47 protein-coding genes and 1 pseudogene (1 of these 48 running past the window's edge) are annotated in these 56,396 nt (G+C 66.7%); 21 read left to right on the top strand and 27 right to left on the bottom strand.

Annotated elements, in window-relative coordinates:
* Positions 1-16, bottom strand: the beginning of a protein-coding gene (locus ACFQNJ_RS15820; RefSeq protein ID WP_382259305.1) for a serine/threonine protein kinase. The gene continues 1,007 nt to the left of window position 1, outside the view; 16 of the gene's 1,023 nt are visible here — the first part of the coding sequence; the start codon lies at positions 14-16; the stop codon falls past the left edge of the window.
* Between the two features lie 47 nt (positions 17-63).
* On the opposite strand from ACFQNJ_RS15820, the gene ACFQNJ_RS15815 reads away from it, so the two are divergent.
* From ACFQNJ_RS15815 to ACFQNJ_RS15800, 4 genes are all read left to right on the top strand, one after another.
* Positions 64-939, top strand: coding sequence for a class I SAM-dependent methyltransferase (locus ACFQNJ_RS15815; protein WP_382259303.1), 876 nt, complete (start codon positions 64-66; stop codon positions 937-939).
* 191 nt (positions 940-1,130) lie between these two features.
* Positions 1,131-2,318, top strand: a complete 1,188-nt coding sequence (locus ACFQNJ_RS15810; RefSeq protein WP_382259301.1) for a cation:proton antiporter — start codon at positions 1,131-1,133, stop codon at positions 2,316-2,318.
* A 4-nt stretch (positions 2,319-2,322) separates the two neighbouring features.
* Positions 2,323-3,453, top strand: coding sequence for a YbdK family carboxylate-amine ligase (locus ACFQNJ_RS15805; RefSeq protein ID WP_374639546.1), 1,131 nt, complete (start codon positions 2,323-2,325; stop codon positions 3,451-3,453).
* 179 nt (positions 3,454-3,632) lie between these two features.
* A complete protein-coding gene (locus ACFQNJ_RS15800) occupies positions 3,633-3,890 on the top strand; it encodes a hypothetical protein (protein ID WP_382259299.1) in 258 nt (85 codons plus the stop codon).
* Between the two features lie 12 nt (positions 3,891-3,902).
* On the opposite strand, the gene ACFQNJ_RS15795 is transcribed toward ACFQNJ_RS15800, so the two are convergent.
* Positions 3,903-4,718: an ABC transporter permease gene (locus ACFQNJ_RS15795; RefSeq protein ID WP_382259297.1), complete on the bottom strand. Its 816-nt coding sequence runs from the start codon at positions 4,716-4,718 to the stop codon at positions 3,903-3,905.
* 2 nt (positions 4,719-4,720) lie between these two features.
* On the bottom strand, positions 4,721-5,656 hold the full coding sequence (locus tag ACFQNJ_RS15790) for an ATP-binding cassette domain-containing protein (protein WP_382259295.1): 936 nt from the start codon (positions 5,654-5,656) through the stop codon (positions 4,721-4,723).
* Positions 5,657-5,757: 101 nt separating this feature from the next.
* Here ACFQNJ_RS15790 and asd point away from each other — a divergent pair, with 101 nt between their 5' ends.
* Positions 5,758-6,624 carry an archaetidylserine decarboxylase gene (asd, locus tag ACFQNJ_RS15785; protein WP_382259293.1) on the top strand — a complete coding sequence of 289 codons (867 nt, stop codon included), beginning with the start codon at positions 5,758-5,760 and terminating at the stop codon, positions 6,622-6,624.
* A gap of 25 nt (positions 6,625-6,649) precedes the next feature.
* On the top strand, positions 6,650-7,852 hold the full coding sequence (purT, locus tag ACFQNJ_RS15780; protein WP_382259291.1) for a formate-dependent phosphoribosylglycinamide formyltransferase: 1,203 nt from the start codon (positions 6,650-6,652) through the stop codon (positions 7,850-7,852).
* Between the two features lie 3 nt (positions 7,853-7,855).
* On the opposite strand, the gene ACFQNJ_RS15775 is transcribed toward purT, so the two are convergent.
* The 5 genes from ACFQNJ_RS15775 to ACFQNJ_RS15755 all read right to left on the bottom strand — a co-directional run bounded on the left by ACFQNJ_RS15775 (position 7,856) and on the right by ACFQNJ_RS15755 (position 14,173).
* Entirely contained in the window at positions 7,856-9,064 is a 1,209-nt protein-coding gene (locus ACFQNJ_RS15775) for an ABC transporter permease (RefSeq protein WP_374639552.1), read from the bottom strand.
* Positions 9,054-9,815, bottom strand: a complete 762-nt coding sequence (locus tag ACFQNJ_RS15770) for an ABC transporter ATP-binding protein (RefSeq protein WP_382259289.1) — start codon at positions 9,813-9,815, stop codon at positions 9,054-9,056. Before ACFQNJ_RS15770 ends, ACFQNJ_RS15775 begins: the two co-directional genes overlap by 11 nt.
* Positions 9,812-11,119: an efflux RND transporter periplasmic adaptor subunit gene (locus ACFQNJ_RS15765; protein ID WP_382259287.1), complete on the bottom strand. Its 1,308-nt coding sequence runs from the start codon at positions 11,117-11,119 to the stop codon at positions 9,812-9,814. Before ACFQNJ_RS15765 ends, ACFQNJ_RS15770 begins: the two co-directional genes overlap by 4 nt.
* Positions 11,120-11,136: 17 nt before the next feature.
* Positions 11,137-12,582 carry an efflux transporter outer membrane subunit gene (locus ACFQNJ_RS15760; protein WP_382259285.1) on the bottom strand — a complete coding sequence of 482 codons (1,446 nt, stop codon included), beginning with the start codon at positions 12,580-12,582 and terminating at the stop codon, positions 11,137-11,139.
* A gap of 85 nt (positions 12,583-12,667) precedes the next feature.
* Positions 12,668-14,173 (bottom strand): AMP nucleosidase, encoded by a 1,506-nt coding sequence (locus ACFQNJ_RS15755; protein WP_382259283.1) that lies wholly within the window; start codon positions 14,171-14,173, stop codon positions 12,668-12,670.
* A 12-nt stretch (positions 14,174-14,185) separates the two neighbouring features.
* Between ACFQNJ_RS15755 and ACFQNJ_RS15750 the strand changes: the two genes are divergently transcribed.
* Positions 14,186-15,520, top strand: coding sequence for an MgtC/SapB family protein (locus ACFQNJ_RS15750; protein ID WP_382259281.1), 1,335 nt, complete (start codon positions 14,186-14,188; stop codon positions 15,518-15,520).
* 10 nt (positions 15,521-15,530) lie between these two features.
* Here the strand turns inward: ACFQNJ_RS15750 and gorA are convergent, their stop codons facing one another.
* The 3 genes from gorA to ACFQNJ_RS15735 all read right to left on the bottom strand — a co-directional run bounded on the left by gorA (position 15,531) and on the right by ACFQNJ_RS15735 (position 18,536).
* Positions 15,531-16,934 (bottom strand): glutathione-disulfide reductase, encoded by a 1,404-nt coding sequence (gene gorA / locus ACFQNJ_RS15745; protein ID WP_382259279.1) that lies wholly within the window; start codon positions 16,932-16,934, stop codon positions 15,531-15,533.
* A gap of 93 nt (positions 16,935-17,027) precedes the next feature.
* Positions 17,028-17,570 carry a hemerythrin domain-containing protein gene (locus tag ACFQNJ_RS15740; RefSeq protein ID WP_382259277.1) on the bottom strand — a complete coding sequence of 181 codons (543 nt, stop codon included), beginning with the start codon at positions 17,568-17,570 and terminating at the stop codon, positions 17,028-17,030.
* A gap of 114 nt (positions 17,571-17,684) precedes the next feature.
* Positions 17,685-18,536: a 3-hydroxybutyryl-CoA dehydrogenase gene (locus ACFQNJ_RS15735; protein ID WP_382259275.1), complete on the bottom strand. Its 852-nt coding sequence runs from the start codon at positions 18,534-18,536 to the stop codon at positions 17,685-17,687.
* Positions 18,537-18,752: 216 nt separating this feature from the next.
* On the opposite strand from ACFQNJ_RS15735, the gene ACFQNJ_RS15730 reads away from it, so the two are divergent.
* Positions 18,753-20,378 carry a GMC family oxidoreductase gene (locus ACFQNJ_RS15730; protein WP_382259273.1) on the top strand — a complete coding sequence of 542 codons (1,626 nt, stop codon included), beginning with the start codon at positions 18,753-18,755 and terminating at the stop codon, positions 20,376-20,378.
* Between the two features lie 8 nt (positions 20,379-20,386).
* Positions 20,387-20,686, top strand: a complete 300-nt coding sequence (locus tag ACFQNJ_RS15725; RefSeq protein WP_382259271.1) for an antibiotic biosynthesis monooxygenase family protein — start codon at positions 20,387-20,389, stop codon at positions 20,684-20,686.
* Positions 20,687-20,692: 6 nt separating this feature from the next.
* On the opposite strand, the gene rocF is transcribed toward ACFQNJ_RS15725, so the two are convergent.
* Positions 20,693-21,616 (bottom strand): arginase, encoded by a 924-nt coding sequence (gene rocF / locus ACFQNJ_RS15720; protein ID WP_382259269.1) that lies wholly within the window; start codon positions 21,614-21,616, stop codon positions 20,693-20,695.
* Positions 21,617-21,742: 126 nt separating this feature from the next.
* On the opposite strand from rocF, the gene ACFQNJ_RS15715 reads away from it, so the two are divergent.
* Entirely contained in the window at positions 21,743-22,843 is a 1,101-nt protein-coding gene (locus ACFQNJ_RS15715) for a DUF6352 family protein (RefSeq protein WP_382259267.1), read from the top strand.
* On the opposite strand, the gene ACFQNJ_RS15710 is transcribed toward ACFQNJ_RS15715, so the two are convergent.
* From ACFQNJ_RS15710 to ACFQNJ_RS15680, 7 genes are all read right to left on the bottom strand, one after another.
* Positions 22,794-25,892: an ATP-binding protein gene (locus ACFQNJ_RS15710; protein ID WP_382259265.1), complete on the bottom strand. Its 3,099-nt coding sequence runs from the start codon at positions 25,890-25,892 to the stop codon at positions 22,794-22,796. The genes ACFQNJ_RS15715 and ACFQNJ_RS15710 overlap by 50 nt on opposite strands.
* Positions 25,889-28,882: a PAS domain S-box protein gene (locus tag ACFQNJ_RS15705; protein WP_382259263.1), complete on the bottom strand. Its 2,994-nt coding sequence runs from the start codon at positions 28,880-28,882 to the stop codon at positions 25,889-25,891. The genes ACFQNJ_RS15710 and ACFQNJ_RS15705 overlap by 4 nt, the downstream gene beginning before the upstream one ends.
* A 130-nt stretch (positions 28,883-29,012) precedes the next feature.
* Positions 29,013-32,306 carry a fused isobutyryl-CoA mutase/GTPase IcmF gene (gene icmF, locus ACFQNJ_RS15700; protein WP_382259261.1) on the bottom strand — a complete coding sequence of 1,098 codons (3,294 nt, stop codon included), beginning with the start codon at positions 32,304-32,306 and terminating at the stop codon, positions 29,013-29,015.
* A 25-nt stretch (positions 32,307-32,331) separates the two neighbouring features.
* A complete protein-coding gene (locus tag ACFQNJ_RS15695; protein ID WP_382259259.1) occupies positions 32,332-33,228 on the bottom strand; it encodes a PPK2 family polyphosphate kinase in 897 nt (298 codons plus the stop codon).
* A 137-nt stretch (positions 33,229-33,365) separates the two neighbouring features.
* Entirely contained in the window at positions 33,366-35,357 is a 1,992-nt protein-coding gene (locus ACFQNJ_RS15690) for a TRAP transporter large permease (protein ID WP_382259257.1), read from the bottom strand.
* On the bottom strand, positions 35,354-35,986 hold the full coding sequence (locus ACFQNJ_RS15685; RefSeq protein WP_382259255.1) for a TRAP transporter small permease subunit: 633 nt from the start codon (positions 35,984-35,986) through the stop codon (positions 35,354-35,356). Before ACFQNJ_RS15685 ends, ACFQNJ_RS15690 begins: the two co-directional genes overlap by 4 nt.
* A gap of 59 nt (positions 35,987-36,045) precedes the next feature.
* Positions 36,046-37,164, bottom strand: a complete 1,119-nt coding sequence (locus ACFQNJ_RS15680; RefSeq protein WP_382259253.1) for a TRAP transporter substrate-binding protein — start codon at positions 37,162-37,164, stop codon at positions 36,046-36,048.
* A gap of 261 nt (positions 37,165-37,425) precedes the next feature.
* Between ACFQNJ_RS15680 and ACFQNJ_RS15675 the strand changes: the two genes are divergently transcribed.
* The 4 genes and pseudogenes from ACFQNJ_RS15675 (at position 37,426) to cqsA (ending at position 40,227) form a co-directional block, all read left to right on the top strand.
* Positions 37,426-37,671 (top strand): metal-sensitive transcriptional regulator, encoded by a 246-nt coding sequence (locus tag ACFQNJ_RS15675; protein WP_374639572.1) that lies wholly within the window; start codon positions 37,426-37,428, stop codon positions 37,669-37,671.
* Between the two features lie 12 nt (positions 37,672-37,683).
* A pseudogene (locus ACFQNJ_RS15670) lies at positions 37,684-38,184 on the top strand (MBL fold metallo-hydrolase); the annotation flags it as partial.
* A gap of 204 nt (positions 38,185-38,388) precedes the next feature.
* A complete protein-coding gene (locus tag ACFQNJ_RS15665) occupies positions 38,389-38,799 on the top strand; it encodes a rhodanese-like domain-containing protein (RefSeq protein WP_382259375.1) in 411 nt (136 codons plus the stop codon).
* Between the two features lie 174 nt (positions 38,800-38,973).
* Positions 38,974-40,227 (top strand): alpha-hydroxyketone-type quorum-sensing autoinducer synthase, encoded by a 1,254-nt coding sequence (gene cqsA / locus ACFQNJ_RS15660; protein ID WP_382259251.1) that lies wholly within the window; start codon positions 38,974-38,976, stop codon positions 40,225-40,227.
* On the opposite strand, the gene ACFQNJ_RS15655 is transcribed toward cqsA, so the two are convergent.
* Positions 40,215-41,201 (bottom strand): response regulator, encoded by a 987-nt coding sequence (locus ACFQNJ_RS15655; RefSeq protein ID WP_382259249.1) that lies wholly within the window; start codon positions 41,199-41,201, stop codon positions 40,215-40,217. The genes cqsA and ACFQNJ_RS15655 overlap by 13 nt on opposite strands.
* An 8-nt stretch (positions 41,202-41,209) precedes the next feature.
* The gene (locus tag ACFQNJ_RS15650; RefSeq protein WP_382259247.1) at positions 41,210-42,520 is read right to left on the bottom strand and encodes a sensor histidine kinase; all 1,311 of its coding nucleotides are present in this window, start codon (positions 42,518-42,520) and stop codon (positions 41,210-41,212) included.
* A 92-nt stretch (positions 42,521-42,612) separates the two neighbouring features.
* Between ACFQNJ_RS15650 and ACFQNJ_RS15645 the strand changes: the two genes are divergently transcribed.
* Positions 42,613-43,284 carry a helix-turn-helix transcriptional regulator gene (locus tag ACFQNJ_RS15645; protein ID WP_374639577.1) on the top strand — a complete coding sequence of 224 codons (672 nt, stop codon included), beginning with the start codon at positions 42,613-42,615 and terminating at the stop codon, positions 43,282-43,284.
* Between the two features lie 64 nt (positions 43,285-43,348).
* Positions 43,349-44,119 carry a type III pantothenate kinase gene (locus ACFQNJ_RS15640; RefSeq protein WP_374639578.1) on the top strand — a complete coding sequence of 257 codons (771 nt, stop codon included), beginning with the start codon at positions 43,349-43,351 and terminating at the stop codon, positions 44,117-44,119.
* A gap of 15 nt (positions 44,120-44,134) precedes the next feature.
* Here the strand turns inward: ACFQNJ_RS15640 and ACFQNJ_RS15635 are convergent, their stop codons facing one another.
* On the bottom strand, positions 44,135-45,679 hold the full coding sequence (locus ACFQNJ_RS15635; protein ID WP_382259244.1) for a wax ester/triacylglycerol synthase family O-acyltransferase: 1,545 nt from the start codon (positions 45,677-45,679) through the stop codon (positions 44,135-44,137).
* 136 nt (positions 45,680-45,815) lie between these two features.
* On the opposite strand from ACFQNJ_RS15635, the gene ACFQNJ_RS15630 reads away from it, so the two are divergent.
* Entirely contained in the window at positions 45,816-46,070 is a 255-nt protein-coding gene (locus tag ACFQNJ_RS15630) for an acyl-CoA-binding protein (RefSeq protein WP_374639580.1), read from the top strand.
* A gap of 21 nt (positions 46,071-46,091) precedes the next feature.
* On the opposite strand, the gene ACFQNJ_RS15625 is transcribed toward ACFQNJ_RS15630, so the two are convergent.
* The 3 genes from ACFQNJ_RS15625 to ACFQNJ_RS15615 are packed head-to-tail and all read right to left on the bottom strand — an operon-like array spanning position 46,092 to position 49,593.
* On the bottom strand, positions 46,092-46,415 hold the full coding sequence (locus ACFQNJ_RS15625) for a polyhydroxyalkanoic acid system family protein (RefSeq protein WP_374639581.1): 324 nt from the start codon (positions 46,413-46,415) through the stop codon (positions 46,092-46,094).
* A gap of 17 nt (positions 46,416-46,432) precedes the next feature.
* Positions 46,433-47,533 (bottom strand): aminopeptidase, encoded by a 1,101-nt coding sequence (locus tag ACFQNJ_RS15620; RefSeq protein WP_382259373.1) that lies wholly within the window; start codon positions 47,531-47,533, stop codon positions 46,433-46,435.
* Positions 47,533-49,593 (bottom strand): molybdopterin-containing oxidoreductase family protein, encoded by a 2,061-nt coding sequence (locus tag ACFQNJ_RS15615; protein WP_382259242.1) that lies wholly within the window; start codon positions 49,591-49,593, stop codon positions 47,533-47,535. Before ACFQNJ_RS15615 ends, ACFQNJ_RS15620 begins: the two co-directional genes overlap by 1 nt.
* A 78-nt stretch (positions 49,594-49,671) precedes the next feature.
* Here ACFQNJ_RS15615 and ACFQNJ_RS15610 point away from each other — a divergent pair, with 78 nt between their 5' ends.
* The 3 genes from ACFQNJ_RS15610 to ACFQNJ_RS15600 all read left to right on the top strand — a co-directional run bounded on the left by ACFQNJ_RS15610 (position 49,672) and on the right by ACFQNJ_RS15600 (position 53,290).
* Positions 49,672-50,823: an ABC transporter substrate-binding protein gene (locus ACFQNJ_RS15610; RefSeq protein WP_382259240.1), complete on the top strand. Its 1,152-nt coding sequence runs from the start codon at positions 49,672-49,674 to the stop codon at positions 50,821-50,823.
* A gap of 134 nt (positions 50,824-50,957) precedes the next feature.
* The gene (locus tag ACFQNJ_RS15605) at positions 50,958-52,187 is read left to right on the top strand and encodes a M20 aminoacylase family protein (protein ID WP_382259238.1); all 1,230 of its coding nucleotides are present in this window, start codon (positions 50,958-50,960) and stop codon (positions 52,185-52,187) included.
* Positions 52,184-53,290, top strand: coding sequence for a M14 family metallopeptidase (locus ACFQNJ_RS15600; RefSeq protein ID WP_382259236.1), 1,107 nt, complete (start codon positions 52,184-52,186; stop codon positions 53,288-53,290). Before ACFQNJ_RS15605 ends, ACFQNJ_RS15600 begins: the two co-directional genes overlap by 4 nt.
* 6 nt (positions 53,291-53,296) lie before the next feature.
* Here ACFQNJ_RS15600 and ACFQNJ_RS15595 read toward each other — a convergent pair whose 3' ends face one another.
* On the bottom strand, positions 53,297-55,168 hold the full coding sequence (locus ACFQNJ_RS15595) for an ABCB family ABC transporter ATP-binding protein/permease (RefSeq protein WP_382259234.1): 1,872 nt from the start codon (positions 55,166-55,168) through the stop codon (positions 53,297-53,299).
* A gap of 88 nt (positions 55,169-55,256) precedes the next feature.
* Here ACFQNJ_RS15595 and ACFQNJ_RS15590 point away from each other — a divergent pair, with 88 nt between their 5' ends.
* Complete coding sequence (locus ACFQNJ_RS15590) at positions 55,257-55,700, top strand: acyl-CoA thioesterase (protein WP_374639587.1); 444 nt, start codon at positions 55,257-55,259, stop codon at positions 55,698-55,700.
* On the opposite strand, the gene ACFQNJ_RS15585 is transcribed toward ACFQNJ_RS15590, so the two are convergent.
* Positions 55,619-56,260: an integron integrase gene (locus ACFQNJ_RS15585; protein WP_465262231.1), complete on the bottom strand. Its 642-nt coding sequence runs from the start codon at positions 56,258-56,260 to the stop codon at positions 55,619-55,621. The genes ACFQNJ_RS15590 and ACFQNJ_RS15585 overlap by 82 nt on opposite strands.
* Positions 56,261-56,396: the final 136 nt, after the last annotated feature.

Genomic DNA, 56,396 nt, shown 5'->3' with positions numbered 1-56,396 from the left:
TGTCGGAACTGTGCATGCACCGATTGTCGCTGCCAGGGGCCGCCGCTTCCGTATCATCGGCGGATGCCAAAGACCGCTGCCCGACCGAAAACACCACCGACGCTGCAGGAGCAGCTGCCCGAACTGCGTCCGGGGCAGTCGGTGGAACTGCTCAAGGAGCTGCACATCCTCACCCGGGACGGCAAGCTCAACCAGGACACACGGCGCAAGCTCAAGCAGGTCTATCACCTGGTGCAGTTCATCGAGCCGCTGCTGCAGGAGGTGCTCGATGCCCGGGGCGATGTGAGTCTGGCCGATCATGGCGCCGGCAAGTCCTACCTGGGCTTCATCCTGTACGACCTGTTCTTCAAGTCGATGTCGGTGGGCACGGTGATTGGCGTCGAGGCCCGTGCAGAGCTGGTGGAGCGTTCGCGTGCGCTGGCGCAGCGCCTGGGCTTCGAGCGCATGCGATTTCTGGCGACCACGGTGCAACAGGCCCTCAACCACGCCGAGCTGCCGCCGACCATCGACGTGGTCACGGCGCTGCATGCCTGCGACACCGCCACCGATGACGCCATCGCCTTCGGTCTGGCCAAGCAGGCCCGCTTCATGGTGCTGGTCCCCTGCTGTCAGGCCGAGGTGGCCTCGGTGATGCGCCGGCACAAGGCCATCAACCTCTCGCGCAACCCCCTGGCCGAACTCTGGCGCCACCCCTTGCACACCCGGGAATTCGGCAGTCAGATCACCAACGTGCTGCGCTGCCTGCAGCTCGAAGCCCATGGCTACGAGGTGACGGTGACCGAGCTGGTGGGCTGGGAGCATTCGATGAAGAACGAACTGATCCTGGCGCGCCGCCACGAGCCACCCCGCCCGGGCACCACCGCGCGGGCCCGGGAGCGTCTGGCGCAGATCCTGGACGAACTGGGTCTGCAGGAACTTACCAGCCGTTTCACGGTCTGAGGAATCATCGCCTATAGTCGGGTCCCCGATCCGATTGATCGCCGTGGCAGCGCCAGCCGGTGCTGCTGTCCTGTCCACGCCGCACCGCGCCTGAAGGCGTGGGTGGCCGGCCCGTGACCGCCCATCGGGCGGCGTGTGGCGTCCCGCTTCGCGGGCGCCGTCACCCGGGCCATCCTGGAGGAGAACACCTGATGGTCACGGACCTTCCGTTTCTGCTGCAATCCATGGCCTGGCCGCTGGTGCTGCTGCTGGCCTGGTTTCTGGGCGAGCGCCTGCACGAGGCCTGGCAGATTCCCCGCGTCACCAGCTATGTGGCCGTGGGCCTGCTGGCCAGCCTGATCAACCTGCCTGGACTGACCAATGCGGTGCCAGGGCTGCCATTTCTGGCCAACGTGGCGCTGTCGCTGGTGCTGTTCGAGCTGGGCTACCGCATCAACCTGCGCTGGTTCCGGCACAACCCGTGGGTGCTGGCCCTGGGCCTGGTCGAATCGGTGGTCACCTTTGCGGCGGTCTACCTGGCCAGCGGTCTCTTCGACCTGCCCACCGACACGCGGCTGATCATCGCGGCACTGTCCGTATCCGCATCGCCGGCCGGCATCGTCCGCGTGGCCAACGAGCTGCGCAGCGCAGGGCAGGTGACCGAGCGCGTGCTGCACCTTTGCGCCATCAACTGCCTGGTTTCGGTGCTGGCGCTCAAGCTGGTGATCGGTTACTGGTACCTCAGCACCTCGGGTGACCTGCTGCAGGCGGCTTTTGGCAGCATCCATGTACTGGCGACGTCAGTGGCCGTGGGTGCCCTGCTGGGCGTGGCCATGCCGGCCCTGCTGCGCTCGCAGCGCATCCAGGAGCGCGACGTCACCCTGGTGTTCGCGCTGGCCGTGGTGCTGCTGACCACCATGTCTTACGGCCTGAAGCTCTCGCCGCTGCTGGCTGCGCTGAGCTTTGGCATCGTGGCGCGCGAGCGCCGGGTGCACCTGACCAACGCGCAGCGCGGATTCGGCACGGCCGGCGATCTGCTGACCATTTTCCTGTTCGTCTACATCGCCGCCCTGCTGGACTGGAGCGAGGCCGGCACCGGCCTGGTGCTGGGGCTGGTGCTGATCGTCGTGCGCACGGCGGCCAAGGTGGTTTGCAACGTGGGCGCGGCGCGCCTGTCGGGCAGCACCGAACGCAAGGGTCTGCTGACCGGCCTGGCCCTGACCCCGATGTCGGCCTTTGCCATCCTGCTGCTGGAGCAGAGCCGCCTCTACGGCTTCGGACCAGCCGGTCAGGTGCTGACCGTGATGGCCGCCATGATGCTGGTGCAGGAGCTGCTGGGGCCGCTGGTGACCCAGCGCAGCCTGATGGCCGCGGCCGAAACCCACGTGACCAAGGAGTAAGCCCATGCCATTGGAAACCTTCAAGGCCTCCGAGTCCCTGACCCTGGGGGTCGAGCTGGAACTTCAGCTGGTCAACAGCTACGACTATGACCTGTCCAGCTCGGCCAACGATCTGCTGGAGCTGCTGGGGCGCAAGCCCTTTCCGGGCGTGGTGACGCCCGAGATGACCCAGAGCATGATCGAGATCGCCACCAGCGTGCAGCATGAGCACGGGCCTTTGCTGGCGCAGCTGCGCGAGATCCGGGACACCCTGGTGACGGCCTGCGATCGCCTGAACATCGAGCTGGCCGGGGGCGGCACCCATCCCTTCCAGCGCTGGTTCGAGCAGCGCATCTTCTCCAAGCCGCGCTTCGAGCAGCTCTCGGGGCTGTACGGCTACCTGGCCAAGCAGTTCACGGTCTTTGGTCAGCACGTTCATGTGGGCTGCAGTTCCCCGGACGAGGCGCTGTTCCTGCTGCATTCGCTCAACCGCTATGTGCCGCACTTCATTGCGCTGTCGGCGTCCTCGCCCTTCTTCCAGGGGGTGGACACCCTGTTCGATTCGGCGCGCCTGAACTCGGTCTTTGCCTTTCCGCTCAGCGGCCGGGCACCCTTCGTGCTGAGCTGGGACGAGTTTTCCAACGGCTACTTCACCAAGATGGAAAGCACCGGGGTGGTCAAATCCATGAAGGACTTCTACTGGGACATCCGGCCCAAGCCCGAGTACGGCACCATCGAGTTGCGCGTGTGCGATACCCCGCTGACGGTGGAGCGTGCGGCGGCGCTGGCCTGCTACCTGCAGGCCCTGTGCCGCCACCTGCTGGAGCGCAGCGAGCCGCCACCGGAGGAGGACGACTATCTGGTCTACACCTACAACCGCTTCCAGGCCTGCCGCTTCGGACTGGACGGGATGATGGTCAATCCCAAGACGCGCGAGCAGATCAGCATCCGCGAGGACATCCTGGCCACGCTGCGCAAGCTGGGTGGCCATGCCGATGCTTTGAAGTCCACCGCGGCCCTTGACGAGATCGAGCGCACGGCGGCACGGGACGGCAATCACGCCAGCTATCTGCGCCGCTGCTACGCGGACAGTGGCAGTGTGCAGGGTGTGGTGCGCTCGGCGGTTGAGGCCTTGCGCCAGGGGCCCGCAGCATGAGTGCCACGAAGACAGGGGTGGAATAAAGCGGGTGTTTTCCGGTCAGTTCCGGGTTTGTCGGGCAATTTCCTACAACGCGAATGGCAAGTTGCCGACTAAAGATCCTGATACGAGCAAATACAGTTTGAAACATCGACAAACGATCTGTATCTGCCCCGCACACAGGAAGGAACGACACCATGAACGCCTCGCAAACCCGCCTCAACCCCTTCGTCCTGATGCTCGATCCGGAAGCCGTGATCAGCGCCATGGAAAGCAGCCGCGACCTGCGTGGCCTGCGTCAGCGCGTGTGCCGCCCGCTGGACAAGCCGCTGATCCCCAAGACCCATGCGGTCGCCCGCGACTACGACGCCCTGATCGACGCCGAGACCTTCATGGATGCGGGCAGCGAGGGTTACAGGGCTGCACAGCCTGCCCTGCAACTGGCGGTGCATTGATCGAGCGAAGCTCTAGCGGGCAAAGCGCCGGCGCGTGAGGGCCAGCGCGAGCCAGAAGGCTGCGACGGCATAGGCCAGCAGGACACCGATGTGCAGCAGTGCGTGGCTGGGCCACTGGTCCATGAACAGCGGACGCACCAGCTCCACCGCGTTGGTCAGCGGCAGCCAGTCGGAGACCACACGCACCACCCCCGGCAGCTGCTCGCGCGGGAAGAAGACCCCGGAGAGGAACATCATCGGGGTCAGGAACAGCGTGAAGTAGTAGGTGAAGAAGTCATAGCCCTTGGCCAGCGCGTTGAAGATCAGCGCGATGCACGAGAACGTGATGCCCGCCAGCAGCAGCGCGGGCCAGGCCAGCAGCAGTTTGGGTGAGTGGCTGATGCCCAGAGCGAGCATCACGCCCAGGATGGCGGTCACGGTGAACAGCGCCTTGAAGGCCGCCCACAGCATTTCCGCCAGCACCACATCGTCCAGCCGAACCGGCGCGTTCATGATGCCGTCCCAGGTCTTCTGCACGTGCATGCGCGAGAAGGCCGAATACAGGGCCTCGAAGCTGGCCGCATTCATCGCACTCATGCAGATGCTGCCGCTGGCCAGGAACAGGATGTAGGGCACGGCCACGCTGCCTTGCGGGGTGCTCATGTTCACCTGGCCCACCAGGGCGCCCATGCCGTAGCCAAAAGCGACCAGCCACATCAGGGGCTCGGCGATGTTGCCGACCAGGCTGGGGATGGCCAGCTTCTTCCAGACCAGCAGGTTGCGGCGGAACACCGGCCACCAGCGCAGGGACAGTTGCGGTGCGGTCCAGGGGGATGTCGGGGTGCTCATGATCAGCCTTCCTCGCGGATCTGTCGTCCGGTCAGTTTCAGGAACAGGTCTTCCAGGTTCGCGGGGCGGTGCAGGGTGCGCAGCTGGTGCAGGGGGGCCAGGGCCTGCAGCAGGGGCTGGGCGTCGGGTGTGTAGAAGAACACCGTCTCGCCGCTGACCTCCACCCGCGCCGCCAGCGCGCGCAGGCTTTCATGTTCTGCGGCCTCAGCCAGCGCCAGCGCACCGGTACCGTACACCTCGACCACCTCGGCCTCCAGATGCTGCGCAATCAGTTCGCGGGGCCGGCCCTCGGCGATCTTGCGGCCATGGTCGATGACGAGCAGCCGCGAGCACAGGCGCTCGGCCTCGTCCATGAAGTGGGTGGTCAGCAGAATGCTCTTGCCTTGCTGCAGCAGCATCTGCAGGCGCTCCCACATCAGGTGGCGGGCCTGCGGGTCCAGCCCGGTGGTCGGTTCATCCAGCAGCAGCAGGTCCGGGTCGTTGACCAGCGCACGGGCCAGCGACAGGCGACGCTTCATGCCGCCCGACAGTTCGCCGGGCTTGGCTTGCGCCTTGTGCGACAGCGCGGCAAATTCCAGCAGGCGCGGGATGCGATCCCGGATGTCCCTGTCCTTCAGGCCGAAATACCGGCCGTAGACCAGCAGGTTCTCGGCGCAGTCGAAATCCGGGTCCAGCGTGTCCATCTGGCTGACCACACCCAGGCGCGCCTTGATGGCCAGCGCGTCGCGCGGCATCTCATGGCCGAAGGCCAGCACCTGGCCCTCGTCGGGCACGGTCAGGCCCAGGCACATGCGGATGGTGGTGGTCTTGCCGGCACCGTTGGGGCCGATCACGCCCAGGCATTCGCCCGGGGCAATGTCGAAGGACAGGTCGCGGACCACCGTCTGGTCGCCGTAGCGCTTGACCAGGTGCCGGACCGAGAAGAGCGGGGAAGTCATCGGGTGATTGTGCCTGCCGCGGCGCCAGCCTGCATGGCGGCTGGCGCCTACAATCCCGGCATCCCTGTTCAAGCCCGGCCCCACGGGGTCGCCCGCCCGCCGTGTCTCTCACCCCTGCCGTCGCCCTGCAATATCTTCTGCCCAAGCGCGCCCTCACCGAGTTGGCCGGGTGGTTTGCCCGTGCCGAGGCAGGCTCGATCACGCAGGCCGCCATCCGGCGCTTCGTCAAGCGCTACCAGGTGAACATGGACGAGGCCGCGGTGTCCGACCTGACCCACTACCGCAGCTTCAACGAGTTTTTCACCCGACCGCTCAAGGCGGGTGCGCGTCCGCTGGCCGACGCCGATTTCATCTGTCCGGTCGATGGCGCCATCAGCCAGTTCGGACCCATCGCTCGGGACCAGATCTTCCAGGCCAAGGGGCACCACTACAGCACACGGGCGCTGGTGGGCGGTGATGCGGAACTGGCGCAACAGTTCGACGATGGGGCCTTTGCCACCATCTACCTCAGCCCGCGCGACTACCACCGCATCCACATGCCCAGCCAGGGCCGGTTGCGCCGCATGATCCACGTCCCCGGCGACCTGTTCTCGGTCAACCCGGCCACGGCGCTGGGGGTGCCAGGCCTGTTTGCCCGCAACGAACGCGTGGTCTGCGTGTTTGACGTGCCGCATGGCGATCAGGGCGAGACCCGGCCCTTCGTGCTGGTGCTGGTCGGCGCCACCATCGTCGGCAGCATGGCCACCACCTGGCACGGCGTGGTCAATCCGCCCCGTCCGGGCGAGATCCGCAGCTGGACCTACGACGAGCCCGCGAAGGTGCTGGGCAAGGGCGACGAAATGGGGCGCTTCCTGCTGGGCTCCACCGTGGTCATGCTGTGGCCGCGCGAGACCATCCGCTTCAACGACGGCTGGGCGCCGGCACGCCCGGTGCGACTGGGTGAAGCCATGGGCTGGCAGGTGCGCTGAACCAATCACTGAACCGGAGACTTTCATGACCACCCTGGGTACCCCGCTGTCTGCTTCCGCCACCCGTGTCATGCTGCTGGGCAGCGGCGAACTTGGCAAGGAGGTCCTGATCGCCCTGCAGCGCCTGGGCGTGGAGACCATCGCGGTCGACCGCTATGAGAACGCACCGGGTCAGCAGGTGGCGCACCATGCGCGCACGATCACCATGAGCGATCCCGACCAGCTCAAGGCCCTGATCGAAGCCGAACGTCCGCACCTGGTGGTGCCCGAGATCGAGGCGATCGCCACGCCCATGCTGGAGCAGCTTGAAGCCGCCGGCGTGGTCACGGTCATCCCGACCGCCCGTGCCGCCCGCCTGACCATGGACCGGGAAGGCATCCGGCGCCTGGCGGCCGAGACGCTGGGCCTGCCGACCAGCCCGTACCAATTCTGCGACTCTTTGCAGGAGCTGCAGGCCGCCATCGACGCCGGCATCGGCTATCCCTGCATCGTCAAGCCGGTGATGAGTTCGTCGGGCAAGGGCCAGAGCAAGATCGACGGTCCGGCCGATGTGGCCAAGGCCTGGGACTACGCCATGGCCGGTGGCCGTGTCAGCCATGGTCGCGTGATCGTCGAGGGCTTCATCGACTTCGACTACGAGATCACGCAGTTGACCGTGCGCGCCAAGGGCGCGAGTGGAGAGACGGAGACCCACTTCTGCGAACCCATCGGCCACGTGCAGGTCAGCGGCGACTATGTGGAGAGTTGGCAACCCATGGCCATGAAGCCGGCGGCCATCGAGAAGTCGCGCCAGATCGCCAAGGCCGTGACCGACAACCTGGGCGGTTTGGGCCTGTTCGGCGTGGAACTGTTTGTCAAGGGCGAACAGGTCTGGTTCAGCGAGGTCAGCCCGCGCCCGCACGACACCGGCCTGGTGACCCTGTGCACCCAGCACCAGAGCGAATTCGAGTTGCACGCCCGCGCCATCCTGGGGCTGCCGGTGGACACCAGCCTGCGCAACCCCGGCGCCAGCGCCGTGATCTACGGCGGCGTCGAGGCCCAGGGCATCGTGTTCGACGGCGTGGACGAAGCGCTGCGCGTCCCCGGTACCGACCTGCGCCTGTTTGGCAAGCCCGAGAGCTTCACCAAGCGCCGCATGGGCGTGGCGCTGGCACGGGCGCAGGACACCGATACCGCGCGCAGCAACGCCAAGCTGGCTGCCAGCAAGGTCAAACCCCGCAGGGCTTGACCTTCACTCATGCCGCAAGGCGTCGATCGGGTTGAGCTGGGCGGCGCGGCGCGCGGGAAAGTAGCCGAACACCACACCGATGCCGGCGGAGAACACGAAGCTCAGCAGGTTGATGCCCGCGTTGAAGCTGTAGGGAATGTCCATCACGGCCGACAGCCCGATGGACGCGGCGGTGGCCAGCACGATGCCGATCAGGCCGCCCAGGGCCGCCAGAACGACCGCCTCGATCAGGAACTGCAGCAGCACTTCGCGCTCCAGGGCGCCGATGGCCAGGCGCAGGCCGATCTCGCGGGTGCGCTCGGTCACGCTCACCAGCATGATGTTCATGATGCCGATGCCGCCCACCAGCAGGCTGACCGCCGCCACGGCACCCAGCAGCATGGTCATGACCCGCGTCGTGCCCGACAGGGTTTCGGCCAGTTGCTTGGTGTCCAGGATGTTGAAGTTGTTCTCCTCGCCCTCGGCCAGCTTGCGCAGCTCGCGCATCAGCTGGGTCAGCCCGGCCTTGACCCGCTCGGGGTCGCTGCCATCGGTCATGGACACCAGCAGGGTGTGGACCCGGGTGTGACCGACGATGCGCCGCTGCTGGGTGTGCAGCGGCACCACCACCACATCGTCCTGATCGTTGCCGAAGGCGCCCTGGCCCTTGGAGGCCAGCACGCCCACCACCTCGCAGGACATCTGGCGCACGCGCAGCTGGTTGCCCACGGCTGGCAGGTCGCCCCAGAGCTCGCGCCGCACCGTCTCGCCGATCAGGCAGACCGCGGCGCCAGCGCGCAATTCGTCGGGCGAGAACTCGCGGCCCTGGCGCAGCGTCCAGTTGCCGGTGACCAGCCACTCGTTGGTGGTGCCGATCACGCTGCTGGTCCAGTTGCGGCCGTTGGCCACGATGGTGGCGCTCGTGCGCGTCTCGGGTGCCACGGCCAGGATGCCGCCGATCTGCGAGGCGATCGCCTGCGCATCGCTTTCCTTGAACGAGGGCGCGCCGCCCCCCCAGCCGCCCGGGCCCATGCGCTGGCCGGGGCGGATCTGCAGCAGGTTGGTGCCCAGCCCCGAGATCTGGCTCTGCACGGCCTGGGTGGCGCCATTGCCCACCGTGACCATGGTGATGACCGCGCTGACCCCGATCACGATGCCCAGGATGGTGAGGAAGGAGCGCAGCAGGTTGCGCCGGATCGAGCGCAACGCCAGGATCAGCGTGTTAAGCCACATGACCGGCTCCCTCGGACGCGCCCTCTGGCATCAGGTGGGGGTGGGGATTGCGCTCGTCGCTGGCCACCTGCCCGTCGACGAAGCGGACCATGCGCCGGGCGTAGGCCGCCATGTCGGGTTCGTGCGTCACCATCAGCACGGTGATGCCACGCTCGACATTGAGGCGCCAGAGCAGCTCCATGATTTCATGGCTGCGCTGGGTGTCCAGGTTGCCGGTGGGTTCGTCAGCCAGCAGCACCTGCGGTTCGGTGACGATGGCCCGGGCGATGGCCACGCGTTGCTGCTGGCCGCCGGAGAGTTCGCCTGGGGTGTGGTGCTCCCAGCCCTTGAGACCAACCTGCTCCAGGGCGGCGCGGGCCGCGGCGTGGCGTTGCGTGGCGGGTTCGCCCCGGTAGATCAGCGGCAGCTCCACGTTCTCCAGAGCGGACGTCCTGGCCAGCAGGTGAAAGCCCTGGAACACGAAACCGAAGTAGCGCCGGCGCAGGCGGGCACGTTCATCCCGCGAGAGGGATTCGACGTGCACGCCGCGGAACAGGTACTCGCCGCCGCTGGGCACATCCAGGCAGCCCAGCATGTTCATCGCGGTGGATTTGCCCGAACCGCTGGGGCCCATGATGGCCACGAAGTCGCCCTGCTCGATGTCCAGATCCACGCCCTTGAGCGCCTGGAAGGCGGTGTTGCCCGCGCCGTAGACCTTGGTGATGCCGCGCAGGCGGATCAGCGGGGTGGCGCTAGCGCCGGGGCTCGTCATCGGCCCCCTCCAGCGTTCTTCTGGTCGATGATGACTTCCATGCCTTCGGCCAGACCCTCGCCGCTGACCTCGGTGTTGCGGCCGTCGGTGATGCCGGTCTTGACCGCCATCTGCACCGGCTGCCCGTTCTGCAGCACCCAGATCTGGCGTTGCCCCGGCACGCGGTTGTTCGCGGTGGCCCGCTTGGGGGCGCCCGCAGTGGGCGGGCGGGGCATGAGTTTGGAGAGCACGCTGCCTTGAGCTTGTGCGCCGTTGCCGTTGGCGGCCGGGGTGAAGCGCAGTGCCGTGTTGGGCACCAGCAGCACGTCCTTGCGTTCGGTGGCCACGATCGTGGCCGACGCGGTCATGCCCGGTCGCAGGCTCATGTCGCTGTTGTCCACCGACAGGGTGGTGGTGTAGGTGACGACGTTCTCGGTCTTGGTGGAGCCGAAGGCCACCCGCTCGATGGTCGCGGGGTAGCGCCGGGTCGGGAAGGCACTGACGGTGAAACTGGCCTTCTGGCCCACGCCCACCGCGCCCACGTCGGCTTCGTCCACCGCCACGTCCAGCTTGAGCTGGGTCAGGTCCTCGGCCACCGAGAACAGCGTGACCGCCTGCAGCGACGCGGCCACCGCGTTGCCCGGGTCGACCGAGCGGGTCAGGACCACACCGTTGATGGGCGAGCGAATTGAGGCCTTGGCCAGGTTGGTCTCGGCCGTGGACAGGGCGGCACGGGCCTGGGTCACGGCCGCCTCGCTGGCACGCTCGTTGGCCACAGCCTTGTCAGCCGAGGCGCGGGCACTGTCCAGCTCGGTGGCGGAGGGAACCTTGCCGCCCGACAGGCGCGCCACCTCTTCGTAGCGGGCCAGGGTGGCTTCGGCTTCCTTGCGGGCGGCAATCGCCTGCGACACCGCCGCCTGCGCCGATGCCAGCGCCGCACGGGACTGGGTCACCTGGTCGGTCAGTTTGGCGCTGTCGAGTTCGACCAGCACCTGCCCGGCCTTGACCCGGTCGTTGACATCGACGAACACCTTGCGCACGGTGCCGGACAGCTCGCTGCCGATATTGACCGAGCGGGTCGGCTGCAGAGTGCCGTTGGCCGAGACCGTCAGGGTGACGTCGCCGCGCCTGAGCGGCTCGGTGACGAACACGGGCGTGGCCTTCTGCGCCTGGCTACCCGACCACAGCCACCATCCGCCACCGGCTGCCAGCAGGACGGCGGCGCCCACCCAGACGGTGCTGCGCCGCCACCAGCGGGGAGGGCGGTCGGCGCCGAGCAGATCGTCGACGCGGGCATTGACAGGAGAAGAGGTGGAGTCACTCATGGCGGCATCTTTTCGGTTCATCGGTCATCCACCGGGGGCTCGGGCTGCCAGCCGCCACCCAGGGCCTTGTAGAGGCGGACGTGGTCGGCGCTCAGGCTGGCCTGCACGCTGGCGACGCTGTCCTGCGCCGACAGCAGCGTGCGCTGCGTGTCGAGCACGGAGCGGAAATCGATCAGGCCGCTGCCGTAGCGCTGGCGGGCCAGCAGCTCGGCATTCGCGGCCGCCTCGGCCGCGGCCCGCAGACGGGCCAGGCGCTCGCGGTTGCCGCGCAGGGACACCAGGGCGTCCTCCACGTCGCGCAGCGCCCCAAGCACCGCGGCCTGGTAGGCGATGCGGGCCTGTTCCAGGGTGGCATCCTGGGCCTCGACCCGGGCGCGCGCCGCACCTCCATCGAAGAGCGGGGCCGACAGGCTGCCCAGCAAGGCATTGGCCACCGTGGCCCCGCTGCCCAGGCCGCTGAGCGTCAGGGCCGACAGGCCGATCGATCCGCTCAGCCGCAAGCTGGGGTAGCGGGCCGCCTCGGCCTGGTCTCGGCGTGCCAGGGCGGCTTCAACCCGCAGGGCGGCGGTGCGCACGTCCGGGCGCTGGCGCAGGGTGTCGGCCGGCAGGGCCAGCGCCAGCGCATCGGGTGCCTGCGGGATGGCGGCGGTGGTGTCCAGCCGGGTGTGCAGCTGGGCCGGCGGCTGGCCGGTCAGCACCGACAGGGCGTGGATGGATTGCGCCACGCTGGCCTGCAGCGCCGGGATCTGGGCCTGCGTCTGCTCGTTGGCCGCCACCGACTGTTCCAGATCAAGAGACGATGCCAGACCCGCCTGAACGCGCCAGCGCGTGATCTGCAGCGTCTCCTGCTGCAGGGCCAGGTTGCGGCGGGCGATGGCCAGACGCTGCTGAAGGCCCCGAAGCTCGATGTAGGTCACGGCCACCTCGGCCGCCAGCGACACCCGGGCATCGGCCAGGGTGGTCTCGGCCGCCCGGGCGTCCGCCAGGCTGGCATCCACGCCCCGTGCGTTGCCGCCAAAAAGGTCCGGTTCCCAGCTGGCGTCGAAGGCGGCCTGGAAGCGGTTGCCCGCCGGGTTGTCGCCGGACTTGCTGCGCTGTGCCGATCCGCTGGCGCCCAGGCTCGGCCCGGCGCTTGCGCGGGTCACATCCAGAGTGGCACGGGCCTGACGCACCGCCGCCTGGGCCGAGCGCACCGTGGTGTTGCCGGTCAGCGCCTCGGACACCAGCTGAGTCAGGGTCTGGTCGCCCAGTCGCGTCCACCAGCCGGCCAGGGAGTCGGCATCGGTCCCTACGGGCGCCGCCGACCAGCCGGGGGGGATCTGGACGGCTGTGTCTGCCGGCTGGTGACCCGGGTTCGTCGCGCAGGCTGTCAGCAGCACGGCCGCCGACAGCGTCGACGCCCGCAGGAGGGTTTTTGACAGGGAACGGACACCCGGTGGGTGGTGCAATCTGGCCTGATCCATGCATGAATTGTCCCGCCGGAGCGCGGCGAAACGGTGTCGGTGATGTGAACGCCCTGTAAAGCCTTCGGGTAATGCGGGCCGGGTGCTACTGGAAAGCGACTTCGGCAAAGCTGCGCAGCTTGCGGCTGTGCAACTGGTCCACGCCGCCTTCGCGCAGGCGGTCGATGGCGCAGATGCCGATGCGCAGGTGCTGATCGACACGTTCGCGGTAGAAATGGTTCGCCATGCCGGGCAGCTTGATTTCGCCATGCAGCGGCTTGTCGCTCACGCACAGCAGGGTGCCGTAGGGCACACGGAACCGGAATCCGTTGGCGGCAATCGTGGCGCTTTCCATGTCCAGAGCCACGGCACGGCTCTGGCTGAAGCGGCGCTGCGGTGTGCTGGGCACGTTGCGGGTGGGCAGCAGTTCCCAGTTGCGGTTGTCCGTGCTGGCCACGGTGCCGGTGCGCATGATGCGCTTGAGTTCATGCGGGGGAACCCCGGTGACGTCGGCCACCGCCGATTCCAGCGCCAGCTGGATTTCAGCCAGTGCCGGGATCGGCACCCACAGCGGCAGTTCCTCGTCCAGCACATGGTCTTCCCGGACGTAGGCATGCGCCAGCACATAGTCGCCCAGTTGCTGGCTGGTGCGAAGGCCGGCGCAGTGACCCAGCATCAGCCAGGCGTGTGGACGCAGCACGGCGATGTGGTCGGTGATGGTCTTGGCGTTGGCCGGCCCCACGCCGATGTTGACCATGGTGATGCCGCTGCGGTCCTCGCGCAGCAGGTGGTAGGCCGGCATCTGGGGCAGCCGGGGCAGGGCCTTGCCCAGGGCGTCGGCGGCCTGCGCGCTCAGGCCGGCGCGGCGGGTGACGATGTTGCCTGGCTCGACAAAGGCGATGTAGTCGCTGTGGGCATCGGCCATCTCGGCATGCCCGAGCTTGATGAACTCGTCGATGTAGAACTGGTAGTTGGTGAACAGCACGAAGTTCTGGAACCACTCTGGCGCGGTGCCGGTGTAGTGGCGCAGGCGCTGCAGCGAGTAGTCCACCCGAGGTGCGGTGAACAGCGACAGCGGCTGTGCCTCGCCGGGCGCCGGCTCGTGGGTGCCGTTGGCGATGCCGTCGTCCATCACCGCCAGGTCCGGCAGGTCGAACACGTCGCGCATCAGGGCGCGGCGCGCAGCGTCCATGTCGCCTTCGACGTGATCGTGTTCGGCAAACGAGAAGTGGATCGGGATCGGCTGGGTGCTGGTGCCGACCTCCAGTTCGCCACCGTGGTTGGCCAGCAGCAGGCGGAACTGTTCGCGGTAATAGTCGGCGTACAGGTCGGGGCGCGTGAGCGTGGTCTCGTAGCGGCCCGGCCCGGCGACGAAACCGTAGCTCAGGCGCCGGTGGTGCCCTCCCTGCTGCACCACGCTGTGCGTGTGCAGCCGCACGAACGGATAGCAGGCCCGCACACGGGCACCGCCCATGTCGCGGCCGCCCACGAAGTCGCGCAGGGACTGTCGCAGAAAGCCGATGCTGTGCTCGTAGATCGCCTGCACCTGGGCCAGGGCGGCGTCGGGGTCGCGAAATCGTACCGGGGCAGTAAAGTCGGGGGTATGGAGCATGGTGGGTCTATTGTGGACCGACCGGCTGAACCCGATGTGACAGAGGCGCAGGAGACCGTGCTGGATCTGATGACGACCGAGGCAGGACGGGCCGCCGCCGTGCTGGCGGCCGCGCTGGGCTGTGGCCTGCTGATCGGTATCGAGCGTGAACGCCGCAAGGGCAGTGGCCCTGGCCGTGCGTTCGCCGGTGTGCGCACGTTTTCCCTCACCAGCGTGCTGGGGGCGGCGGGGGCGCTCAGCGGCCAGGTGGCCCTGCTGGCCATTGGCGCGGCCTTTGTTGCCGGCCTGGGTCTGATGGCGTACTGGCGTGACCGGTCCGACGATCCGGGGGTGACGACCGAGATTGCGCTGCTCCTGACGTATGTGATCGGTGCGCTCGCGGCCTGGCACATGCCGATCGCCGCCGGCTTGGCCGTGGGCATGACCGGTCTGCTGGCGGCCAGGGCCCGGCTGCACCAGCTGGCCCGTCAGTGGCTCAGCCCGGGTGAGGTGCGCGATGGCATCGTGCTGGCGGCGCTGGTGCTGATGGCCTTGCCGCTGGTGCCTGACCGGCCCCTCTGGGGCAATGTGCTCAACCCGCACGTGATCCTCCAACTGCTGGCACTGCTGCTGGCGGTGCAGTCCCTGGCGCATTTCTGTCGCCGCCTGCTGGAGGCTCGTCAGGCGGTGGCCTTCTCGGCACTGGCCTCCGGCTTTGTGTCCAGCACGGCCACCATCGCCACGCTGGGGTTGGCCGTGCGTGAACAGCGGGCCGATGCGCGCCTGATGGCGGCGGGGGGACTGTTTTCCTGCGTGTCCACCCAGCTGCAACTGCTGCTGGTGGCCTCGGCTGTGCGGCCCGAATGGCTGCGCGTGCTCTGGCTGCCGGCCTTGGGCGCCGCCGTGCTGGCGGCGGCCTGGGGCTGGTGGCTGCTGCGCACCGACGGTGAGGCCCCTGCCGATGGCGTGGTGTCCTCGCCCCGCATTGAAGGCTTCCCGTCATCCGGCACCGACCGCATGTTCAGCCTTCAGGGCGCCGCCGCGGTGGCCGCGTTGCTGGCGGGCATCCAGGCGCTGGTGCATGGCATGGAGCTGTGGCTGGGTCGGGGCGGCCTGATTGCCGGTACCCTGCTGGCGGCGCTCGCCGACCTGCACTCGGCGTTGGCCGCGGCCTTCCTGTCGGCTGGACCGCAAGCCGGGGGCACCGCCGTGCTGGCCGTGGTGCTGGCCTTGCTGGTGCATGCCGGCAGCAAGAGCCTGACCGCTGGTCTCGTGGGGGGCTGGCGCTACCTGGCCTGGCTGGCGCCGGGCCTGTGGGTGCACTCTCTGCTGGCGGCTGCCGGCATCTGGTGGCTGGCCGGACGCTGAGGCGGAGGGTTCAGGATCGCGCCGGCTCCCGCATGGTCACGAACTCCTCGGCCGCGGTGGGATGGATACCGATCGTGCTGTCGAACACCGCCTTGGTGGCGCCGGCTTTCATGGCTACGGCAAAACCCTGGACGATCTCGCCCGCCTCGGCGCCGACCATGTGCAGGCCCACCACGCGGTCGGTGGCGGTATCCACCACCAGCTTCATCAGTGTGCGCTCACTGCTGCCCGAGAGTGTGTGCCGCAGCGCCCTGAACTCGCTGCGGAAGATGGTGATGGCGCCAAAGCGTTCGCGCGCCTGTGCCTCGGTCAGACCCACGGTACCGATGTTGGGATGGGTGAAGACGGCGGTGGGGATGAACTCGTAGCTCATGCTGCGCGGCACCTTGCCCGGCGCAGGGCCGAACAGCTGGTCGACCACCACCATGGCCTCGCCCAGTGCCACCGGGGTCAGCTGGACCCGGTTGGTCACGTCGCCCACCGCCCAGATGCTGGGCACGTTGGTGCGGTAGTGCTCGTCGACGATCACCTCACCCTGGCCGCCCTGGGCCACGCCCACGGCTTCCAGACCCAGACCCTGCACATTGGGTTGGCGGCCGGTGGCGTACAGCACCGCATCGGCCATGACCACGTTGCCGTCTTCCAGTTCGGCGCGCAGACCGTCGTCGGTCTTGCGAATATCGACCACGCCGGCGTTCAGGCGCAGGTCCACACCGGCCTTGAGCATCTCGCCCGCGACGAAGTGGCGGATCTCGTCATCGAAGCCGCGCAGCACCTGTTCGCCCCGGTACAGCTGCGTGACTTTCGCGCCCATGCCATTGAAGATGGAGGCGAACTCGCAGGCGATGTAGCCACCACCGACCACCAGCAGGCGCTGCGGGAAGGGTTCCAGATCGAACACCTCGTTGGAGGTGATCACATGCTCGCGGCCCACGAAGTGCGGCACGAAGGGCGTGCCGCCGGTGGCGATCAGGATGTTGGCCGCCGTGAAGGACTGGTGGCCAGGGGAGCCATCGGCATTGAGTGTGGCCACTGTCACCGCGTGCGGGCCGTCGATTCGGGCAAAGCCGTTGATGACGGTGACGCCCGAGCCGCGCAGCAGGTTGGCGTAGACGCCGTTGAGGCGACTGATTTCCTTGGCGCGGTTGGCCTTGAGGGTGGACCAGTTCAGCGAAGGCCTCTCGCCCTCCCAGCCATAGCCGTGGGACTCTTCAAACGACTCGGCGTAGTGCGCGGCGTAGCTGTAGAGCTTCTTGGGGATGCAGCCGACGTTGACGCAGGTGCCGCCCAGGCCATCGGTGCCCAGGGTTTCGGCCATGGCCACTCGGCCACCACGCCCGGCGGCCATTCGGGCGGCGCGCACGCCACCGCTGCCGCCACCAATGACGAACAGGTCAAAATCGAAATTGCTCATGATGTCCTCAGCGCCGGCACAGAGGTCCGCCGGCATGGTCGGTCATCTTAAGCCTTGGTCAACGACCTTGCAGGCCAGTTGGACAGGGGCCGATCAGTCGGCCCGGGCCAGAGCCTCCGCTTGCCTGAGCACGCGCCGACGCGCCATCTCGCGGCCCATGCCGACGGTGTCCAGTCCTGCCAGGCGTTGGCGTGCCTGGGGATAGGCGATCGATTCCTCCAGCAGGATGTGGTCCAGGTACAGCGCCTCGAACACATCGAGTGCGTGGCGCAACTCCACCGGGTCGAACCACAGGTTGCCGTTGGCGGCGGCTTCCAGAGAAGGGGCGATCTGCAGCCAGTTCTCTTCCAGCCAGCCGTGGTCCTGCACCAGATGCTCGGTCGCCTGGACCACCGCGGGGTCCTGGCTGGCCAGCAGCGTGGGGAAGATGTGCTTTTCCTCGTCCAGATGGTGCTGCCGGGCTTCGCCACTGAAGTAGTTCAGCACGCGCCGGGCCTTTTCCCGGTTGGCCTGATTCAATCCATCGGATTCGATGGCATCGACCAGTTCGTGCAGCTGGCGAATGTGCTGCTGGATGTCCCGGTGGGTCTGGTCCAGGAACTCGAAGACGGCGATGGCAACGGGTGCGGCAGCCATGGTGGACTCCTTCAAGGTGATGGGCCCATTCTGGAGGTGCTGCGCCGCCGCAATTTGATCTGCCTCAACAAAAAAGCCCGCCGAAGCGGGCTCCCGACGGAATGCAGGCCGTGATCAGTAGGTGTACACGCCGCGGCCGGTCTTGCGGCCGAGCCAGCCCGCGGCCACCATTTCCTTGAGCAAGGGGGCGGGACGGTACTTGCTGTCGTTGAACTCGGCCATGTAGACGTTCATCACGGCCAGGCAGACGTCCAGGCCGATCATGTCGGCCAGGGCCAGTGGGCCGATGGGCTGGTTGGTGCCCAGCTTCATGCCGGCGTCGATGTCTTCCGGCGTGGCCAGACCCTCGGCCAGCACGAAGAAGGCCTCGTTGATCATGGGCACCAGGATGCGGTTGACCACGAAGCCGGGTGCGTTCTTCACGGTGATCGGGGTCTTGCCCAGGGCCTCGGCCAGCGCCTTGACGGCGTCGTGCGTGGCGTCGCTGGTTTGCAGGCCGCGGATGATCTCCACCAGCGCCATCATGGGCACCGGGTTGAAGAAGTGCATGCCGATGAAGCGGTCGGCCCGCTGGGTGGCCGCCGCCAGCTTGGTGATGCTGATCGAGCTGGTGTTGGTGGCCACGATCACCTCGGGGGCCAGGATGCCGTCGAGCTGCTGCAGGATCTTGACCTTCAGGGCCTCGTTCTCGGTCGCGGCCTCGATGACCAGCTGGGCGCCCTTGAGGTCTTCGTAATTCGTGGACCCCTGGATCAGCGACAGCGCCTGGGCCTTGCCTTCGGCGGTCAGTTTGTCCTTCTTGATCAGGCGGTCCAGGCTACCGGCGATCGTGGCCAGCCCCTTGTCGACGGCCGCCTGGGCCACATCGATCATGACGACGCGGATGCCGCTGACGGCACAGGCCTGTGCAATGCCGTTGCCCATGGTGCCGGCGCCGATGATGCCGACGGTCTGGATCTTGCTCATTTCGTAATCACTCCTGCCAATTGTTGGAAAGTCGTTGGGGTCAACCTGGATTCTGCGACGCACATCAGGGCCGCAGGTGCTGTGGCGTCCCACAGGTGTCCTGTCTAGGCTGGGGAACCTAACCATTCATCAGGGCCTGTGCTAACTTGCCTGCACATTGTCGCGCACCGTCTTGCAGACAGATGACAGGCCCGTGCGCCCAGGAGACACAAGCACATGTACGACACCATCATCGTGGGCGGAGGATCTGCCGGTTGCGCCCTGGCGGGACGCCTGAGCGAGGACCCGGGCCATCGAGTCGCCCTCATCGAGGCGGGACCCGCCGACCGCAGCGTCCTCATCCACTGCCCAGGTGGGCTGGCCGTGATGGCCAAGTACCAGCTCAACGGCTGGGGTTACCACACCGTGCCGCAGCCGGGGCTGCATGGCCGGCGCGGCTACCAGCCGCGCGGCAAGGTGATGGGCGGGTCGAGTTCGATCAACGCCATGATCTACGCCCGAGGCCATGCGCGCGACTACGACGACTGGGCGGCCCAGGGCAACCCGGGCTGGTCTTTTCAGGACGTACTGCCGTACTTCAAGCGCTCCGAGCACAACGAGCGCGGCGCCGACGACTGGCACGGCCAGGGCGGACCGCTCAATGTGATGGACCTGCGCAGCCCCAACCCTTTCCTGCCGCACTTCCTTGAGGCAGGTCGCCAGGCCGGCTACCCCATCAACGACGATTTCAACGGTCCTCAGCAGGAAGGCATCGGTGTCTATCAAGTGACCCACCGCAACGGCGAGCGCTTCAGTGCCGCCAAGGCCTATGTCACCCCGCACCTGGGCCGCAGCAACCTGCAGGTGTTCACCGACAGCCTGACTTCCCGGGTGCTCACCGAGGTGCGTGATGGCCAGGTGCGCGCCACCGGTGTGGAGTTGCGCGGGCAGGGCGGCCGTGGTGTGCCACAGCATTTGATGCTCAAGCCCGGGGGTGAGGTGGTGCTCAGTGCCGGCGCCTTCGGGTCCCCGCAACTGCTCATGCTCTCGGGCATCGGGCCGGCGGATCACCTGCGCGAGCACGGCATCGCGGTGGTTCGCGACCTGCCCGGTGTCGGTGCCAATCTGCACGACCACCCGGATGTGGTGATGGTGGTCAACGCCCCTCAGGTGACCGACCTGTTCGGCCTGTCCCTGACCGGTGCCTGGAACATGCTCAAGGGCATTGGCGAATGGCGTCGCTCCCGCCGCGGCATGCTGACCACCAACTTCGCCGAAGCGGGGGGATTCATCCGCAGCGCCGCCGATGAACCGATCCCGGACCTGCAATTGCACTTCGTGGTGGGCAAGCTGGTCGATCATGGCCGAAAGACGGTGTTCGGTCACGGCTATTCCTGTCACGTCTGCCTGCTGCGGCCGCGCAGCCGGGGCAGCCTGCGGCTGGCCAGTGCCGACCCGCAGGTGGCACCGCTGATCGATCCCGCCTTTCTGCAGGACCCGGACGATGTGCGGCGCCTCGTGCAGGGTTTCAAGCTCACCCGCGAGCTGCTCTCGCAGCCGGCGCTGGCCCGCCACGGCGGCCGGGAGTCGGCGGCGTCGGCCGAGGCCCGCAGCGATGCCCAGATCGAGCAGTTCATCCGCCACCATGCCGACACCATCTACCACCCGGTGGGCACCTGCCGAATGGGCCCGGACGAAGGCGCCGTGGTCGATGCCCGGCTCCGGGTGCACGGCGTCAGCGGCTTGCGCGTGGTGGATGCGTCCATCATGCCCAGCGTCGTGGGTGGCAACACCAATGCCCCGAGCATGATGATCGCCGAGAAGGCGGCGGATATGATCCGGGAAGACCGATCCGCTTCCTGAGACCGACCATGATCCTCGAACACGCCGACATCCGCATCGATCCTGCCCGCGCCGCCGACTTTGAGGCCGCCATCCTGCACGGCGTGCAGACCGTCATCTCACAGGCCAAAGGCTTCAGGGGCTTCAAGGTCAACCGCAGCATCGAGAGCCCGGGCCGCTATCTGCTGATGATCTACTGGGACACGCTGGAGGACCACACCGTGGGATTCCGCGGCTCGGACGCCTTCACGCAGTGGCGCGCCATCGTCGGTCCGTTCTTTGTGCAGCCCCCGGTGGTCGAGCATCTGGAGCTGGTCGGCAAGAGCTGAGCGACCTCAGCTCTTTCTCATCAGAGTGGACTTGCCGAACAGGCTTTCGATCAGGTCCACCGCCAGCAACGCCGTCTTGTTGCGCACGTCCAGCGCCGGGTTGAGTTCGACCACGTCCAGTGAGCCCAGGCGACCGGTATCCGCGATCATCTCCATGCACAGCTGGGCTTCGCGGTAGGTCGGTCCGCCGGGCACCGTGGTGCCCACGCCGGGTGCGATCTCCGGGTCCAGGAAATCCACGTCGAAGCTCACATGCAGGTGGGTGTGTTCGTCCAGACCCATCAGCGCCTGCTCCATGGTGTGACGCATGCCCATCTCGTCGATGTAGCGCATGTCGAAGACTTCCAGCCCCTGCTCGTGGACGAAGCGTTTCTCGCCGGGGTCGACGCTGCGGATACCGATCTGTCGCACCACATCGCTGTCGATGGCTGGCACCTGCCCGCCGATTTCCACCAGCGCCTGCGGGCCGTGGCCGCAGAGCACCGCCACGGGCATGCCGTGGATGTTGCCGCTGGGGGTCAGTTCGGCCGTGTTGAAGTCCGCATGGGCGTCAAGCCAGAGCACCCGCAGCTTCTTGCCGGTTTCGCGGCAATGCCGGGCCACGGCACTGATCGACCCGATCCCCAGGCAATGGTCACCGCCCAGCATGATCGGCAGGCGTCCCGCGGCCAGCTCGGCATGCACGGCCTCGTGCACCCGCTGGTTCCAGGCCACCACCTCGGGCAGGTGGCGGTAGCCATGGAGGGGCCCCTGCCAGGGGTTGCCTGGCCCGCTGAGGTTGCCGCGGTCGATGACCTCCAGCCCGTGGCTATGCAGCACGGCGGCGATCCTTGCCACGCGCAGGGCTTCGGGACCCATGGAGGCGCCGCGGGCGCCAGCGCCGATATCGGTCGGCGCACCGATCAGGCTGATGCGATGGTGATGTTGCATGGTGCAATTTTGCGGCAATGGCGCGACAAGTGTTCGGGAGAACACCCTCGGGTGGGGGCTTGTCGAAACGGGTCGGCAGACGGCCCGTTCTGCGCCGACAATCCGGTGCCCTCCTGATCGCAAGCCATGAGTCATACCTTCGACGCCGAATCCCGCCCCGCCATGGTCTGGCCCGCCAGCGGTCAACACCTGCTCCAGGCCGATGCACAGGGCTGGCACGCACCCACTGAGGACTACTGGCGCCTGTGGCTGCAGCGACCGGAGCTGGCGCCGGTGGAGGAGTCCTGTGCGGCGGAGAGACGCCTGCATGCGGCGCTGATGGCCGCCCCCCTGCGCCCGGTGGCCGCGTCTGAGTTGCAGGCCATGGCCGACCCCGATATTGCCCAGAGCTACGGGCATTTCCTGCGCCTGCGCGAGGCGCTCATTCATGCGGGCACCCTGGAGCAAGCCTACCTGGGCTGGGTGCGGGACCGACGTTTTGATCTGCCCCCCCTGTTCATGGATCTGGTGGTACAGGCGGTGGTGGCCCGCATGCTGGCCCAGGAGGACGATGCGCTGGTCTGGCGCGCGGCGGAGCTGCTGTTCCGTCCCCAGCGGGTCGCGATCCAGGAGGGGCGGGTCCTGAGCGGTGACCTGCAAGTCCTGGATGATCTGCACCGCACCGGTGGTCTGGGCGAACTGGGCCGCCTGCTGATGGAGGGCGGTGTGTCGCTGCCGGGGACCGGCCTGCAGGTGCTGGGCGATGACAACGCAGGCACCTATCTGGCCGGTCGCTGCCAGGACGGTCGCTATCGCCACCTGCTGGACCTCACCCATGGTCTCCAGCAGACGCTCTCGCATGGGCTGGTGCTGAATCTCAACAATGCGCGTTCAGGTTTGCGTGCGCTGGCCCAGGTGCTGGAGCGGTGGGTGAAGCACTTCCTCGGCGTGAAGGTGACGATCCGACCCGAGGCGCGCGTGGAGGACCCCGCCTGGCGCTGGCACCTGGGGCTCGATGTCCAGTCCTCTGCCTTGCTTGATGCCCTGTATCAGGGCCAGCCCGTGCCGGAGGAATCGATGCGCCGCCTCATCAGCCTGTTCCGCCTGGAGGTCGAGGACCCGGCGGTCGTGCAGGCCGACATGCAGGGTCGGCCAGTCTACCTCGGGCTGGCGATGGATGCCGAGGGACGACTGCGGCTCAAACCTCAGAACCTGCTGCTGAATCTTCCGTTGAAGGAACGCCGCTGAACCGGGTGGCCGCCGGCAGTTCGATGTGGAAGCGGGCGCCCTGCCCGGGTTCGCTCTCGGCCCAGATGCGCCCGTCCATGCGCGTGATCGCCTTGTGCACCATGGCCAGACCGATGCCGGTCCCGGGGGCCTGATCGGCACGGTGAAGCCGCTGGAACAGGGCAAAAATGCGGTCGTGGTGCTGCATGTCAAAGCCCTGGCCCTGGTCAATCACGCTCAGCAGCACACGGGGGCCCTCGGCCGTGTCATGGCGCCGACCGACGATATCGACCTGGGGTGGCTGCCCGGGCTTGGCGAACTTCAGGGCGTTGTCGACCAGGTTGCGCAGCACCATGGTCAGTCCACCCGGGGATGCCATCACGGTCAGGCTGGCTGGCATGTCGATGTCGATGCGCGCGTCCTTGAGGTCGATTTCGTTGCGCAGACCGTCGACCACCTCCTGCGCCAGCCCTCGCAGTGAGACCACCTCGACGGATTGCTCCTTCTGTTCCAGGTGCGAGTAGGCCAGCAGATCGTTGATCAGGCGCGCCATGTGGCTGGCCGCTTTGCGGATGCGGTCCAGATAGGCCGACGCGTGGGCGGGTATCTGGTCGCCAAACTCTTCCTGAAGCAGACTGGCAAACCCCTCGATGCCGCGCAGGGGCGACTTCAGGTCGTGTGACACCGAGTAGCTGAACGCCTGCAGGTCGGTGTTGACTTCCTCCAGCCGCTTGACGCTGGCCCGCAGGGCCTGCGTGCGCTCGGCCACCCGGGCTTCCAGTTGAAGGTTGAGGCGGGCGATGGCCTCTTCGGCGGCGTGCCGCTCATGGGTGTTGGCCAGCATCTGTGAGAACAGCCGCAGCAGGGCCTGTTCGTCGTCCGTGAACTGGTGAACCTGGCGAACGGCATCGAAGCCGATGAAGCCGAAGCATCCTTGGGAGGTGTTGATGGGCACCAGAATCAGGCTGCGAATGTCCAGGGGAATCAGCAGATCTCGCAGCCAGCCTGAAGGCAATGCGTCGACGTGCGTGATGCTGATGCTTTCTCCGGCCTTGTGGGCCTTGATGAGCTCGCTGGCCTGGTCCAAGGGAATGTTCTGCAGCAGCTCTTTCTGGGGCTGAATGCCGGACCCGCACCATTCGTGCGTGTTGGAGCACACCAGTCGGTCGAAGTCGTAGCGGAAGACGTAGGCCCTGTCCAGACCGATGAAGCTTCCCATTTCCTGCAGACCGTCCAGGATGGCCTGGTCCATGCGGTCCTTGGGCAGGTTGATGAACCGGGTGGCCAGTTGCAGCAGCAGCATCACTAGGTGATTCAACCGTTCACGGTCGCGTTGCAGGTGACGTTGGTCATTGACATCCCGTGCCACGACCATGCAGTGGTCGCTTTCCGGCAGGCGGGCCATGCGTGCGTTGAAGACGCGCGGGCCTCGCCCGACATCCAGGACGTAGTCGAAATCCTGCAGCTGCCCATCGAAAGAAAGAGCCAGCTTGTCCATGATGAGGCGAGCAATGTCCTCTGGCATGACCTCCGCGACCCGGCGTTTGAGGAATTGCTCCGGCGGAAGGTACAGCAGCTCGCTGGACCCGCTCTGGAAGTGCACAAACATGCCATCGCGGTCAATCACGAACAGCATATCCTGCAGCACGTCGAACACATGCTCCAGGGTCTCTCCGCGCTGGCGCGAATCGGCCTGGGCCTGGCGCAGCTCGGTCAGGTCAACGCAGGAACCGATGTAACCGGTGAACAGACCGTCGGCGTCGTGACGCGGTGTGCCCTGATCCAGGATCCAGCGGTACTCACCATCTTGGCGCCTCAGGCGGTACTCGATGGTGAAGCCCTCACGCCGCCGAAGTGCCTCGCTGAAGCGCCTCAGGTACGTCGCTCGGTCATCGGGGTGGATCGACTGCGTCCATCCATCGCCCAGCTCGTCCTCCATGTCCCGGCCGGTGAACTCCAGCCAGCGACGGTTGACCCAATCGAACTGCATGGCCGTGTCGCAGGTCCAGAACAGCGCGGGCGACGCGTTGGCCACCGTGTCGAGGTCATGGAACATCTGCCGCCGCTGCTCCTCCAGTGCCCGTCGCTCGGTCACCTCGCGTTGCAGCCGATGCACCGACCGGTCCAGCTGCCAGCCGCCCAGGGTCAACGCCAGCGCCAGCGCCAGGGCGGCCACACCGATGGCCGGCAGCCGCCGGTACCATTCGGACAGCACCACGTCGGTCGGCACACCGTAAACCACGACCATCTCCGAGGCGGTACCCGCCAGGCGGCGGAAGGCCACCCGCCGCTCGATGCCATCGAACTGTCCGCGGGTCAGGAAGCTGCCGGCCGCCCGGCTGGTGATCATCTGGGCCACATGTCCTTTGACGGCCTGCCCAATCTCCTTTTCGTCAAAGGGAGCACGCGCCAGCACAGAGACCATGCCGCCGGGCGCCACGCGGAACAGGGCTACACCGCCGCCTTCCTTGATGCGATCGTTCTCCAGCCGGGCCAGAACCGCAGAGAACGAAAGATCCACCACATAGCCGGCCACGGTCTGCCCATCCGCACCAGCCTTCCAGACCAGAGGAATGGACCGTGCCAACGGAGGGCCATTCACGGCGCCAACGTGCCAGCGGCCGGGGATGGCTTCGGCCATCTGCTGGAGTTCCTCGGCGGCCGGCCGTTTCTCCAGCAACCGATCGCTGACCAGGTCAATGACTTGTCCATTCGGTGTGATGGCGTGCAGCTGGAACGGCAAGGGCAGGGTGGACAGCAGTTCGGCGCGCAGGGAGGCGGCCTCGGACGTCCAGAACTGGCGCATGCCCTCATGGGAGTTGCTGGCCAGAACCTGTTCCACCTGCTGCACGGCCACTTCGGCCACCGTGAGCGACTTCTCCAGATCATTGGCCAGGCGCTGAACCTGACGAATCGCTACCTCGTCTGCGCCATCCAGCAGGCGCGATCGTTCATGCCACAGGTAGGCACCGGTCCCCAGCATGAGCATGCCCAGCGCCAACACCACCAGGCTGACGATCCTGGCACGGTCAGCCAGCCAGCCACGCTGATGGTGTCTTGAGACGATCACGCAGGCACCTCCGTGGGTGCCTTGGGCGCCGGTGATTGCGGGTGGACAGCCACGCGGATGTGAAAGCGGCTGCCTTGTCCGGGAACGCTGTCCGCCCAGATGCGTCCTCCCATCCGTTCCATGGCCTTGGCCACCATGGCCAAGCCGATGCCCGTGCCAGGAATCTGGTCCTGCCGGTGCAAGCGCTGGAACATCCCGAAGATGCGGTCGTGGTGCTTCATGTCAAAGCCCTGTCCATTGTCGGAGACGGTCACGAGCACCTCCTCACCGTCCTGGACTGCTTCAATCCTGACAACCGGATGGCGGTCCGAGGGCGTGAACTTCAGGGCGTTGTCCAGAAGGTTTCGCAGCACCATGGACAGACCCCGGGGGTCTGCCTGAGCCTTCAGGCCAGGTTGCACATGCCAGGTCAGCTGACCTTGCCTCCGATCAACGGCTTCCAGAAAGGGTTGAGCCACCTTTTCCAACAGATCCGCCACATCCACGGCGGCCATGTGACCCGTCATCTGCTCGAGCCTGGCATAGGCCAGCAGATCGGTGATCAGCTGTGACATGTGAAGGGTGGCGCGCTGGATGCGCTTGAGGTAGTCCTGGCCTTGTGCATCCAGCCGGTCGGCGTGGTCCTGAAGGAGCAGGGCGCTGAAGCCTTCGATGCCTCGCAGGGGGGTACGCAGATCGTGCGATGCCGAATAGGTAAAGGCTTCGAGCTCGCGGTTGGCCACCTGCAGGCGCTGGACACTCTCCTGCAGTTGCGCTGTGCGCTCGGTCACCATCTGCTCCAGCTGGCCGGTCAGTGCGTGGAGCCTGCCTTCCGTCTGGGTTCGCAACTGGGTGTTGACCAGCATTTGGGCAAAAAGCTCCAGCAGGGCCATCTCCTCGTCGACCCATTCGTGGACCTGACCCACCCAGTCCAGCCCGACGAAGCCGGTGCACGCTTCGCCCACCATCAGTGGCAGCGTGGTCAGGCTCCTGATCTGCTGGCTTTCGAGCAACTCGCGCAATGGACCGACCGGCAAACCATGCACATCATCAATCTGCACCCGCTGGCCGATTCGATGGGCCTCCATCCAGTGAGGCACCAGGGACATCGGTATCTTCTGAAGTGTATCTATCTGCGCGCTGACTCCATCCGCGCACCACTCGTGGGTGTTCGACGCAGTGCCGTTGTCGTGGTCGTACAAGAAGATGTACGCACGACCGGCGTGCACGAAGCGACCCACATCGCCCAGCGCGTCGTCCATGGCCCGGTCGATCTGATGCACGGGCAGGTTGATGAACCGGGATGCCAGCCGGAACAGCATCAGCACGAACCTGCTCAGGCGTTCCTGTTCCTGGGCGGCGGCCTGCTGTTCCCGTTCCAGCTGGGTGACGTCCCGAAACATCAGGAGGAGGCGATCCTGCCCGTCCACCTGAACACGTTCGGCGCTGTAGCGGACGTGGATCTCCTCGCCGTCGGGGCGGGTGCTGCGGCCAGCCACTTCCCGGATACTGGCGCCCGATGCCAGCTCTTCGAGCAGGTCCTGGCGACCACGTGAAGTGCGCCACAAACCCAGCTCCAGCGAGGTGTGACCCAGCAGGTTTTCACGGGTTCGACCGAAGAGCGCGCAAAAGGCATCGTTGACCAGAAGCAACTGACCCGTGTGCCAGTCGCCCAGCGACATGGCTTCCGGGGCTGACTGGAACACGGTTTCAAACAACTGCTGTGCCGCCAGGGTGCGAGCCTGTGCCTCGCGGCGTTCGGTGATGTCGCGGTTGATGACCAGAACCGTCTGCGCTTCGCCTTGGCTGGGCGGTTCCAGGCTGACCTGGGCTTCCCAATGGCGCATGCCTTTGGGCCCGGGGTACGAGAAGTACAGCGTTTCGCTGAGCCCGCTGCTGAAAACGCGATCAAGGCAGGCCATCCACTCGGCAGCAATGGGCTCGGGTGTCCCGACCTCGGTGATCGTCCTTCCGATGAGCGCTTCCGGCGATCGTCCGTTGGCACTCTCCACCGCCGGATTCACGTAGAGAAAGCGTCCCTGCCTGTCATAGCGTGCAATCACGTCCGGCAGGTGGCTGGCCAGGGTCTGGAAGTGCCGTTCGCTGTCGTGCAGGGCCCTCATGGAGCGCTGCAGGCGCCATGTGCCGTACCCCATCGCAAACATCACCAGGAAGGTCAGCAAGCCTGCCCACGGGAGCAGGGCCTTCCAGGGCGCCAGAACGCTCTCGGTGCCCAGGGCATAGACCACCATCAGTCGCTGCGCATCGCCCGCGAGCCGCTGGTAGCCGACGATGCGCTCGATGCCATCCACCACCGCAGTGGCCCGAAACACCCCCGATGGGCGCTCGTTCAGGGCCGCCGACAGGTGCCCATGGACCTTCATGCCCTGTTCCCTCTCGACGAGAGGGTGCCGGCTCAGCACCGTGGTGGCACCGTCGTCCTCGATCCGGAACAGGCTCATGCTGCTGTCCTTGGGCATGCCTTCGGACGCAAACCGTGCCAGCAGCGCCTCGCGTGCCAGCTGCAGTTCGTAGAGCCTGCCGCCTTCTGCCGCCGACTGACGCCAGACCATCGGAATGATCCATTGCCCGTTGTCTTGTCGCGGCAGGCCTGGCAACCATTGGCGTTCCGGCGCTTCCTGGTATTCTGGCTGTACCGGCAGTTCTTTCAGGGCGAACGGAAGATCCAGGGCGAGGATCAGTGGACGCTGGGAATCGGACAGGCCGGCACCCGGAGCACTTGACTCTGTATCCAGGCCGGACATGCTGGCGCGGGCCAGCCGCAGGGATTGGTCCAGCTCTGCCCCCAGACGCAGCACCTCTCGTTGCGCCTGGGCTTGTGCCCGATCCAGCAGGGCATCTCGCTGGGCCCACACCAGACTGATCGAAAGCACCATCAGCAGGACCATGCTGCCGAGCGCCAGTACCAGCTGCCAGCCCATTCCGGGAAGGAAAAGCCCCGAAGCGTTGGCGGCAGCTGCCGATGTGCCGGTCGGTCGAGGGGCGGGCATGGCGAAATGAGGTCTTGCGTCCTGGAGGCGCTGTCTGTTTACGTTCGAATTCAGTCTAGCAGGGTGTGCGCGGATGAAAGCAGGCAAAAGGAAGAGAAAGGCCTTGCTGATGAAGGCCTTGTGGCGCTCGTCACATGCTGCGGCGGTACTGGCCGCCCACCTCGAACAGCGCCGACGTGATCTGCCCCAGCGAGCAGACCCGCACCGCGTCCATCAGCACCTCGAACACGTTGGTGTTGTCGATCACCGCCTGCTTCAGCCGCGCCAGCATGGCAGGCGCCTCAGCGGCGTGGCGGGTGTGGAAGTCGTTCAGGCGCGCCAGCTGCGACTGCTTCTCCTCTTCGGTGGAACGTGCCAGCTCGATCGACTCGGGCACCGGGTCGCCGTGCGGGTTGCGGAAGGTGTTGACGCCGATGATGGGGTACTCGCCGGTGTGCTTGAGCATCTCGTAGTGCATGCTCTCTTCCTGGATCTTGCTGCGCTGGTAGCCGGTTTCCATGGCGCCCAGCACGCCACCGCGTTCGGCGATCTTCTCGAACTCGGCCAGCACGGCTTCCTCGACCAGCTCGGTCAGCTCGTCGATGATGAAGGCGCCTTGGTTGGGGTTTTCGTTCTTGGCCAGGCCCCATTCGCGGTTGATGATCAGCTGGATGGCCATCGCGCGGCGCACCGACTCTTCGGTGGGCGTGGTGATCGCCTCGTCGTAGGCGTTGGTGTGCAGGCTGTTGCAGTTGTCGTAGATGGCGATCAGCGCCTGCAGCGTGGTGCGGATGTCGTTGAACGCGATTTCCTGAGCGTGCAGGCTGCGGCCGCTGGTCTGGATGTGGTACTTGAGCTTCTGGCTGCGCTCGTTGGCGCCGTACTTCTCCTTCATCGCCACCGCCCAGATGCGCCGCGCCACGCGGCCGAGCACGGTGTACTCGGGGTCCATGCCGTTGCTGAAGAAGAAGCTCAGGTTGGGTGCGAAGTCATCGATGTGCATGCCGCGCGCCAGATACGCCTCCACGAAGGTGAAGCCGTTGGACAGCGTGAAGGCCAGTTGGCTGATCGGGTTGGCCCCGGCCTCGGCGATGTGATAGCCGGAAATGGACACCGAGTAGAAGTTGCGCACGTCGTGGTGCACGAAGTACTCGGCGATGTCACCCATCACCTTCAGGCTGAACTCGGTGCTGAAGATGCAGGTGTTCTGTCCCTGGTCTTCTTTCAGGATGTCGGCCTGCACCGTGCCGCGTACGTTGGCCAGCACCCATTCCTTGATCTTGGCCGTCTCGGTGTCGGTCGGCTCGCGGCCGTTGTCGGCCTTGAACTTGTCGATCTGCTGGTCGATGGCGGTGTTCATGAACATCGCCAGGATCGACGGCGCCGGGCCGTTGATGGTCATGGACACGCTGGTGCTGGGGCTGCACAGGTCAAAGCCCGAATACAGCACCTTCATGTCCTCCAGGGTGGCGATACTCACACCCGAGTTGCCCACCTTGCCGTAGATGTCCGGGCGCGGGTCCGGGTCGTTGCCGTACAGCGTGACCGAGTCGAAGGCGGTGGACAGGCGCTTGGCCGGCATGCCCTCGCTGACCAGCTTGAAGCGGCGGTTGGTGCGGAAGGCGTCGCCCTCGCCGGCGAACATGCGGGTCGGGTCTTCGCCCTCGCGCTTGAAGGCGAACACGCCGGCGGTGTACGGGTAACTGCCCGGCACGTTTTCCAGCATCAGCCATTTCAGGATTTCGCCGTGGTCCTCGTACTGCGGCAGGGCCACCTTGCGGATGGTGTTGCCCGACAGGGTGGTGTGGGTCAGCTGGGTGCGGATTTCCTTGTCGCGGATTTTCACCACGTACTCGTCACCGGCGTAAGCCTTCTGCATTTCCGGCCACTGGGCCAGCAGTTTCTTCGCGTCGGCGTCCAGTTGCAGTTCACGGGCTTCGGCCAGGTCGATGGCGGCTTCGGCCGCCTTGGGCCGGTGCGGCTTGTCCTGGGTCAGCATGGCCGCGGCCGCGCGCAGCTGCTGCACCTCGCGAGCCAGACGGGCCTGGTCGCGGGCCCGCTTCTTGTAGCCGCGCACCGTGTCCGAGATCTCGGCCAGGTAGCGGGTGCGCGAGCCCGGGACGATGGCGCGCTGGTTGGTGCTGTGGCGCACATTCACCAGCGGCAGGCGCCCATCGGTCAGGGCCAGGCCCTTCTCGATCAGCCGGGCCTTGATGGCCTGGTACAGCGCTGTCACGCCGTCGTCGTTGAAGCGGCTGGCCATGGTGCCGAACACCGGCATCTGGTCGGGCATCACCGTGAAGGCCTCGCGGTTGCGCTGGACCTGCTTGGCCACGTCGCGCAGGGCATCGGCGGCCCCCTTGCGGTCGAACTTGTTGATGGCCACAAACTCGGCGAAGTCGAGCATGTCGATCTTCTCCAGCTGGCTGGCGGCGCCGAACTCCGGCGTCATCACGTACATGGGGATGTCCACGTGCGGCACGATGGCGGCATCGCCCTGGCCGATGCCCGAGGTCTCGACGATGATCAGGTCGAAGCCGGCCACCTTGCAGGCCGCCACCACGTCGGGCAGGGCGGCGCTGATCTCGCTGCCGGCCTCGCGCGTGGCCAGCGAACGCATGTAGATGCGCGAGCCCTTTTGCCACGGGCCGATTGCGTTCATGCGGATGCGGTCACCCAGCAGCGCGCCGCCGCTCTTGCGGCGCGAGGGGTCGATGGAGATCACCGCCACGCGAAGTTCGTCGTCCTGGTCCAGGCGCAGGCGGCGGATGAGTTCGTCGGTCAGGCTTGATTTGCCCGCGCCACCCGTGCCGGTGATGCCCAGCACAGGGGTCGTGCAGCCAGCCGCGGCCTGGCGCAGGGCGTCGACCAATGCAGCGTCGGCCTTCTGGTTCTCCAGCGCGGTGATCAGCTGCGCCAGGGCGCGCCAGTTCATCTCGCTGTGACCCTGGATGGCGTCCAGGGCCTTGGGGGCCAGGGCGCTGATGTCCTTGTCGCAGCGCATGATCATCTCCCCGATCATGCCCTGCAGGCCCATCTTCTGGCCGTCTTCCGGGCTGTAGATGCGGCCCACGCCGTAGGCGTGCAGTTCGCGGATCTCGGCAGGCACGATCACGCCGCCGCCGCCACCGAATACCTGGATGTGCTCGCCGCCGCGCGCCTTGAGCAGGTCGATCATGTACTTGAAGTACTCGACGTGGCCGCCCTGGTAGGAGCTGATCGCGATGCCCTGGGCGTCTTCCTGCAGGGCGGCGGTGACCACCTCGTCGACCGAGCGGTTGTGGCCCAGGTGAATCACCTCGGCGCCCATGCCCTGCAGGATGCGGCGCATGATGTTGATGGCCGCGTCGTGCCCGTCGAACAGGCTGGCGGCGGTGACAAATCGCACCTTGTTCGTGGGGCGGTAGCTGGCCAGGGCCTGGTATTCGGCGTTGAGCTGTGTCATGGCGGGTCTCTTCGGTGGGGGGTGTTCAGGTGATTCGCAGGGAAGCGAGATCGGGTTTCTCGGGGGGGTAGCGCAACTGCAGCGCGCGCAGGGCGTCGCGCACCAGCTGGCCCACCATCAGGTTGCGGTGTGTCTTGGAGTCGGCCGGAATGACGTTCCACGGCGCCCAGGGTGTGCTGGTGGCGTTGAGCATGTCCTCGTAACTGCGCTGGTAGTCGTCCCACTTCTCGCGGACTTCGAGGTCGCTGTGATCGAACTTCCAGTGCTTGTCCGGGTTGTCGACACGGGCTTGCAGTCGCTGGCGCTGCTCCTCATGGCTGATGTGCAGCATGCACTTGAGGATGACCGTGCCGGTCTCGGCCAGCAGACGCTCGAAGTCGTTGATGTGGGCGTACCGCTGTTGCGTCTGCGCCGGGGATAGCCACCCGTTGACCACCGGGACCAGCACATCCTCGTAGTGGCTTCGGTTGAAGATCATGATCTCGCCCGCACCAGGCGCTTTCCGGTGAATGCGCCAGAGGAAGTCGTGGTCCCGTTCGGTTTCGGTGGGGGCCTTCCAGCCGATGGTGTGCACGCCCAGCGGGCTGGTGCGCGAGAACACACTGCGCACGGTGCCGTCCTTGCCGCTGGTGTCCATGCCCTGCAGCACGAGCAGGAGTTTGAAACGACGGTCGGCCCAGAAGACGTTCTGCAGGTGGTCGAGCTCTTCGGCGATGGTCTCCAGGGCCCGCTGGTCTTCGGTCTTGCTGCCCCGGCTCAAGGGCTTCGCATCGGGCGGGGCGCCCTTGAGTCTGAAGCGCTGCCCATTGCGCTCCGCGCCCGGCGGCTGGGCGGGTACCTGCCAGTCCGACCAGGCGCCACCGGCCGGTGCCTGCACGGCCTGGGCCGGGTAGGGCAGCTGCACTGGGCTGGGACGTGACATGGTGTCTCCTGGGGGGGGCGGTGAATGGCCGCAGCCATCCCCGTCCGCATGATTGACGTTTACGTAAACGTAATATAACCGTTCCGGCACAAAAAAGGGGCGCCGAAGCGCCCCGGGAAATCACGGACGTCTCATCCTCACTTGTACAGCACCTGCGGCAACCACAGGCCGATCTCAGGGAACTGGTAGAGCAGGATGATGGCAATCACCTGGATGCCCATGAAGGGCAGCATGCCGGCAAAGATCTGGTTCAGCGTCACGTGCGGCGGGCTCACCCCCTTGAGGTAGAACGCCGACATGGCCACCGGCGGGCTCAGGAAGGCCGTCTGCAGGTTCAGTGCCACCAGCAGGCCGAAGAACAGCGGATCCACCCCGAAGTTGTCCAGCAGCGGAATGAAGATCGGCATGAAGATCACGATGATCTCGGTCCACTCCAGCGGCCAGCCCAGGATGAAGATGATCACCTGCGACAGGATCAGGAACTCCGTCTTCGACAGGTTCATGCCCAGCACCCACTGCTCGACCAGCTCCTGGCCGCCCAGCAGGGCAAAGGCTGCCGAGAAGATGGCCGACCCGACGAACAGCCAGCAGACCATGGCACTGGTCTTGGCCGTCAGGAACACCGACTCCTTGACCACGCCGAAGGTCAGCTGCCGGTAGGCCGCCGCCAGCAGCAGGCCGCCGAAGGCGCCCACGGCGGCCGCCTCGGTGGGCGTGGCCAGTCCGAAGACGATGGAGCCCAGCACCGCCAGGATCAGCACCATCAGCGGGAAGAAGCTCGACAGCAGCATCTTGAAGACTTCCAGCCGCGCGTAGCTCAGGATAGCGTAGAACACGGCCAGTGCCAGGGCACCGACGCCCAGGCCGATCCAGTAGCTGGTGGGTGCGGGCTGCGTGGTCGGCGCAGGCGAGCCTTCCGCGGTTGCCGGGGCAGGCGCCGCGCCGGGTGGCAAGGCGACGCTGTCTGCGGGTGGCTCTGCGGCCGCAGAGGTGGCGGCTTCTGCCCCCGGTGGCTCGGCCAGATCGCCACCGCCAGCGCCGGGAGGCTCGGCCAGGCCGCCTTCCTCTTCCCCGGACGGGGGCTCTGCCAGACCGCCCTCGGAGGCGCTGCTCTCGCTGCTCTCTTCGCCCATGGCCACCAGTTCTTCGTAGGTTTCTTCCACCTCGACGGTGGTCACGCTCTGGTAGGAGGCAAAGGCCACCGCGGCGAACAGCACCGCCGGTGCCAGCGCAATGCCCAGCTGTCCCAGCAGGTAGCTGGTGGACACCTGCTGGTTGCGCTTGCCCTTGAGGGCATTGATCAGACCCGACAGGGCCCAGCCTTCGCTGCTGGCGCCGATGCGCAGCAGGGGTTCCGGCAGGGGAACACGGCGCTGCTCAGCCGACAGCGGCGGCGCCCAGTCCGGCTTGAGCTTGGCCATGATGATCACGTACAGGATGTACAGGCCCGCCAGCATGATGCCGGGGAAGAACGCACCCGCATACAGCTGCACCACCGACACGCCGGCCGTGGCTCCGTAGACGATCAGCAGGACCGAGGGCGGGATCAGGATACCCAGGCAACCACCGGCGGTGATGGCGCCGGCGGTCAGCCGCACGTCGTAGCCGGCCCGCAGCATCTGGGGCATGGCCAGCAGGCCCATCAGGGTCACCACGGCGCCAACAATGCCGGTCGCGGTGGCGAACACGGCGCAGGTCACCAGCGTCGCCACCCCCAGCGAACCGGGCACGCGCGCCAGCGACAGGTGCAGGCTGTGGAAGAGCTTTTCGATCAGGTTGGCCCGCTCGACCAGGTAACCCATGAACACGAACAGCGGGATCGAGATCAGCACGTCGTTGGTCATGACCGAGAACGCCCGCTGCACCATCAGGTCCAGCGTCTGCTTCAGGGCGCCTGCGGCGCTCTGGTCGCCCGAGTGGTAGGCAAAGAAGGCGAACAGCATGCCCATGCCCATCAGGGTAAAGGCGGTCGGAAAGCCCAGCATGATGGCCACGACCACCAGCGAGAGCATCAGCAGGCCGTAGTGGCCGTTGGTCATCTGGTCGACGCTCAGCACCATCGCCAGCGCGCCACCACCGATCAGCCCCATCAGGATGAAGCCGAACCACAGTTCCTTGCGGATCTTCATGCCTGGCCTCCCTTGTGTTCGGCCTGGCGGACCACGTACTGGTCCAGACTCTCGATGTCGCTGTCTTTCACGTGAACCATTTCTTTCAGTTTGTCGACGTCGACTTCCTCGACGTCCTCCTCGCGGCTGGGCCATTCACCCGTGCGGATGCAGATCACGCAGCGCACGATTTCCACCAGCCCCTGCAGCAGCAGCACGCCGCCCGCAATCGGCACCACAAACTTGAACGGGTAGATGGGCAGGGGGTCGGCGCTGAAGGTCTGTTCGCGGATCGCCAGCGCATCCTGCGCGAAGCTCCACCCCGCCCAGGTCAGCGCGATGATGCCGGGCAGGAAAAAGACGATGTAGAGCACCAGATCGATGGTGGCCTGCGTGCGCGGGCGAAAGAACCCGTAGAGCACATCGCCCCGCACATGGCCGTTCTTGGCCAGGGTGTAGGCGCCGGCGGTCATGAACAGCAGGCCGTACAGCATGATCTGCACGTCCAGCATCCAGGCGTGGGGTTGGTTGAGCACATAGCGGGAGAACACCTCCCAGCAGATCAGGAGCGTGAGCACCGCCGCCGACCAGGCGCCGGCCTTGCCGAACCAGGTGGAGAAGCGGTCAACGGCAATGAGCAGTTTTTGCATGAAGAGTCCCAACGAAAAAAGGGGCGCCCGCGGGCGCCCCTGGGGGGCAGAAGGGCCGGTCAGCTCTTCTTGGCGCCCTTGCCGAAGTAGTGGTTGTAGGCCATCTTGAAGTCGACCGTGTAGTCGTTCTGCCACTGTCCAGCGCGCTCGGCGAACGCCTTCTGCGAGTCGAGCACCTTCTTGAACATCGGGTTCTCGGCCGCCTTCTTGGCGATGGTCTTGTCCCAGGCGGCCAGCTGTGCGCGCAGGATCGAATCCGGGGTCTTGTAGAACTTCACACCCTGCTTCTTGAGCTCGATGTAGTCCTGCGAGTTGCGCTGGATGGCCTTCCAGCTCATGTCGGCGGACGCGGCCTGCACGGCGTAGTCGATGATGGAGCGCAGTTCCTGCGGCAGGGCGCGGTACTTCGGGCCGTTGAACAGGATCTCGAACTGCTCGCCGCTCTGGTGGAAGGACTGCAGCATGCAGTTCTTGGCCACGTCAGGGAAGCCCAGCACGCGGTCGGACGAGGCGTTGTTGAACTCGGCCGCGTCGATCAGGCCGCGGTCCAGCGCCGGCACGATCTCGCCGCCTGGCAGCGGGTTGACGGCCGTACCCAGTTCGGTGAACACGTCCACCGCCAGGCCCACGGTGCGGAACTTCAGGCCCTTCATGTCCTCGACCTTGGCCACCGGCTTCTTGAACCAGCCCAGCGGCTGGGTGGGCATCGGGCCATACAGGAAGGTCTGCACGTCCATGTTCAGGGACTTGTAGATTTCCTCGACCAGCTCCTTGCCGCCGCCGTAGTTGTGCCAGGCCAGGACCATGTTCGGGTCCATGCCGAAGGCGGGGCCCGATCCCCACAGGGCCAGGGCCGAGTTCTTCCCGTACCAGTAGGCGATCACACCGTGACCGCCGTCCAGGGTGCCCTTGCTGACGGCTTCCAGCAGCTGGAAGGCCGGCACCACGGCACCCGAGGGCAGCACTTCGATCTTCAGGCGCCCGCTCGCCATGTCGTTGACCTTCTTGGCGAAGTCGTTGGCGTACTCGTGGAAGATGTCCTTGGCCGGCCAGGTGCTCTGGAAGCGCAGGGTGGTGGTCTGCGCGGTCGCGACCATCGGCACCGACATGGCGCCAGCGGCCACGGCGGCGCCCTTGATCATGTTGCGGCGAGAGGTCGCGGTTTTCTTCTGATCCATCGGTTGTCTCCTGTGGTGGGCTGTGAAGGATTTGATGATGCGCGCAAGTGCCTGCCGGTCCGTGCAGGGTTTTCACCAGTCGGGTGTCATGTTCGTGACGCTAACTCCTTGATTTGAAAATGGTTTTTTCGTTATGTGGCAACATGAAATTTATTCACGGCCTTGTTGATGGGGTCTACACCCCGGGGTACGTGGATCTGGCGCTGGCCGGACAGGCAAAATATCGGTCTGTCCCCCTGACCCCAACGCCGGAGATTGCCCATGACCACCGTCCACGATCCTGAACGCAAGCGTGCGCTGGTGCTGCGCCTCAAGCGCGTCGAAGGGCAGCTGCGCGGCATCCAGAAACTGATCGAGGAAGACGCCGACTGCGAGAAGGTGGCGCAGCAGCTGGCCGCCGCCCGCAAGGCGCTGGACAAGAGCTTCTTTGCGATGGTCAGCTGCGTGATCGCCCAGGGCGATGTGCCGCCGGATGACGTCGCCGACATGCTGTCTCGCTTCTCCTGAAACCTGCCTCTGATGAAACCGCTTCAGCTGTTCGATCCCGCATCCAGTACCTACACCTATGTGCTGTTCGATCAGGGCAGCCGGGAGGCCGTGATCATCGACCCGGTGGACGAGCAGATCGACCGGGACTTGGGCATCCTTCGGGAATACGGTCTGAAGCTGGTGTGGACGCTGGAGACCCATGCGCACGCCGATCACATCACCAGTGCGGGCAAGCTAGCGGAGTTGGCCGGTGCCCGCACGGCCGCGCCCGAAGGCTGCGGGATTGGCACCGCGGCGGTGCAGTTGCGGCACGGGGACACCTTGCGCTTCGGTGCCGAGTCTCTGAGTGCCCTGCACACCCCGGGCCACACGGCGGGCAGCATGTGCTTTGTCTGGCGTGACCATGTCTTCACGGGCGATACCCTGCTCATCCATGGCTGTGGGCGCACCGATTTCCAGTCGGGCAGTGCGCGGGATCTCTACCGCAGCCTCACCCAGGTCCTGTTCGCCCTGCCGGACGCCACCACCGTATGGCCCGGCCATGACTACCAGGGCCGATCCCACTCGACCATCGGGCAGGAGAAGACCGGCAACCCCCGCGTGGCCGGCAAGACCGAAGACGAGTTCGTGGCCATCATGGACGCGTTGAACCTGCCCCGCCCCCGGCGCATCGACGAAGCGGTGCCGGCGAATCTGACTTCCGGCCTCCGCCACGATGCCGATGGCGTGCTCCTGATGCAACCCAGACCGGTGCAGGCAGGCTATGCCGGTGACGTGTCGCCGCAGCTGGCCTGGCATTGGGTGCAGTCGGGTGAAGCGGTGCTGGTGGATGTCCGCACCGACGCCGAGCGGGAGTGGGTGGGTTTCGTGCCGGGGGCGGTGAACGTGGCCTGGAAGCAATGGCCAGGCATGGTCATGAACCCCCTGTTCGACAGCCAGATTCAGGCCGCAGCGGCCGGTGGCCGAAAGCTGGTGCTGCTGTGCCGCAGTGGGGTGCGCTCGGTGGCGGCGGCCAAACGGGCCACCGAACTGGGTCTGCAGGCTTACAACATTCTCGAGGGCTTCGAGGGCGACCCCGATGGGAACGCCCACCGGGGGCGCCGGGGCGGGTGGCGGCATCACGGCTTGCCCTGGCGGCAGAACTGACGCCATTCACCCAAGCTTGGACCGCGCGGTACCATTTGAAGCGCCGCTTATCGGCTCGACGGCGGCAAACTTGAGTCGAAAGCGTAACAACCCCTGTCAAACCTGACAGGTCTTGTCCCCCATCCAGCGCATTCTTTTTTTCAATGGGATCTCTCAACCCGAAAGGAGATCCCCATGGAAACGCTGGCACAACCCCTGAACGCAGCTCCCGCCAACCCGCCGCTCTCGCCCGTGCTGCAGGCCCGCATCGCGCGCGACTTTCAAACCCGATGGGACAAGGACTGGGGAGGTCGCTTCGTGTTGCATGGTCGCCAGCCCGGTCCGGACGCCGTGCGCCTGGATGGCAATGACTACCTGGCGGTCACCGGCCACCCCGACATCGTACGTGCCCATGTGAACGCGATGACCCGCGACAGCGAGTTCGTTGTCCAGTCCGGCGTGTTCCTGCTGCAGCAGCACCCCAGCCGAGCGCTGGAGGCCAGTCTGGCCCATTGGGTGGGCAAGGAGGATGCCCTGATCTGCCAGTCCGGGTACTCGGCCAACGTCGGTTTGCTGCAGGCGATTGCCGATGCCCAGACACCCGTGTACCTGGATGGCCAGGCCCACGCCTCCCTCTGGGAGGGGGCGCACGCGGCCCGCGCGCCCGCTCACATGTTCCGCCACAACGACCCGGATTTTCTGGACCGCATGATGACGCGCAAGGGGCCTGGCGTCGTGGTGGTCGATTCCGTCTACAGCACCACCGGGGACGTGTGTCCGCTGGCGGAGATGGTCGAGGTGGTGGAGAAGCACGGCGCCATGCTCCTGGTCGACGAATCGCATTCACTGGGCACCCATGGCCCCGCGGGCGCGGGTCTGTGCGCCCAGCTGGGTCTGACCGATCGTGTGCACTTCATCACCGCCAGCCTGGCCAAGGCCATGGCCGGGCGCGCAGGCTTCTTCACCATGCCGGCCAGCATGCGTTACTACATCCTCAGCTCCAGCTTTCCCAACATCTTCAGCAGTTGCCTGCTGCCGCACGAGATCGCGGGACTGCAGGCAACCGTCGGTGTCCTTCAGCGCGCCGATGCGCAGCGGTCCCGGCTGTTCGAGGTGACGCGCCGGGTGCGAAGTGCACTGGAGGCCTTGGGCTACCCCATCGGTCAGGGCACCGAACAGATCATCGCGCTGGAAGCCGGATCTGAGCCAGACACGATGCGCCTGCGTGATGCGCTGGAGTCGCGCGGCGTCTTCGGGGCCATCTTCTGCGCGCCGGCCACCGCGCGCAACCGGGCGCTGGTGCGCCTGACCCTCAACGCCGCCCTGACCGATGCCGAGATCGAACACCTGATCGCCGTGGCCGCCGACATCGCACCCCTCGTGCGACCCTGGGACTGGCCGGCGGCGCGTCGCCAGCGCCTGCACGAAGGCGCGATTCAGGCGTCCTGAACCACCCGCTCGCCCTGCTGTTGCACGAATGCCTGCCAGGGCAGGATTCGTGCGCCCACATCGTCGGCCGACAGCGGGAAGACCGCGGCGGTCAGCAGCTTGCCATGGCCGACCTCGAAGGCCGGTGCGGTGCGCACCGGGCCCGTCAGGCGCAACTGCTGGTGCAGCTCGACGGCGGCCAGCCGGCGGGCCTGTTCGATGTCGCGCACCTGATCGCCGGGCAGCCCCACCGAGGCGGCCAGCTCGGCCAGTTCGCCCAGATGGCCGGCCGGCTCCAGCTGCATCCATTCGCAGCTGCCGTCCTGGCGCAGGCCCAGGATGCCGAAGGGCTCGTCCACCACCGCATGCTCCACCCAGTGCTGCCGGGCATATTCGCTGAGCTGCCCGTCGACCGAGGCGGTCCGCAGCAGCCCCAGCTGTTCTGCGCGCAAGGCCGTGCGCCAGGCCGCATCGATCCGGGCATGCGGCTGGTACAGCAGGCGCGAGAGCATGCCGACCAGCACCTGGGCGATCTGATGGGTCTGCTTCTGCACGAACTGCTCGATCAGCCCCTCATTGAACGCCCGGATCGCGATCTGGTCCTCGGCCTGCCCGGTCAGCATGACCCGCGAGCCTGGCCAGTCCACCAGCGACGAAAGCACCTGCAGTCCATCGGCCCCGGGCATCGCGTAGTCGACCACGCACACCCGCGCGAGCATCAGGCGCTCGGGGCAGGTGGACCAGTAGTTCAGCAGCAGCGGGATGAGCGGCTGGCCGTGCCGGTGCCGGTCCAGCATGGACAGTTGCCGGGCCACGTCTGCCTCCCAGCGGGCCGGTTCACCGGCCATGCGCTGGAGGAAACTGGCCGGCCGGGAAAACAGCTCCACATGCCATTGGGGTGGCAGGACCATGCCGACCAGTTCAAGATAGTCGATCGCGTCATCGAGGAACACGATGCCACCGGCGCGGTGAAAGAGGGGCAGGTTCGAATGCATGGCGTCAGTCAGGCAGGGCGATCGCCACTGTCCAGGGGCAGGTCGATCATGAAAACGGCGCCGCGACCGGACTCGGAGTGAACCTTGATGGTGCCGCGCACCGCCTCGACCACGTTGCGGCAAAAGCTCAGTCCCAGCCCGCTGCCGGCGCCGGCCTGCGTGGAATAGAACGGCTCGAAAATCCGGCTCAGCTGCTCCGGACCCATGCCCAGACCCTCGTCGGCCACGGCGATCCGGCCCTTGCCGTGGTGCACCCCCACGGTCAGGCGAAGGTCGCCGGCCTCGATGACCTTGGTCGAGGCCACCAGCGAATGCAGCGCGTTCTTGATGAGGTTGTTCAGCACCTGGGCAAACAGCTGCGGCGAACCCCGGAAGCAGAAGTCCTGCTGGATCACCACCTGCACGCAGTCGCGTTCCCGCCCGCTGCGGTAGGGGTAGTGGGCCACCGCGTCCTGCACCAGGGCGGCCGCCATGATGGGGGTCTGCTCGTGGGGCAGGCGCTGCAGCTGGGCGTTGGAGATCTGGGTATCGATCTGGCGGTGCATGGTCCGCACCAGCTGGTGCAGGCGGTTGGCCAGATCATGCAGCTTGCGTTGCTTGGGTTCGGGCAGGTCGTGCTGGGCCAGGGTGCGCAGAACATCACCCATCAGGTCGATGGTGGCCAGTGGCGTGCGCAGTTCGTGCGCCATCACGCCCATGGTGCTCAGCGTGTTGAGCAGTCGGGTGCGGCGCAGGTTCGCGCTGGAGAAACCGAGCATCAGCCCCATGAAGAACGCGAACGCCAGGGTGACCAGATGCTCGTGCGGCATGTGCCAGCCGGCGGGTCCGGCCAGCATCAGCTGCGCAGTGACCCAGCCCAGCAGTCCGCCCGAGAGCGTACCCAGGGTGGCCAGGCGCCAGTCGGTCGCGTGAAAGTAGATCAGGATCATGGCTGCCGTGCTGGCCAGCCACACCGCATTGCCGTCGTTCATCCAGTACATCCACCAGAAGTACCAGGGCAGCTGCAACCAGGTGGCCATACCGAACAGCCAGGCGCTTGCGGGCGAGGATGGGTCGCGGCGCACGGCGGGCACCAGGTACACCACCGCCAGCGAACCCATCAGCGCCCGCATGGCCACGTTCTCATAGGGCTGCGGCAGCCAGACCGACCAGATGATGCCGAACATCAGGTGGCCCAGCAGCGTGAAGAGACCGATCAGGGCCAGGCGAAAGGAAGAAGGATGCAAAATGGGCTCCAGCGGAGCGTGCACCACTTCTTCCTGAAAGCGGCGCCACCAGCGCCCAGGCGCTCCGTGCAGCCACAGCCGGTCCAGCTTCACATGAATCCCTTCGTCAATGCCCGTTGCATGCGGTGGTCTCCCTGCGGATGCCACCAACGGGCCATTGTCGCTGGAGAACACCGGGTGGTGGCATGACCCTCCCTGTCAACTTTGACAGTGTCGGTGTCGACGCCATCCTGGCCGACTGGGTAATTGCCCTGCGGGAATACGGCGTGGACGCCGTTCTGGTGCTGGGGCCCGATCCCGATGCCGGCCGCGAGAGTCGCCAGGTGCTGGCGGTCCATCCGCCCCGCCTGTTGCCGGAAGCCCAGGCGCTGGCCGACAGCCGGGACTTCGGCGCCCCCTGGCGCGACAGCGATGCGCCCATGGTCGCCTGGCAGGAAATCGCCAAGGCAGCCTGGCAGGAGTCGCCCTCGCGTTGGCGTCGCCTGTGGGTGGCGCATGGCTACCAGACGGTGGTGCGGGTCGCTTTTGCCTTGCCTGCCGGTCGGGCGTTCGAGTGTTTCATGTTCAGTGCGCGCGCCTTCGCCAGCCGCACCGAGGCGGCCGAACTGGCCTGGTCGGCACTGAACATCTGGCCCATGCTGCGCCGTGCGATTGCGGAAACGCGTGTCACGCTGAGCCCGCGTGAGCTGGAGAGCCTCCAGCTGGCCTTCGAGGGGCTGACGGCGCGCGAGACCGCCTTGCGCATGGACTGCGCAGAGCGCACCGTCAACTACCACCTCGCCAACGCGATGGCCAAGCTGCACACCGACAACAAGTTGCAGGCGGTGCAGAAGGCCTGCTGGCTGGGGCTCATCTGATCGTCGATCGCGATCTTGCTGCGTTGCGGAAAATTCCCGCGCGTGCATGGGGATAATGCCGGGTATGAGCTTTCTGGCAATCGATGTGGGCAACACCCGCCTGAAATGGGCGCTGTACGACGAACCCCGGGTCGGCGCTCGGCTGCTGGCCCATGGCGCCCAGTTTCTGGAGAACATCGAGAAGCTGGGCGAAGGCGACTGGAGCCAGCTGCCCGCCCCCCGTTGGGTGCTGGGCTGCATCGTCGCCGGCGATGCGGTCAAGCGACGCGTCGAAGAGCAATTGGAGATCTGGGACGTCACGCCGCAGTGGGTGGTCTCCAGCAGCGCCGAGGCCGGGTTGAGCAACGGCTACGACCACCCGGCCCGCCTGGGCTCGGATCGCTGGGTGGCCATGATCGGCGCACGTCAGCGCCTGCTGGGCCAGGGCAGGCCCCGCCCCTGTGTGGTGGTGATGGTCGGGACGGCCGTGACGGTCGAGGCCATCGACACCGATGGACGCTTTTTGGGCGGCATCATCCTGCCCGGTCACGGCATCATGCTCAGGGCGCTGGAGTCGGGTACCGCCGGGCTGCACGTGCCCACGGGCGAGGTGCGCGACTTTCCCACCAACACCAGCGACGCCCTGACCAGCGGCGGCACCTTTGCCATCGCTGGCGCGGTCCAGCGCATGTGGGACAACCTGCGCCAGCACTGCGGCGAAGAGCCGGTCTGCTACATGACCGGTGGCGCGGGCTGGAAGATGGCGCCCAGCATGTCCACGCGGTGCGAACTGGTCGAAAGCCTGATCTTCGATGGCCTGCTGGAGATTGCCAGCCAGCGCCTGCAGCCGGCCTGAGCCATCACAGGCCTGTCAGGCCTCTCCCCAGGGCAGCATCAGCGACAGCGCCAGCAACTGCGTCAGTTCCGGCTCGAAGCCGTCGATCACGGCCTGCGGGTCCGCGCAGAGTGTGCGGTCGGCGATCATGCCGAACTGCACGCCACCGCCGTAGCTCAGGATCGAGATACCCACGCCCACGGTGCCCGTCTGCGGGACCCAGAACATGGTCTGCTCAAGGGTGGCACCACAGAATTTCAGCTTTTTCGCAGGCCCCGGCACATTGGTCATGACCGCCGTGGTCTTGCGGCCGAACAGGCTGAGCATGGCGTCCTGGGCGGGCTTGACCAGCAGGCCCGCCAGCGACAGCAGGCCGAAGGTCAGGATGGGCTGCAGGCTGCCCTTGAGGGCATTCATCCGGCGGCGCACCTCGAACAGCCGCTCCAGCGGGTGCTCGATGCCCACCGGCAGCACCAGGGGCACCAGGCCGAAGCGGTTGCCCAGCTGCCAGGCCTGCTCCATGGGCCGCAGGTTGATCGGCACCATCGCGCGGATCTCGACCCCCTCGGTGTTCTCGCCCTGCTGGCGCAGGTAGTGCCCGATGGCGCCGGCCGCACAGCTGAGCAGCACATCATTGACCGAGCAGTTCATGGCCTTGCCCACCGCCTTGACCTCGTCCAGCGGCACCGGGTCGGCCCAGGCCACCGCCTTCTGCCCGCCAGGTTGCCCTTTGAGCGATGTGGGGGTGTCGTCGGGCATCAGTGCCAGCGCCGCCAGGTCACTGGCCAGCTGTGTGCCCAGCCGCGCCAGATCGCCCGCCTGCTCCAGCGACTCGCTCAGTCCCTGCTGGGGCGATCCGATCATCGCCAGCGTGCGTGCGGCCCCGCCACCGGCCACGTCCAGGGCACGGGCGGTCAGGTCACCCAGGGGGCGGATCAGGGTGTCGGCCAGCCACAGTTCGGCGGCATCGAGCTTGCCGCCTTCGGTGGTACGGGGGCGCCGCTGGCGGGGCGGGGGGCCGCCATCGACCAGACTCATCATCACGCTGATCAGTGCGATGCCGTCGGCGATGCAATGGTGGATGCGGGCAATCAGCGTCGATCCGCCCTCATGGTCCTCGACCAGTTCGAAATGCCACAGCGGGTGCTGGGGATCCAGCGTCTGCATGGCCAGGTCCGCCACACGCGCCTGCAGGGCCGAGCGGGCGCTCTCGCCGCGGCGACGGCGCAACACCTGTGCCGTCACGTGCCGCTCCAGCCGGAAGTCGGGGTCGTCCACCCAGTGAGCGCCGGTGGCGTCCTCGCGGGCGGCCTGGACAAAGCGGCGGTAGGGCAGCAGCCGGTCACGCACGCGCTCCTGCAGGGCGGCCAGCGTGATGCCCGGCCGCAGGATCCAGACCCCCACGATCATCATGCGGTTGACGTCCGAATCCATGCGCAGCCAGGCGGTGTCGACCTTGCTCATGCGCTCGCCCTCGAAGCCCAGCGAACTGGCCAGCGCCTCCACCACAGACGGCCTGGCAGGCGCCTTGCGCGCGGGGCGTGCGGTCCGGTTGCCGGCGCGGGCGATACGCTCAACCATGTTGTCTCCTGTCATTGCCGCGCGGCGGGGCGGTCGTGTTGGGGGAAGCTGTCTATTTTGCCGTTCGGCCCGACCGTAAGATACCGGGCGTTACCCGGGTGGATCCGGGTGCCCCTTTTACCGTCAGGAGACCCCCATGTCCGATCTGAAGTCCCGCTTTGAAGCGGCGGTTGCCAACTCCAAGAAGCTCGCCGAGCGCCCCGACAACGCCACCCTGCTCAAGATCTACGGCCTGTACAAGCAGGCCACCGCCGGTGACATCACCGAGAAGAAGCCGGGCTTCGGCGACATGGTCGGCCGTGCCAAGTGGGATGCCTGGAACGGTTTCAAGGGCGTCTCGTCCGATGACGCCATGCAGCAGTACATCGACCTGATCGAGTCGCTGTCCTGATTCGTCAGGCCCGCACGCCGGTCAACCCGCCTTGCCCTTGCGGCTGGCGGGTTTTTTTTGCGCCAGCAGTTCGTCCAGGTTCTTGACGATCTCCAGCTCGATGCGGTCCTTGAAGGCGCCGAGCAGGAATCCCAGCTTCGCGTTGAGCTCGAAATGGTCGGGCGTGACCAGCAGGGTGCCGTTGACGCCGCTGCGTTTGAACGTCACCTCGTCGCCGTCGGGGCTCTCGGCGTAGGCGCACTCCATGTCGAATTCGCTCTCGGCCTGTTCGGCCCACTGCCAGGCAATCTTGCGTGCCTTGGCCAGTCCCAGGAAGTGATCGCGTCGGATGTGAATCTCGGCCATGGCGGTGTCGTCGGGTGTCAGGAAGGGTTGCTGGGCGGTGCGACTGGCATCAGGGCCTGCAGGGCGGCCAGGCGCTCGGCCGGCGTGGCATCGGCCAGCCGCCTGACCGCATCATAAAAGCGCGGGAAGTCCCGGCCCTCGCGCTCGAACAGGGCCTCGAAGGCGGGCACCCACTGGTCGTACACCGCCTGGGCACCAAAGAGGGCGTTGTTGGCCGCGGCCACCCAACGGTCGTAGCCGGCATAGCCGCCCCAGGACTCGCGCAGCCGCGCATACCCGGCCCGAAACTCGGCCATCACCGCCTGTTTGCGCGCGGCGCGCGTGGCGGGGTCCAGGCTCGTGTCCCCATAGACCGCTTCCAGCCGGTCCCGGGTCTGGCGGGTCAGCGCCCGGAAAGCCTGGCGCCGTTCCTGGAAGCGGGCGTACTCCTGTCGTGCGGTCTCCCCGGCCTGCTCACGCAGCCAGCGCTCACCACCCAGGCGCTCGACCGCCGTGGCAAACGACTCGTTGAAGGGGGTGTCGTTCTTCGCATAGACCAGCTGGTGCGCCAGCTCGTGGAAGATCAGCCGCGCCAGCTCACCTTCGGGGTAGGTGATGAAGGTGTTCAGCAGCGGGTCACCCCCCATCCAGTTGGTCCAGCCCAGGGTGGAGTAGGCCGGCACCGGATACACCGCCACCTCCAGCGCCGGGTCCAGGGTGGCGGCATAGGCGCGGGCGTTGGCCTCGGCAAAGTAGCCCCGGTAGCCCACGCAACCGGTCACCGGAAAGCACCACTGCTCCAGCTTCAGCGAGAACGGGGCCGCCGCCACCACGTTGTAGACCGCGCCGCGTCGGCCCAGATCGGCGTAGCGGGTGTAGCTGGGGTTGTCAGGCAAACCGAGTTCGGTGATGGCAAAGCGACGGATGGCCTGCGCCGCCTGCAGGCGGGTGCGCACCAGGGCGGGCGTGGCCGGGTCCTGCAGCCAGTCCTCCACCGGGCGGGCGGCGCTCACCAGCGCCAGGTGGCCGGTGACCGATTGCCAGTAGTAGCCCGGTCCGCTGAGGGGGCTCGTGCAGCCGGCCAGCGTCAGCACCAGCAGACCCGCCAGACCGCCTCGCCGCCACCATCGGGTCGTCATCATGCGCAGGGGCTGACTTCGACCAGGCAGTCGTAGAACACCGGTCCGTTGCCCAGATCGGTCAGGCGTTGGCTGGTCACCTCGTTCACGTTGGTGCCTGAAGGCCCAAGCTTGCGCCACCAGATGCCCAGGCCATTGACCACGCCGGGGCGCGCCCGTTCACTGATGCGGGCCTTGCAGCGGTATTCACCGCGGTCATTGAACACCCGCACCAGCTGGCCATCGGCAATGCCGCGCGTGTGGGCGTCGTCGGCGTGGATCTCCAGCAGCGGCTCGCCTTCGATGTCGCGCAGGCTCTTCACGTTGACAAAGCTGGAGTTCAGGAAGTTGCGCGCCGGTGGCGAGATCATGGCCAGCGGATGGCGCGTGTCGCTGCCCGCCGGCTCATGGTTGGGCAGGTGGTCGGGCAGGCCGTCCATGCCCTGGCGGGCCAGGCGTTCACTGAAGAACTCGCACTTGCCCGAGGCGGTCGGGAAGCCGCCGTCAGCAAACGGTGCCTCGGGGATCGGCAGCGTGGCATAACCCTGGTTCAGCAACTGCTCAAAATCCACCGCATCGCCAAAGGCCGTGCGGCACAGGCTCAGGTCATCGTCGGCGAAGCAGGGGTCATCGAAGCCCATGCGCGCCGCCAGTGCGCGGAACACCTCGGTGTTGGGGCGCGCCTGCCCCACCGGGGCAATCGCCGGCCGGTTCAGCAGCACATCGGTGTGGCCATAGCTGGCGTGGATGTCCCAGTGCTCCAGCTGCGTGGTGGCCGGCAGGATGATGTCGGCGTAGTCGGCGGTGTCGGTCTGGAAGTGCTCCAGCACCACGGTGAACAGGTCTTCGCGCGCGAAGCCCTGCACCACCTTGCCCGATTCGGGTGCCACCGCCACGGGATTGCTGTCGTAGACGATGAGCGCCTCGATCTTCGGGCCAAAGTCTGGCGATGCCTCGCGCAGCAGGTCGTCGCCGATGGTCACCATGTTGATGGTGCGGGGCGTGCGGCCGGCCAGCAGGTCCGGGCGGTGCAGCGCCTGGCGGCGGATCGGGAAAAAGCCTGAGGCCGACAGCAGCAGTCCGCCGGCGCGATTGCGCCAGGCGCCGACCAGCGCCGGCAGGCAGGCAATCGCGCGCACCGCGTTGCCGCCACCGCGAACCCGCTGCATGCCGTAGTTCAGGCGGATCGCGGCGGGTTTCGTGGTGCCATAGTCCCGGGCCAGGCGGCGGATCTGTTCCACCGGCACACCGCACACCTGCGCGGCCCGCTCGGGCGGCCATTGCAGCGCGCGTTCACGAAGTCGCTCCCAGCCCAGTGTATGGCGGGCGATGTAGTCGTGGTCCAGCCAGTCGTTGGCGATCAGCTCGTGCATCAGCGCCAGCGCCAGCGCTGCATCGGTGCCGGGCAGCAGGGCGATGTGCTCGTGGCATTTGTCGGCGGTCTCGGTGCGGCGCGGGTCGATGCAGACCAACCGGGCGCCGTCGCGCTTGGCCTGCTGCGCCACGCGCCAGAAGTGCAGGTTGCTGCCGATCGAATTGCTGCCCCAGATCAGGATCAGTTTCGATTCGGCAAAGTGCTCCACCTTCATGCCCACCTTGCCGCCCAGGGTGTGCATCAAGCCTTCGCCGCCGGCCGTGGCACAGATCGTGCGTTCCAGATGGGAAGCGCCCAGACGGTGGAAGAAGCGGGCGGCCATGCCTTCGGACTGCACCAGCCCCATGGTGCCGGCGTAGCTGTAGGGCAGGATGGCCTGCGGATCCCGGGCGGCAATGGGCTTGAGGCGGCTGGCGATCTCGTCCAGCGCCTCATCCCAGGACACCGGCGTGAACTGGCCGCTGCCCTTGGGGCCGGTGCGCCGCAGGGGCGTGAGGATGCGATCCGGGTGGTAGCTGCGTTCGGTGTAGCGCGACACCTTGGTGCACAGGGCACCGTCGGTGTGCCGGTGCGCCGGGTTGCCCTGCACGCGGATGGCGCGCCCATCCTGCACGGTGGTCAGCAGTGCGCAGGTGTCCGGGCAGTCATGGGGGCAGGCGCCGCGTACAGTGGATCCCTGTCCATTGGCGTTAATGGGGGGTTGCATCTTTGTAATTTTGGATTAAGGTTCGGCCAGCCCGCCACAAGCGGGCACATCGAAAAGCAGGATAGCAGGAGTGAACGAATGCGTCGTCGTCGGGTTGTGTCCGCCATCGGACAGGGGATGGGTTTGTCGTTGCTGGGTGGCTGGAGTTCTCTGGCCCGGGCCCAGTCATCAGGGGTCAAGGACAACCTGATCGTGCTGGGTCAGTCGGCCGCGTTTTCCGGGCCGGCGCAGCAACTGGGGGTGCAGTACCACCTGGGTGCCATGGCCTACTTTGAAGGTGTCAACGCCAAGGGTGGCATCAACGGCCGCAAGATCGAGCTCAAGCGCGTCGATGACGCCTACGACCCGCAGAAATGTGAGGCCAACACCCGCCAGTTCCTGCAGGACGACGTGTTCGCTTTGTTCGGCTATGTGGGCACGGCCACGACGCAGGCCGCATTGCCGCTCGCGGACCAGGCCAAGGTGCCTGTGTTCGCGCCCCTGACCGGGGCCGACGTGTTGCGTGAACCCTTCAACCGCCACGTGGTGCACATCCGCGCGTCCTACAACGACGAGACAGCCGCCATCGTGCGGCAGCTGACGGCGGTCGGCATCAAGCGCATTGCAGTCTTCCACCAGGATGATGGCTATGGCCAGGCCGGCCTGGCCGGTGTGCAGGCCGCGCTCAAATCACTGGACCTGGCGCCGGTGGGGGTGGGCGTGGTGGCGCGCAATTCCACCGAGGTGGAACCGGCGGTCAAGAAGATTCTGGCGTCCAGACCCGAGGCCATCGTGCAGATCGGCGCCTACCAGGCCTGCGCGGTCTTTGTCCGCCAGGCCCGGCGCGCCGGCTACACCGGCAACTTCTACAACGTGTCCTTCGTGGGTACACAGGCCCTGCTCGACGAACTGGGTGCTGAGGCCAAGGGGGTCTCGGTCAGCCAGGTCATGCCCTATCCCTACTCGTCTTCCACGCCGCTGGCGTCCGAGTACCAGGCCGCGCTCAAGGACAAGCGCGGCGTCGTCCCCAACTACTCGGGCATGGAGGGCTTCGTCGCGGCCAAGCTGTTTACCGAGGTGCTGCGCCGCGCGGGCCGCAACCTCACCCGCGAGAGCTTCCTGGCCACGATCGATGGCTTGCAGAAGATCGACCTGGGCGGCTTCACGCTCGAATTCGGTCCCCGCCAGCGGGTGGGTTCGCGCTTTGTCGAACTGACCTTGCTGACCGAAGACGGCCGCGTGCGTCGCTAAGGTGACGCGCATATCCCATCCGGAGGACAGGGTGTTCCGCCGTGGCTGGGCAAGCGTCTGCCCCGGCGGTAGGATGCCTGTTTGGCCATGAACGGGGCGCCCTGCAGCCCCACACGCCGGACCCGAGGAAACCCATGAAACTGATTGATTCGATCCTGACCGAGGCGGCCGGCATTGCCGCCATCCGACGAGACATCCACGCGCACCCCGAGCTGTGCTTTGAAGAGGTCCGCACCGCCGACGTGGTGGCCGCCCGCCTGACCGATTGGGGCATCCCGATCCGCCGCGGCCTCGGCACCACCGGGGTGGTCGGCATCGTGCACGGGCGCGACGGCGGGGCCTGTGGCCGCGCCATTGGCCTGCGCGCCGACATGGACGCCCTGCCCATGACCGAACTCAATACCTTTGGTCATGCCAGCCGCCACCACGGCAAGATGCACGCCTGCGGCCACGACGGCCACACCGCCATGCTGCTGGCCGCAGCCCAGCACCTGGCCAAACACCGCAACTTTGACGGCACCGTGTACCTGATCTTCCAGCCGGCCGAAGAAGGCGGTGGCGGCGCCCGCGAGATGATCAAGGACGGGCTGTTCAAGCAGTTTCCCATGGATGCGGTCTACGGCATGCACAACTGGCCGGGTCTGCCCGTGGGCGGCTTTGCGCTCAGCAGCGGTCCGGTCATGGCCTCGAGCAACGAGTTCCACATCACCATCCACGGCAAGGGGGCCCATGCGGCCCTGCCGCACAACGGCATCGACCCGGTGCCCGTCGCCTGCCAGATGGTGCAGGCGTTCCAGACCATCATCACGCGCAACAAAAAGCCGGTGGATGCCGGCGTCATCAGCGTGACCATGATTCACACCGGCGAGGCCACCAACGTGGTGCCCGACAGCTGCGAGATCCAGGGCACCGTGCGCACCTTCACTTACGAGGTGCTGGACCTGATCGAGCGCCGCATGCAGGAGATTGCCCAGCACACGGCCGCAGCCTTCGGCGCCACGGTCGACTTCAAGTTCAAGCGCAACTACCCGCCCACGGTCAACCACGCGGCCGAAACAGCGTTTGCCCGCCGCGTGCTCCAGGACATCGTCGGCCCGGAAGGTGTGCTGAACCAGGAGCCGACCATGGGCGCCGAAGACTTTGCCTACATGCTGCAGGAAAAGCCCGGCTGCTACCTGTTCATCGGCAACGGCGACGGCGCGCACCGCGGCAGCTACGAGGGCGGTGGCCACGATGCCGGCCCTTGCACCCTGCACAACCCCCACTACGACTTCAACGATGACCTGATCCCCCTGGGCGCCACCTTCTGGGTGCGGCTGGTCGAAGACTGGTTCGCCCAGGCCAAGCCCGGGGGCGCCGCATGATCGGCATCAACGAGGCTTTTTCTCCCAGCTATGCCCGCGCCCGCGTCAAATTCCTGGAAGGCGCGGCAGCGGCCGGCATGGCCATCCGCAGCTATGAGCACCCGCTCAAGGGTCGTGAGGGCGAGACCCTGGCCATGGACGTGGCGCTGGACGGCCCGGCCGACGCCCAGGCCCTGCTGATCGTCAGCAGCGCCTGCCATGGCGCCGAAGGCTTCTGCGGTTCCGGTGTCCAGGTGCACGCCACCCACGACGAACCGTGGCGAGAGCATGCGCGCCAGGCCGGCGTGGCCGTGCTCTACATCCACGCGCTCAACCCCTACGGCTTCTCGCACCTGCGCCGGGTCACCAACGAGAACGTCGACCTCAACCGCAACTTCCAGGATTTCAGCCAGCCCTTGCCAGTCAATGCCGCCTATGCGGCCCTGCACCCGCTGCTGCTGCCCGCCGAGTGGCCGCCCACCGCCGAAAACGACGCCGCCATTGCCGACTGGATCGCCCACCATGACATGCCGGCCTTCCAGTCCGCCGTCACGCAGGGCCAGCACCAGTTCAACGACGGCATGTTCTTTGGCGGCACGGCCCCGACCTGGAGCAACCGCACCCTGCGCGAGGTGCTGCGCACCTACGGCAGCAAGGCGCAGCGCCTGGGCTGGATCGACCTGCACACCGGCCTGGGCCCCAGCGGCCTGGGCGAGCGCATCTTTGCCTGCCGTGACGATGCGGCGGCCCTGCAGCGCGCCCGCGCCTGGTGGGGTGGCAACGGCCAAACGCCCATCACCTCCATCTACGACGGCAGCTCGACCTCCGCCCTGCTGACCGGGTTGATGTGGATCTCGGCCTACGAGGAATGCCCGCAGGCCGAATACACCGGCATGGCGCTGGAGTACGGCACCGAACCGATTCCCGAAGTGATTGCCGCCCTGCGTGGGGACCACTGGCTGCACCTGCATCCGCAGGCGCCGGCCGAACTGCAGACCGCCATCAAGCAGCGCCTGCTCAAGGCCTTCTACACCGACACCGACACCTGGCGTGGCCAGATCGTGTCGCAGGCACGCCAGGCCCTGTTCCAGGCCGTGGACGGCCTGAGCGGCAAGGTGGCCTGACCACCCTCAGGCGGTGGCCCCGGCGGCCGATGCCGGGGGCGACCCGGCCGCGGTGTCGGCCCCGCTCTGCTGCAGGGCCCACATGCCGGCGTAGACCCCGCCCTGGGCCAGCAGCTGGGCGTGGGTGCCGCGCTCGACAATGTGGCCGTGCTCCAGCACGATGATCTCGTGCGCGTCCACCACGGTGGACAGCCGGTGGGCAATCACCAGCGCCGTCTTGTTGCGCGCGGCGCTGCGCAGCTCGGCCTGGATGGCGCGCTCGTTGGCCGAATCCAGCGCCGAGGTGGCCTCGTCAAAGATCAGGATGGGCGGGTTCTTCAGCAGCGTGCGCGCAATGGCCACGCGCTGCTTCTCGCCGCCCGAGAGCTTAAGCCCCCGTTCACCCACCACCGTGGCATAGCCCTGCGGTAGCCGCTCGATGAAGTCGTGGATGTGGGCCGCCCGCGCCGCCGCCACCGCTGCGTCATGACCGGCGTCCGGCCGGCCGTACAGGATGTTGTATTCGATGCTGTCGTTGAACAGCACCGTGTCCTGCGGCACGATGCCGATGGCCTGGCGCACGCTGCCCTGGGTCACCTGCCGGATGTCCTGGCCGTTGATGCGGATGGCGCCTGAGCCGATGTCGTAGAAGCGGTAGAGCAGCCGCGCCAGCGTGCTCTTGCCCGAGCCTGACGGCCCCACCACCGCCACCGTCTTGCCGGCCGGGATCTCAAAGCTGATGCCGTGCAGGATCTGCCGGGCCGGCTCGTAGGCAAAGCGCACATCCTCAAAGCGCACCGTGGGCGGGCCGTCCAGTTGCAGGGGCAGGGCGCCCGGTGCGTCGGCAATCTCGCGCTCCTTCTCCAGCAGGGTGAACATCTTGTCCAGATCGGTCAGGCTCTGCTTGATCTCGCGGTACAGCACGCCCAGGAAGCCCAGTGGGATGTACAACTGGATCATGAAGGCATTGACCATGACCAGGTCGCCCAGCGTCATGCTGCCATCGGCCACGCCCTGGGTGGCGCGCCAGAGCATGGCCACCAGCGCCACCGCAATCACCAGCTGCTGTCCGGTGTTGAGCATGGACAGCGTGCTCTGGCTCTTGAGGCGGGCCTTGCGCAGCTTCTCCAGCGCCTCGTCGTAGCGCCGCGCCTCGAACGCCTCGTTGTTGAAGTACTTGACCGTTTCGTAGTTCAGCAGCGAATCCACCGCCCGTGTCTGGCTGCTGGATTCCAGCTCGTTCATCTCACGGCGGAACTTGGTGCGCCACTCGGTCACCGTCACCGTGAAGTACACGTACAGCACCAGCGCCGCCAGCGTGATCCACACATAGCCCATGTCGAACTTGGTGCCCAGCAGGGTCAGCACCAGCGTCACCTCGATCAGCGTCGGAAAGATGCTGTAGAGCGAATACGAGATCAGCGACTGCACCCCGCGCGTGCCGCGCTCGATGTCGCGCGTCATGCCGCCGGTCTGCCGCTCCAGGTGAAAGCGCAGGCTCAGGCTGTGCAGGTGGCCGAACACCTGCAACGCAATGCTGCGCGTGGCGCCCTCGGTGGCCTTGGCAAACACCAGTTCGCGCAGTTCGGTGAACAGGCTGGTGGACAGGCGCAGCAGGCCATAGGCCAGCAGCAGCGCCACCGGCACCACCAGCAGCGCCTGCGCGCTGCCGGGCGGAATCGTCATGGCGTCCACCAGTTCCTTGAGCAGCACCGGCACGCCCACATTGGCCAGCTTGGCCCCCACCATGAAGCCCAGCGCCAGCATCACCCGCCACTTGTATTGCCACAGGTAGGGCAGCAGGCGACGCAGCGTGGCCCAGTCTGACCGGGGCTGGGCCGGCTGGCCCGGTGGGGCATCGTTCAGGGGCAGGGTGGGGGATGAACTGGCGCGGCGCATCAGACGGGCGGAAGGGCGTGGGGGGTGTGCGGGTGGGGACCTGTGCGGCGAGTGCCGCACAATAGACCCAATGAGAGAGATTGTGCCCATGTCCGACGAATCAAGCCCCCGCCCCCAGACACCCCTGCCCGAAGGCCGGGAACTCGTCCTCAAGGTCATCCCCATGCCGGCCGACACCAACGGCAACGGCGACATCTTCGGCGGCTGGGTCATGGCCCAGGTCGACCTGGCCGGCGCCGTGCTGCCCGCGCGCTACGTGCGCGGCCGCATGGCCACGGTGGCGGTCAACCAGTTCGTGTTCAAGCAGCCCGTGCGCGTGGGCGACATCCTGAGCTTCTATTCCCACGTCACCCGCATCGGCAACACCTCCATCACGGTCCAGGTGGAAGTCTTTGCCGAACGCTTCAAGGCCCAGGGCCAGTACGTCAAGGTGACCGAAGCCAGCCTGACCTACGTCGCCATCGACGACGAAGGCCGGCCCACGCCCATTCCCAAAGACGCCAAGGACGGGCTGCCCCCAGCGAAGGGCTGACGGGACTGCGCCGGCAGCGCCAGGGCATCCAGCGGGCTGGCCGTGCCCCCGGCCGCCACCTTGAGCACGTGCGTGTAGATCATGGTGGTGGACACATCGCTGTGCCCCAGCAGCTCCTGCACGGTGCGGATGTCGGTGCCTGCCTGCAGCAGGTGCGTGGCAAACGAATGCCGCAGGGTGTGCACCGTCACGTGCTTGGCAATGCCGGCCTGTTGCACCGCCAGCTTCAGCCGGCGCGCGAGCTTTTCTTCAAACAGGTGATGCCGTCGGATGGTGCCGGTGACCGGGTCGGTGGAGTTCTTGGGTGCGGGGAACACCCAGAACCAGGCCCAGGTCTCGCCGGCCCTGGGGTACTTGCGCTCCAGTGCATGCGGCAGGTAGACACCGCTTTGTCCGGTCGCCCTGTCCTGAGACCACAAGGCCCGCGCCTGCATCAGCTGTTCCTGCAGGCGGGGCACCAGCGTGCGTGGCAGCATCACCACCCGGTCCTTGTCGCCCTTGCCGCCGCGCACCACGATGGCCTGCCGGTCAAAATCGATGTCCTTGACGCGCAGCGCCAGGCCCTCGGTCTGAACCGCCCCGGGTTTCCAGGAGGCCGGTTGATTTAAGTTGACACCTCTGTTGAGGTGTTGCTGTTGGCGAATTGCCTCCAGTAGTTTGCCTCAGCTTCTGCCGGAGGGATGCCCCCAATCGGCG

The sequence above is a fragment of the Hydrogenophaga bisanensis genome, assembly GCF_042665135.1.
Taxonomy (GTDB): domain Bacteria; phylum Pseudomonadota; class Gammaproteobacteria; order Burkholderiales; family Burkholderiaceae_C; genus Hydrogenophaga; species Hydrogenophaga bisanensis.
This window is presented reverse-complemented; position numbering and strand designations above follow the sequence as displayed.

What these genes read in the sequence shown, in the direction of transcription:
- rocF (WP_382259269.1), bottom strand. Translation starts at nt 21,616, where the DNA reads ATGCAACATCACCATCGCATCAGCCTGATCGGTGCGCCGACCGATATC.
- ACFQNJ_RS15800 (WP_382259299.1), top strand. Translation starts at nt 3,633, where the DNA reads ATGAACGCCTCGCAAACCCGCCTCAACCCCTTCGTCCTGATGCTCGAT.
- ACFQNJ_RS15775 (WP_374639552.1), bottom strand. Translation starts at nt 9,064, where the DNA reads ATGTGGCTTAACACGCTGATCCTGGCGTTGCGCTCGATCCGGCGCAAC.
- ACFQNJ_RS15755 (WP_382259283.1), bottom strand. Translation starts at nt 14,173, where the DNA reads ATGCTCCATACCCCCGACTTTACTGCCCCGGTACGATTTCGCGACCCC.
- ACFQNJ_RS15590 (WP_374639587.1), top strand. Translation starts at nt 55,257, where the DNA reads ATGTCCGACGAATCAAGCCCCCGCCCCCAGACACCCCTGCCCGAAGGC.
- ACFQNJ_RS15620 (WP_382259373.1), bottom strand. Translation starts at nt 47,533, where the DNA reads ATGACGACCCGATGGTGGCGGCGAGGCGGTCTGGCGGGTCTGCTGGTG.
- ACFQNJ_RS15675 (WP_374639572.1), top strand. Translation starts at nt 37,426, where the DNA reads ATGACCACCGTCCACGATCCTGAACGCAAGCGTGCGCTGGTGCTGCGC.
- ACFQNJ_RS15810 (WP_382259301.1), top strand. Translation starts at nt 1,131, where the DNA reads ATGGTCACGGACCTTCCGTTTCTGCTGCAATCCATGGCCTGGCCGCTG.
- ACFQNJ_RS15715 (WP_382259267.1), top strand. Translation starts at nt 21,743, where the DNA reads ATGAGTCATACCTTCGACGCCGAATCCCGCCCCGCCATGGTCTGGCCC.
- ACFQNJ_RS15685 (WP_382259255.1), bottom strand. Translation starts at nt 35,986, where the DNA reads ATGCAAAAACTGCTCATTGCCGTTGACCGCTTCTCCACCTGGTTCGGC.
- ACFQNJ_RS15805 (WP_374639546.1), top strand. Translation starts at nt 2,323, where the DNA reads ATGCCATTGGAAACCTTCAAGGCCTCCGAGTCCCTGACCCTGGGGGTC.
- ACFQNJ_RS15640 (WP_374639578.1), top strand. Translation starts at nt 43,349, where the DNA reads ATGAGCTTTCTGGCAATCGATGTGGGCAACACCCGCCTGAAATGGGCG.
- ACFQNJ_RS15635 (WP_382259244.1), bottom strand. Translation starts at nt 45,679, where the DNA reads ATGGTTGAGCGTATCGCCCGCGCCGGCAACCGGACCGCACGCCCCGCG.
- ACFQNJ_RS15740 (WP_382259277.1), bottom strand. Translation starts at nt 17,570, where the DNA reads ATGGCTGCCGCACCCGTTGCCATCGCCGTCTTCGAGTTCCTGGACCAG.
- cqsA (WP_382259251.1), top strand. Translation starts at nt 38,974, where the DNA reads ATGGAAACGCTGGCACAACCCCTGAACGCAGCTCCCGCCAACCCGCCG.
- ACFQNJ_RS15615 (WP_382259242.1), bottom strand. Translation starts at nt 49,593, where the DNA reads ATGCAACCCCCCATTAACGCCAATGGACAGGGATCCACTGTACGCGGC.
- ACFQNJ_RS15735 (WP_382259275.1), bottom strand. Translation starts at nt 18,536, where the DNA reads ATGAGCAAGATCCAGACCGTCGGCATCATCGGCGCCGGCACCATGGGC.
- ACFQNJ_RS15725 (WP_382259271.1), top strand. Translation starts at nt 20,387, where the DNA reads ATGATCCTCGAACACGCCGACATCCGCATCGATCCTGCCCGCGCCGCC.
- ACFQNJ_RS15610 (WP_382259240.1), top strand. Translation starts at nt 49,672, where the DNA reads ATGCGTCGTCGTCGGGTTGTGTCCGCCATCGGACAGGGGATGGGTTTG.
- ACFQNJ_RS15600 (WP_382259236.1), top strand. Translation starts at nt 52,184, where the DNA reads ATGATCGGCATCAACGAGGCTTTTTCTCCCAGCTATGCCCGCGCCCGC.
- ACFQNJ_RS15630 (WP_374639580.1), top strand. Translation starts at nt 45,816, where the DNA reads ATGTCCGATCTGAAGTCCCGCTTTGAAGCGGCGGTTGCCAACTCCAAG.
- icmF (WP_382259261.1), bottom strand. Translation starts at nt 32,306, where the DNA reads ATGACACAGCTCAACGCCGAATACCAGGCCCTGGCCAGCTACCGCCCC.
- ACFQNJ_RS15605 (WP_382259238.1), top strand. Translation starts at nt 50,958, where the DNA reads ATGAAACTGATTGATTCGATCCTGACCGAGGCGGCCGGCATTGCCGCC.
- ACFQNJ_RS15665 (WP_382259375.1), top strand. Translation starts at nt 38,389, where the DNA reads ATGCAACCCAGACCGGTGCAGGCAGGCTATGCCGGTGACGTGTCGCCG.
- ACFQNJ_RS15815 (WP_382259303.1), top strand. Translation starts at nt 64, where the DNA reads ATGCCAAAGACCGCTGCCCGACCGAAAACACCACCGACGCTGCAGGAG.
- ACFQNJ_RS15690 (WP_382259257.1), bottom strand. Translation starts at nt 35,357, where the DNA reads ATGAAGATCCGCAAGGAACTGTGGTTCGGCTTCATCCTGATGGGGCTG.
- ACFQNJ_RS15705 (WP_382259263.1), bottom strand. Translation starts at nt 28,882, where the DNA reads ATGCCCGCCCCTCGACCGACCGGCACATCGGCAGCTGCCGCCAACGCT.
- ACFQNJ_RS15695 (WP_382259259.1), bottom strand. Translation starts at nt 33,228, where the DNA reads ATGTCACGTCCCAGCCCAGTGCAGCTGCCCTACCCGGCCCAGGCCGTG.
- ACFQNJ_RS15655 (WP_382259249.1), bottom strand. Translation starts at nt 41,201, where the DNA reads ATGCATTCGAACCTGCCCCTCTTTCACCGCGCCGGTGGCATCGTGTTC.
- purT (WP_382259291.1), top strand. Translation starts at nt 6,650, where the DNA reads ATGACCACCCTGGGTACCCCGCTGTCTGCTTCCGCCACCCGTGTCATG.
- ACFQNJ_RS15790 (WP_382259295.1), bottom strand. Translation starts at nt 5,656, where the DNA reads ATGACTTCCCCGCTCTTCTCGGTCCGGCACCTGGTCAAGCGCTACGGC.
- ACFQNJ_RS15760 (WP_382259285.1), bottom strand. Translation starts at nt 12,582, where the DNA reads ATGGATCAGGCCAGATTGCACCACCCACCGGGTGTCCGTTCCCTGTCA.
- ACFQNJ_RS15645 (WP_374639577.1), top strand. Translation starts at nt 42,613, where the DNA reads ATGACCCTCCCTGTCAACTTTGACAGTGTCGGTGTCGACGCCATCCTG.
- ACFQNJ_RS15625 (WP_374639581.1), bottom strand. Translation starts at nt 46,415, where the DNA reads ATGGCCGAGATTCACATCCGACGCGATCACTTCCTGGGACTGGCCAAG.
- ACFQNJ_RS15730 (WP_382259273.1), top strand. Translation starts at nt 18,753, where the DNA reads ATGTACGACACCATCATCGTGGGCGGAGGATCTGCCGGTTGCGCCCTG.
- ACFQNJ_RS15795 (WP_382259297.1), bottom strand. Translation starts at nt 4,718, where the DNA reads ATGAGCACCCCGACATCCCCCTGGACCGCACCGCAACTGTCCCTGCGC.
- ACFQNJ_RS15595 (WP_382259234.1), bottom strand. Translation starts at nt 55,168, where the DNA reads ATGCGCCGCGCCAGTTCATCCCCCACCCTGCCCCTGAACGATGCCCCA.
- gorA (WP_382259279.1), bottom strand. Translation starts at nt 16,934, where the DNA reads ATGAGCAATTTCGATTTTGACCTGTTCGTCATTGGTGGCGGCAGCGGT.
- ACFQNJ_RS15680 (WP_382259253.1), bottom strand. Translation starts at nt 37,164, where the DNA reads ATGGATCAGAAGAAAACCGCGACCTCTCGCCGCAACATGATCAAGGGC.
- ACFQNJ_RS15765 (WP_382259287.1), bottom strand. Translation starts at nt 11,119, where the DNA reads ATGAGTGACTCCACCTCTTCTCCTGTCAATGCCCGCGTCGACGATCTG.
- ACFQNJ_RS15770 (WP_382259289.1), bottom strand. Translation starts at nt 9,815, where the DNA reads ATGACGAGCCCCGGCGCTAGCGCCACCCCGCTGATCCGCCTGCGCGGC.